The organism is Paenarthrobacter sp. NPDC091711 (assembly GCF_044756605.1).
GTDB lineage: Bacteria > Actinomycetota > Actinomycetes > Actinomycetales > Micrococcaceae > Arthrobacter.
Genome location: NZ_JBIVTF010000001.1, coordinates 688,870 through 732,304, shown reverse-complemented (window position 1 = coordinate 732,304; position 43,435 = coordinate 688,870). Strand labels below are relative to the sequence as shown.

Annotated in this window: 33 protein-coding genes and 1 pseudogene (1 of these 34 cut by a window edge); 13 read left to right on the top strand and 21 right to left on the bottom strand. The window is 60.5% G+C overall.

Features of this window, described 5'->3' with window-relative positions; genetic code table 11:
- The 3 genes and pseudogenes from ACIQH5_RS03270 to ACIQH5_RS03260 form a co-directional block, all read left to right on the top strand.
- Positions 1 to 222 (top strand): annotated as a pseudogene (locus tag ACIQH5_RS03270) (carbohydrate ABC transporter permease); the annotation flags it as partial.
- Positions 223 to 228: 6 nt separating this feature from the next.
- Entirely contained in the window at positions 229 to 1,347 is a 1,119-nt protein-coding gene (locus ACIQH5_RS03265) for a family 43 glycosylhydrolase (protein WP_400400216.1), read from the top strand.
- A gap of 79 nt (positions 1,348 to 1,426) precedes the next feature.
- A complete protein-coding gene (locus tag ACIQH5_RS03260) occupies positions 1,427 to 4,402 on the top strand; it encodes a glycoside hydrolase family 2 TIM barrel-domain containing protein (protein WP_400400214.1) in 2,976 nt (991 codons plus the stop codon).
- Positions 4,403 to 4,545: 143 nt separating this feature from the next.
- Here ACIQH5_RS03260 and ACIQH5_RS03255 read toward each other — a convergent pair whose 3' ends face one another.
- From ACIQH5_RS03255 to ACIQH5_RS03245, 3 genes are all read right to left on the bottom strand, one after another.
- Positions 4,546 to 6,825, bottom strand: coding sequence for a beta-galactosidase (locus ACIQH5_RS03255; protein ID WP_400400212.1), 2,280 nt, complete (start codon positions 6,823 to 6,825; stop codon positions 4,546 to 4,548).
- A gap of 79 nt (positions 6,826 to 6,904) precedes the next feature.
- Complete coding sequence (locus tag ACIQH5_RS03250; protein ID WP_400400210.1) at positions 6,905 to 8,233, bottom strand: cellulase-like family protein; 1,329 nt, start codon at positions 8,231 to 8,233, stop codon at positions 6,905 to 6,907.
- Positions 8,230 to 11,526, bottom strand: a complete 3,297-nt coding sequence (locus ACIQH5_RS03245) for a DUF5107 domain-containing protein (protein WP_400400208.1) — start codon at positions 11,524 to 11,526, stop codon at positions 8,230 to 8,232. Before ACIQH5_RS03245 ends, ACIQH5_RS03250 begins: the two co-directional genes overlap by 4 nt.
- A 36-nt stretch (positions 11,527 to 11,562) precedes the next feature.
- Here ACIQH5_RS03245 and ACIQH5_RS03240 point away from each other — a divergent pair, with 36 nt between their 5' ends.
- A complete protein-coding gene (locus tag ACIQH5_RS03240) occupies positions 11,563 to 12,483 on the top strand; it encodes an AraC family transcriptional regulator (RefSeq protein WP_254780015.1) in 921 nt (306 codons plus the stop codon).
- A gap of 582 nt (positions 12,484 to 13,065) precedes the next feature.
- Here ACIQH5_RS03240 and ACIQH5_RS03235 read toward each other — a convergent pair.
- From ACIQH5_RS03235 to ACIQH5_RS03210, 6 genes are all read right to left on the bottom strand, one after another.
- Positions 13,066 to 14,496, bottom strand: a complete 1,431-nt coding sequence (locus tag ACIQH5_RS03235) for an MFS transporter (protein WP_400400206.1) — start codon at positions 14,494 to 14,496, stop codon at positions 13,066 to 13,068.
- 230 nt (positions 14,497 to 14,726) lie between these two features.
- Positions 14,727 to 15,434, bottom strand: coding sequence for a GntR family transcriptional regulator (locus ACIQH5_RS03230; protein WP_400400204.1), 708 nt, complete (start codon positions 15,432 to 15,434; stop codon positions 14,727 to 14,729).
- Positions 15,435 to 15,521: 87 nt separating this feature from the next.
- A complete protein-coding gene (locus ACIQH5_RS03225; protein ID WP_400400202.1) occupies positions 15,522 to 16,475 on the bottom strand; it encodes a TAXI family TRAP transporter solute-binding subunit in 954 nt (317 codons plus the stop codon).
- Positions 16,472 to 17,902, bottom strand: a complete 1,431-nt coding sequence (locus ACIQH5_RS03220) for a sensor histidine kinase (RefSeq protein ID WP_400400201.1) — start codon at positions 17,900 to 17,902, stop codon at positions 16,472 to 16,474. Before ACIQH5_RS03220 ends, ACIQH5_RS03225 begins: the two co-directional genes overlap by 4 nt.
- Complete coding sequence (locus ACIQH5_RS03215) at positions 17,899 to 18,564, bottom strand: response regulator transcription factor (protein ID WP_400400199.1); 666 nt, start codon at positions 18,562 to 18,564, stop codon at positions 17,899 to 17,901. The genes ACIQH5_RS03220 and ACIQH5_RS03215 overlap by 4 nt, the downstream gene beginning before the upstream one ends.
- Positions 18,565 to 18,674: 110 nt before the next feature.
- Positions 18,675 to 21,917, bottom strand: a complete 3,243-nt coding sequence (locus tag ACIQH5_RS03210) for a 2-oxoglutarate dehydrogenase E1 component (RefSeq protein ID WP_400400197.1) — start codon at positions 21,915 to 21,917, stop codon at positions 18,675 to 18,677.
- A gap of 113 nt (positions 21,918 to 22,030) precedes the next feature.
- On the opposite strand from ACIQH5_RS03210, the gene ACIQH5_RS03205 reads away from it, so the two are divergent.
- Positions 22,031 to 23,020, top strand: coding sequence for a LysR family transcriptional regulator (locus ACIQH5_RS03205; RefSeq protein WP_400400195.1), 990 nt, complete (start codon positions 22,031 to 22,033; stop codon positions 23,018 to 23,020).
- Between the two features lie 264 nt (positions 23,021 to 23,284).
- Here ACIQH5_RS03205 and ACIQH5_RS03200 read toward each other — a convergent pair whose 3' ends face one another.
- On the bottom strand, positions 23,285 to 24,457 hold the full coding sequence (locus ACIQH5_RS03200; protein ID WP_400400193.1) for an acyl-CoA dehydrogenase family protein: 1,173 nt from the start codon (positions 24,455 to 24,457) through the stop codon (positions 23,285 to 23,287).
- 221 nt (positions 24,458 to 24,678) lie between these two features.
- Here ACIQH5_RS03200 and ACIQH5_RS03195 point away from each other — a divergent pair, with 221 nt between their 5' ends.
- The 3 genes from ACIQH5_RS03195 to ACIQH5_RS03185 are packed head-to-tail and all read left to right on the top strand — an operon-like array spanning position 24,679 to position 27,247.
- Positions 24,679 to 25,245 carry a MaoC family dehydratase gene (locus ACIQH5_RS03195; RefSeq protein WP_091328184.1) on the top strand — a complete coding sequence of 189 codons (567 nt, stop codon included), beginning with the start codon at positions 24,679 to 24,681 and terminating at the stop codon, positions 25,243 to 25,245.
- Positions 25,245 to 26,108, top strand: coding sequence for an HpcH/HpaI aldolase/citrate lyase family protein (locus tag ACIQH5_RS03190; RefSeq protein ID WP_400400191.1), 864 nt, complete (start codon positions 25,245 to 25,247; stop codon positions 26,106 to 26,108). Before ACIQH5_RS03195 ends, ACIQH5_RS03190 begins: the two co-directional genes overlap by 1 nt.
- Positions 26,108 to 27,247: a CaiB/BaiF CoA-transferase family protein gene (locus tag ACIQH5_RS03185; RefSeq protein WP_217639266.1), complete on the top strand. Its 1,140-nt coding sequence runs from the start codon at positions 26,108 to 26,110 to the stop codon at positions 27,245 to 27,247. Before ACIQH5_RS03190 ends, ACIQH5_RS03185 begins: the two co-directional genes overlap by 1 nt.
- A gap of 88 nt (positions 27,248 to 27,335) precedes the next feature.
- On the opposite strand, the gene ACIQH5_RS03180 is transcribed toward ACIQH5_RS03185, so the two are convergent.
- The 4 genes from ACIQH5_RS03180 to ACIQH5_RS03165 form a co-directional block, all read right to left on the bottom strand.
- Entirely contained in the window at positions 27,336 to 28,208 is an 873-nt protein-coding gene (locus ACIQH5_RS03180) for an amino acid ABC transporter permease (protein ID WP_091328178.1), read from the bottom strand.
- Positions 28,205 to 28,852, bottom strand: a complete 648-nt coding sequence (locus ACIQH5_RS03175; protein WP_400400188.1) for an amino acid ABC transporter permease — start codon at positions 28,850 to 28,852, stop codon at positions 28,205 to 28,207. Before ACIQH5_RS03175 ends, ACIQH5_RS03180 begins: the two co-directional genes overlap by 4 nt.
- Positions 28,853 to 28,870: 18 nt before the next feature.
- Positions 28,871 to 29,761 carry a glutamate ABC transporter substrate-binding protein gene (locus tag ACIQH5_RS03170; RefSeq protein ID WP_400400186.1) on the bottom strand — a complete coding sequence of 297 codons (891 nt, stop codon included), beginning with the start codon at positions 29,759 to 29,761 and terminating at the stop codon, positions 28,871 to 28,873.
- Positions 29,762 to 29,875: 114 nt separating this feature from the next.
- Positions 29,876 to 30,604, bottom strand: coding sequence for an amino acid ABC transporter ATP-binding protein (locus ACIQH5_RS03165; protein WP_400400246.1), 729 nt, complete (start codon positions 30,602 to 30,604; stop codon positions 29,876 to 29,878).
- 381 nt (positions 30,605 to 30,985) lie between these two features.
- On the opposite strand from ACIQH5_RS03165, the gene ACIQH5_RS03160 reads away from it, so the two are divergent.
- On the top strand, positions 30,986 to 31,888 hold the full coding sequence (locus ACIQH5_RS03160) for a LysR family transcriptional regulator (RefSeq protein ID WP_400400184.1): 903 nt from the start codon (positions 30,986 to 30,988) through the stop codon (positions 31,886 to 31,888).
- A 263-nt stretch (positions 31,889 to 32,151) separates the two neighbouring features.
- Here the strand turns inward: ACIQH5_RS03160 and ACIQH5_RS03155 are convergent, their stop codons facing one another.
- The 7 genes from ACIQH5_RS03155 to ACIQH5_RS03125 form a co-directional block, all read right to left on the bottom strand.
- Positions 32,152 to 32,679 carry a Zn-ribbon domain-containing OB-fold protein gene (locus ACIQH5_RS03155; protein ID WP_368086907.1) on the bottom strand — a complete coding sequence of 176 codons (528 nt, stop codon included), beginning with the start codon at positions 32,677 to 32,679 and terminating at the stop codon, positions 32,152 to 32,154.
- The gene (locus ACIQH5_RS03150; protein ID WP_400400182.1) at positions 32,592 to 33,719 is read right to left on the bottom strand and encodes a thiolase family protein; all 1,128 of its coding nucleotides are present in this window, start codon (positions 33,717 to 33,719) and stop codon (positions 32,592 to 32,594) included. Before ACIQH5_RS03150 ends, ACIQH5_RS03155 begins: the two co-directional genes overlap by 88 nt.
- Positions 33,719 to 34,912, bottom strand: coding sequence for a CaiB/BaiF CoA-transferase family protein (locus ACIQH5_RS03145; protein ID WP_091328163.1), 1,194 nt, complete (start codon positions 34,910 to 34,912; stop codon positions 33,719 to 33,721). Before ACIQH5_RS03145 ends, ACIQH5_RS03150 begins: the two co-directional genes overlap by 1 nt.
- Before the next feature lie 153 nt (positions 34,913 to 35,065).
- A complete protein-coding gene (locus tag ACIQH5_RS03140) occupies positions 35,066 to 36,823 on the bottom strand; it encodes an iron ABC transporter permease (protein WP_175538801.1) in 1,758 nt (585 codons plus the stop codon).
- 1 nt (position 36,824) lies between these two features.
- Positions 36,825 to 38,048, bottom strand: a complete 1,224-nt coding sequence (locus ACIQH5_RS03135) for an ABC transporter ATP-binding protein (RefSeq protein ID WP_400400179.1) — start codon at positions 38,046 to 38,048, stop codon at positions 36,825 to 36,827.
- A gap of 60 nt (positions 38,049 to 38,108) precedes the next feature.
- Positions 38,109 to 39,278, bottom strand: a complete 1,170-nt coding sequence (locus tag ACIQH5_RS03130) for an extracellular solute-binding protein (protein ID WP_175538800.1) — start codon at positions 39,276 to 39,278, stop codon at positions 38,109 to 38,111.
- A 75-nt stretch (positions 39,279 to 39,353) separates the two neighbouring features.
- On the bottom strand, positions 39,354 to 40,091 hold the full coding sequence (locus ACIQH5_RS03125) for a hypothetical protein (RefSeq protein WP_400400177.1): 738 nt from the start codon (positions 40,089 to 40,091) through the stop codon (positions 39,354 to 39,356).
- A 168-nt stretch (positions 40,092 to 40,259) separates the two neighbouring features.
- On the opposite strand from ACIQH5_RS03125, the gene ACIQH5_RS03120 reads away from it, so the two are divergent.
- The 4 genes from ACIQH5_RS03120 to ACIQH5_RS03105 all read left to right on the top strand — a co-directional run.
- Positions 40,260 to 41,228, top strand: coding sequence for a LysR family transcriptional regulator (locus ACIQH5_RS03120; protein ID WP_091328150.1), 969 nt, complete (start codon positions 40,260 to 40,262; stop codon positions 41,226 to 41,228).
- Between the two features lie 185 nt (positions 41,229 to 41,413).
- A complete protein-coding gene (locus ACIQH5_RS03115; protein WP_400400175.1) occupies positions 41,414 to 42,163 on the top strand; it encodes an RraA family protein in 750 nt (249 codons plus the stop codon).
- Between the two features lie 144 nt (positions 42,164 to 42,307).
- A complete protein-coding gene (locus ACIQH5_RS03110; protein WP_091328144.1) occupies positions 42,308 to 43,216 on the top strand; it encodes an SMP-30/gluconolactonase/LRE family protein in 909 nt (302 codons plus the stop codon).
- Positions 43,179 to 43,435, top strand: the 5' end (the start) of a protein-coding gene (locus ACIQH5_RS03105) for an FAD-dependent oxidoreductase (protein ID WP_400400173.1). Its footprint extends 1,369 nt past the window's final position; the window shows 257 of its 1,626 coding nt (coding positions 1–257); its start codon is at positions 43,179 to 43,181; its stop codon lies off the right edge, out of view. Before ACIQH5_RS03110 ends, ACIQH5_RS03105 begins: the two co-directional genes overlap by 38 nt.

Sequence of the window (43,435 nt, the reverse complement as noted above, 5' to 3'; positions counted from 1 at the left end):
TGGAGCTGGAACGACTTCCTCGGCCCGCTGCTCTACCTCAACACCCCGGAAAAGTACCCGCTCCCGTTGGCGTTGCGGCTCTTCGTGGACCAAACACAGTCCTCGGACTACGGAGCCATGATCGCCATGTCCGTCCTGGCACTCCTCCCGGTCCTGGTGTTCTTCCTCGTCTTCCAGCGCTACATCGTCGAAGGCGTCTCCACACAAGGCCTCAAAGGCTAATCCCGGATGTCCCACTCCGTTGCTGACCATCTGACCTCCAGCTCTGAAACTCACGGCGAAATCCCGAAAGACGAAATGCCCAAGGAAACCCACATCCGCCCAGGCCAACCGTGGCTCGACACCAACGGCAACCGAATCCATGCCCACGGCGGCTCTGTCCTCTTCGAGGACGGCGTCTTCTACTGGTACGGCGAGAACAAGGAACATACCGAGCCGGGGTCCGGTATTTGGCACTGGGGTATCCGCTGCTACGCCTCGACAGACCTTGTTAATTGGGAAGACCGTGGCCTGATCATTCCGCCGACCCCGGACGACAACGAGTCGCCGCTTCATCCCACGAAGTTGCTCGATCGCCCCCACATCATCAAGCACCCCGAAACGGGGCAGTACGTGTGCTGGGTGAAAATTATGGGCGAAGGACTCAACCAGCGCACCACCGTGCTCGTCGCCGAGGATCTCCTGGGACCGTACGAGATTGTGGCCACCGATTTCAAACCCTTGGGCATGAACGCAGGCGACTTTGATCTCGTCATCGACCCCACGGATGGGAAGGCTTACTACTACTTCGAGCGGGTACACAGCGAGCTGATCTGCGCGGACCTCACGCCGGACTACACGGGAGTGACGGGCTACTACACCACACACTTCCCGCAGCCGGCACCGCCGGACGTGCGGGAGGCGCCGGCCTACTTCCGCAGGGGTACGAAGCACTACCTCATAACCTCGGGAACATCGGGATACTTTCCCAATGCTTCGGAGGTCGCGGTTGCCGGCACCTACCACGGCCCATGGACTGTCCTGGGAGATCCACATCCCGACGACAGCTGCCGGACCTCCTACCGATCGCAGGTGAGCTCGGTCTTCAGGCATCCCCACAAGCGCGATCTGTATATCGCGATCGCGGACCGTTGGCTCCCGGATCTCACGCCCGAAGAATCCAACCAAACGGAGCGGTACCGACACCTTTTCAACAGCGATGACGCAGAAACCGAGATAGCGGAGGAATCTGTCCAACATCAGTCAGATCTTCGGGAGGCAGACTACGTCTGGCTACCCATTACCTTCGATGGTGACGTGCCAAGGATTGATTGGCGGGATGCTTGGTCACCCGAAGAGTTCAACTGACACATCGCAAACGCAAGCAGAACGTGAACTGACCCGGCCGTCGTCCAGTCGACGGCCGGGCACTAAGGATGGAACGGACATGCAGGACCTTTCGCGGAGAACACGTCAGGAAAACAGTTACGTGACGGCCATTGAACCGTCAGAAGGAACCTTGACGCCGAGGGCCTCCACAGGGGATACCACCGCAAAGAATATCGACCTCGATGGGACATGGAAATTTCGCTACTCGCCCACCGTAACGCAGGCGGGCCGGCAAGCGCTCTCAGAGGCCGCCGGCCAATGGTCAGATATCCAAGTGCCCGGACACTGGCAGTTACAGGGTTTCGGCAATCCTTGGTACACGAACACTACCTACCCTTTTCCCGTCGATCCGCCGCGGGTGCCCCACTCGAATCCCACAGGCGACTACCTACGTGGCTTTGACTGGGCCGAGTCGCCAGCGCAGAGCCGATGGGTGCTCCGCTTCGAAGGCATCGAGTCGATAGGTCGTGTGTGGCTCAACGGAGCGGCAATCGGCATAACGCGCGGCAGCCGCCTCGAGCAGGACTTCGATATCACCGACCACCTGGTTCGCGGCCAGAACACCCTTGCAGTTCGCGTTCATCAGTGGTCCGCGCATACCTACATCGAGGACCAGGACATGTGGTGGCTGCCCGGCATCTTCCGCAGCGTCTCCATTCTTGAGCGACCCGTGGGCGAGATCGGTGACCACTTTGTGAAAGCGGACTACGACGCACAGACCGGTTTCGGAACACTTCGCATCGATACAACAGCGGCCGCGACAATTGATTCGCCGGAACTCGGTATCACCGCCACTCCGACGGGTAAGAAATTGACGTTCACCTCAGTGGAGCCGTGGACTGCCGAAACGCCCCGCCTCTACACAGTAACCGTGTCCACACCCGCGGAAACCCGCATGATTCGAGTCGGCTTCAGGCGAGTCGAAGTGAGCGGCGGACAGCTTCTGGTCAACGGGCGGGCGATCATGCTTCGCGGAGTCAACCATCACGACTTCCACCCAGAGCTCGGCCGGGCTCTCACCAAAGAAGACCTTGAAGCGGACATCCGCACGATGAAGCAGCACAACGTGAACGCCGTCCGCACGAGCCACTATCCTCCATCTCCTCACCTGCTCGATCTCTGCGACGAGCACGGGCTGTGGGTGGTGGATGAATGTGATCTCGAAACGCACGGTTTCTTCTCCCAGGATCCGACCAACAACTACATAGATCCTAGATGGGCCCTGAACCCCTCGGACGATCCCACTTGGAGGGATGTCTACGTTGACCGTATGCGGCGAATGGTGGAACGGGACAAGAACCACCCCAGCGTAATTTTGTGGTCCTTGGGCAACGAGGCTGGTACCGGTGGGAACCTCGCCGCAATGGCGCAATGGACCCGCTTCCGTGACGAAACCCGGCCAATCCACTACTCTCACGACGTCGCTTGTGAGTATGTGGATGTCTTTGGGGAGATGTATACCTCGTTCGCCCGCATGGAAGAGATTGGTCGCCGGGAGGACCGGATCGATCCGTCAAGCGAAAAAGACAGCCTCAGGGACATTGCCCGCCGAGAATTGCCCTTCATTTTGACCGAATATGGACACGCGATGGGCAACGGGCCAGGTGGACTGCTGGACTACCGGGAGCTATTCGAAAAGCACGATCGTTGCCAAGGCGGTTTCGTGTGGGAATGGCGAGACCAGGGCCTTGCCCGACAACTTCCCGACGGGCGAACCGTTTACACGTACGGTGGCGATTACGGTGAGCCGGTCCATGACGGCACTTTTGCAATCGACGGACTCGTCTTTCCGGACGGGACCCCTTCGCCCGGGCTGCTCGAATTCAAGTCCGTTTTCTCGCCGATACGGATTGGCGTAGACCCTCATCACCACACGGTCACTGTGCGGAACCTTCACGATTTCTCCGCCCTGGACAAGGTGGTGTTTCGCTGGAGCGCAGCCTTCGAGGGGGTCGAAACGGCCCGTGGAACGCTGGATTTGCCGACGATTCCCGCCGGCGGGAACCATCAGAGTCAACTCCCCACTCTCCCTGTCGGGAACGGTGAGATGTCGCTCACTGTGACTGCCGTGACAAAGGAAGCAACATGGTGGGCCGACGCGGGGCATGAAATCTCATTCGGGCAGGCCGTTGCCGGGCCGGTGCCTGGGCAGCTGGCTGTTGTCTCTGCCGAGGTTTTGGCTCCGCTGGACAACAGCTCCGCGGAGCTGTGGCACTTGGGGCCGGGGTCCTTTGACCGGGACACCGGAGAGCTGGTTGGTTTGGGCGGTGTCACGTTGTCGACCCCGCCAAAGCTCGATCTGTGGAGGGCTCCGACAAGCAACGACCTGGCATTCGGTGAAGCCTCAGTTGCTGAACAATGGCGCGGCGCTGGTCTGCATGTTCTCGACCACACCGCCCTCGAAGTCATGCACAACAGTCATCAACTCAGCGTGCTGACCCGGGTGGCCCCCCTCGGTTGCAGTTTTGGAGTTCGCGTTGAGTGGTTATGGTCCCTCACCGAAGAATCTGGCGAATTGCGCCTTGGTCTTAGGGCGACGCCTTATGGAGCCTGGATGTGTTCATGGCCCCGCATCGGCCTCCGCTTTGCTCTTCCCGCATCCTTTAACCAAGTGGATTGGTATGGCTACGGACCCGGGGAACGCTACCGGGACACGTTCTCTGCCACCAGACTGGGACTGTGGTCAGCGAGCGTGGACGAACTGCAAGTTCCCTATGTCTTCCCACAGGAGAACGGCGCGCGCGGCGGTCTTCGCAGGTTGGCACTCAGTAGCGGGACCCACCGTGTAGGGGTCGTCGCTGACTCCGGGTTCGGGTTCACGGCCCGGCCATGGACACCGGAGGAGCTCACCGCGGCCACGCATGACGCAGACTTGGTGCCTGGCGCTGAGACGGTCGTCACTCTCGATATCGCTCTCGATGGCATTGGCAGCGCCGCCTGCGGGCCCGCCCCGCTGCCTAAGGACCGCCTCTTACCGCAGCCGGTAGAGCTCCACGCCCTGATCCGTGCAGGGAGATACACCGCGACTCCCTGATAATCCGGATGGAGCATGGACTGCTGGTCGCCGTTAGGCCTAGGCGAACCGAGGTCAAAAGGACCGTACCGCACGACGGCGTCCTGCCGCCGTCGTGCGTTACATCCGTTGGCCACCGCGAGGGACACGAAGCCGGTCACCTGTCAGGGTGAATTCTCGACGTCGCGCTCTTCCCAGGATTGCCACCCTTGAAGGTGGACGTAATCGAGTGAGTGCAGGGCTCCCGCGTTCGAATCACGCAGACGTTGGGCATCCTTCGGCAGCCCAACCTCCGCGTCTTTGGCCAGCGGGAGGATCTGGAGGACTACGTCGGAACCGGGGACGATGCCTGCGTCGTGAACTTCCACGATCCAGGGTGAGCCGTCCCAGAATCGATCGTTGACCACCTCGCCATCGACGAGGAGCCTGGCGACATCGCCGGTCCAGCCAATCTCCAGTTCAAGGTGCCTGGTGGCCTGCCCTTCCTCGAGGAGCACCGGGGGCAGATGGAGCCGGAAGGATGCTGCCAAGCCAGCCATGGTGTATTCGTCGGGCGCTGCGGCCCGGCCGCCGGACGAGCCGTACGAGGCGGGCACGGTCTTGGCCGTGAAGAGTGCTTCAGTGTTGACGGTATGCAGTCCAATTGTGCCTGCGTGAACTGTGAGGTGGAGGTCATCGAAACTGCCCGATGATGGGTTATAGCGTTGGACGGCGGGTCTGCCTGTAGAGCGGCCGCTGAGCGTTCCAGCGGCCGATATCCAAACGGGTTCGGCGCTGAGAACGAGTTCCCGCCCTCTCTCTGACTCCAGTGCCCACGCCTCATCTCCGAGGTGCGGAGGCAGGATGAGGATGGGTAGCGAACTGTTCCCCGAGGATGCCGTGAGGGTGAGGGGAAGTTCAGCGTGGTCGATGTGGAAGGTGCCGTCCGGGGCGAGAGTTCGGCCCGGCACGTGTGTGTCCGGCCCGAAACGGAGTTCTACGGGGATTCCCGCTTCCGCTGTCAGCACCAGCGTGGGGTGGGAGGCTGCGCCTACCACGGTGAGCGCAGAAGCGGTGGCCCAAGACAGATGTACGCCGTTGTAGCTGAGGTTGATCGGCCAGTGGGCGATGGTGCCCGGAGGGATGGCAACTGGGTGGCTGGGTAACGTGAGGGTCTGGTCGTTCAGCTCAAGAGTGAACTGCGTGGGCTGGTGGGTCTCCAATGGGACATGAGGCTGGTGCCAGGTGATGAACACGAAGCCAGCGGTGCCGTCGCTTCGGAGCGCCCAGCGGAGTGTTGTCGTGTCGTCCACGTCCTCAGGTTGCCTGTCTGGCAGAGCAGAGGACATGTGCGCGAGTTGGTCGCCGAAGGCGGCCAGGAACGCGTGCTGTTTGCGTAGCTGGGCGAAGCTTCCGGCCAGCCGGCCCGCAGCGCCCACAGGTGCGTGGAAGTCGTAATCAAAGTTCGGGAAGTCATTGGGGTAACCGGTCGCCTGTGATTCCTGAAGGTGCGCCGCGGGATTGGCCCCGCCAGTGAACATGTAGTAGCCCTGCCATGCCGAGCCATTGCCGATCTTGTTGTGGGCGATGGCCGCTACGTCCCGCGCATCTGGCCAGGGACGTCGGTGGTAGGCGGTGGCCATTCCACCGGCCAACTCGCAGGTAGCGGCAGGGTAGCCTGCCGTCCCTCTCCCGGAACCTTCAGTGCTTTCCCCACCCAGATTTTTCCGGACGTCCGCGCCGATGCCGGGATCGTCCCACTCATGGCTGAAGAAGTAGTGCTGCCTGAAGGTAGGATCCCACGGAGCTTCGGCGTCTACCCAGAATCCGTCTCCATACCCGCCGTAGACAGGCATGACCTCCTTCACCGGAAGCTCTGCCCCTCCCCATGCTGTTGCCGTCCACAGGGGGGCGCTAAATCCTGTTCTGCGGGCGATCTTCTTGAGTTCCTGGATGTGGGCCGGCTGGTCATATAGTTCATTCTCCAACTGGATACCGACGACGTTGCTGGCCGGCCCCATCAATCCCTTGAGTTCGTGGCCAAGACGTGAAAACCACGCCGTCACGAGGGCCAGATACGCTGGATCGTTGGTGCGGTGCTTCACGTTTGCTGCCTGGACCCAGTCAGGGAACCCGCCGTTGCGGGCCTCGCCGTGTGCCCACGGACCGATGCGAAGGACCACGTCCAAGCCCACCGAACCGCAGAGCTGCACGAACGCAGCCACGTCCAAATTGTCGTCGAATCGGACCAAACCTTGCTGCTGCTCATGATGAAGCCAGAAGACATAACAGGCCACCACCGTGATGCCGCCGGCCTTCATCAAACGCAGGCGGTCCTCCCAGCGCGCGCGGGGCAGCCTGCTGAAGTGAATTTCACCCGATACAGGGATGACCGCACGCCCGGAGTTCTCGATGAACTGCGGGGTAAGCTGCCATCTTTCATGAACGTCCTCCGCAGTACTCATGGTCGGTGATGGCCCGGCGTCACCCGATGACGTGTAGGTGATCGACAGCGGACTCGTGACAATGTGTGACGTGGCCAATCTAGTTCTCCGTTGTGGTTGGCGTAGCGAGGATGATGTTGTTCATGTGGCGTTGCCAGTCCTGGTTGCCCCACATGGGGTGGTGCGGCGCTGCGTTGGAGCAAAGAACCATGCCCCAAACTCCGTGCGCCAGGGCGGTCCGGATACCTTTTTCCGCCAGCTCCCTGCCGATGGGACCTTCTTCAAAAGTACCCAGGAGCGGTGTGTAACCTATCCAGCCTTCCCCTACAAGTGCCGGGATCTTCTTCCACCTGGCCCATTCAGAGATGGCGATCACCCGGGATTCGATCTCGCGGAGCATGACTTCCCGATACTTTCCGTAGTGGCTGTTGAGCCAGTTGTCCCACGCGATTTCGTCGATCCAGTCGTAGCCGTAGAACATCTGGTCCGTGACAACGGTGGCCTCATATTTCCACCCAGCCAACCGGCCATAGTCTTCAACGCTGGGAGCTGTTGCGTGCAGCAGGGACCTTAATTCCTCGTTGGGAAAGGACGCTGTTCCTTCGGAACGGATGTCGATGCGTCGCTGGAGAGCGTCCAGGACGCCATAGCTATATACATGGAACTGTGCAGCGCTGTGATGGCCAGGCACTGTGTGCATGGCGAGGTGGGGTGGTTTTCCATAGCTCGCTGTGAACAAGAGGTCCGGGTGGAGAGACTGCAGGCGTGAGAGCTCCTGTGTGCCGCCGTCGGCCAGGGCCGGCAGGATGGAAAAGTCCACTTCGTTGTGCAGTTCCACCAGTGCGATGCGTTCCCGATGTCCAGCGGCTGTCAAAGCCGTGATCATCCGATCCCACGCAGTGGCCAGCGCGGCGTACCGCTTGGTGAGGGGGACGGCATCGATGGCGTTGAACCACTGGGACGTGGCAGCAAAAGCCGGGGATTGCTGAAACTCCCAGCTCGCCAGAATCACCACCAGGCCGTGCCGCTCGGCAGCTTCGAAGAGCTCAAACAGCCGGCGCTGAAGGTTCAAACGATAGCCGCCGGGGGCGTCATACCAGCGGGTGCCCCGTCCATAGATGCCCCCGTCCGGAGCTTTTCCCATCCCTTCGATCTCTACATCAATGGCCAGATCTTCAAGTCCGAGGTCACCGAAAAGAAGTAGGGGCGCTGCGCAAATTCTGATGGTGTTGTAGCCCAGCTCTGCGGCCTGAGAACATGCGGCATCCAGATCGGCGTAGGGTCCGCCGCTCTCGGCACGCGTGTACCAGGAGAAATCCCAGAGCGTGATGGTAAGCCTCTGCGGCAGATGCGCTGGGACAACTCCAGTCAGCTCCGCAGTGTCCCTTTTGATGGTTCCTGACCCCAGGTACCGGGATTGTCCGCTCATGGTCGTGTCCCTTGATGGAGCCCGGCCCGGCCCTTCGCTGCAAGCTCACGGAGCCTGTCCGCTGTGCGGGCCCGGCTTGCCGTGGTATCGGTGTCAAACAGGAGAAGCTCAGGGACCGAGGTTGCGAAGTATTCGACACCGGATGGTTCGGTCTCCAGGTCATCGGCACCTGCGCTCAAAAAGTCCCAGACCCGATTGGCTTCGGAAGGCAGGCCGAGTCGCGCGAAGGCTATCCCGCGCCAGAAGTCCGCCGGAGTGGCCCGGGCCTCCTCCGGGGCGGCGGAGTTATCGCCGCGGCAGGCTAAGTGCCAGGCCGCGGCGGCCCCCTGGTGGTCCTCGGCGAGGGACAGGGCGTCTCCCAGCAGTACCAGGCGTTCGGCCATACTGTTGGCTGGATGCCGCCCTTCGCCTAGGTTCGGAGGGGCTGCCATTCCTTGACGAAGCAAGGCGACGGCCTCCGTCGGATCCGAAGTGAGCAGGTCCCTTGCCACCTGAAGGGATGCACGGTCGTAGGCAGCGATGGCGAGCCCTTCTCCTCCTTCGAATGGTTGGAATATGCGCGTGGTCATGATGCCGAGGGCTTCGTGGACGCGTCCGACGTCCACGAGCAGGTTTGCGTAGAGCAAAGCGAGATCGTGCCGTTCCAAGAGGACATCGCCATGGCGTTCCAGCGACTCCAGTTGCTGCGCAGCACCGGCCCCGCGGTGCTGCGCAAGGACGGCCCGTTCAAAGACCAGCCGGGGGTCATTGGGACTGAGATGAAGGGCGCGATCCAGGAAAGTGTCAGCCTCATTCGGGTTCCTTCCCAGGTTGACCGCAGCAATGGCCGTGTTGCGCCACGTTGAAGGATCCGCCGAACCCAACGTGGTGGACGTGTGCAAATGATGGTAAGCGTCGCCGGTCCTGCGGGCATCCAGCAGCCAACATCCCATCAAGGAGTGGGCCACCTCATCGTGCGGGTCGGCAACGATGGCCAGCTTCAGCGCATCGTAGTCATCGAGGCCGTAAGGAAAAGCGAGCGTGGTGTCTGACCCGCGGGCAGCGGTCCTTTCGGCGGCGGCGGCCTCGAAACGTTGGAGGTGCTCCAGCCACGCTGCGCGCAAGTAGCGGCGCAGTGGTTCCGTAGCGCCGAACGCCCGGACGGTACCGGCGGGGGATGGCTCGGCAGTGAGGTCCAAGGCGTCCCGCCATTGACCAGCGCGGGCAAAATCGGAGGCTATGGTCAGTGCCGTTTTCGGATCTGCGGGCGTGAGTCGTCCGTCCAGTGCCAGAGCCAGGGGATCGAGGGGATTGTTGAGGAGCAGCTCCCGTAGGACGCTCTCGGCCTCGGCAGCCCTGCCGAGCCTGCGCAATGTCATGACCTGCAAAGCATGTCCCGCAGGACTGAGGGCATCTCTTCGGATGGCTTCTTCGGCATGGAGCAACGCTTGCTCGTAGTCGGAGGTCCTGAGCGACATCCTGGCCAGCGCCAGCTGCGCGGGGTGCGCCCAGGCTGCATCCCACGCCGCCTTGCCCTGGTGTTTCCTGGCCTCGTCGAAATGACCCAACCTTTCTTCCACCAGTCCCAGCCAATAGCCGGCCTCGCCCGTTGCCGGGTTCAGGTTCCTTCGGGTGAGACGAGAGAGTGCAGCCTGGAACAGCTCCCGGGCTTCGATGTAACGGCCCTGCCGGTACATGGCGGTTCCGAGTGACACGGCGGCGCGCGAGTCGTGGGGATCGCGTCTGAGGATCTCTTCAAAGTAGGGCAGCGGTGACCTTGTGGCATGCCGGTTTTGGGTGAGGTGCAGTCCCGTGACGTAAAGCTCGTCGGTACTGCTGATCTTTTCAGGGTGGGGTGGTTCCGTGGCGATCCACGGCTCCTCAGCGTTGGTTGTGATCTCCCTGGGTGTCCAGGAGATGAGCTTCTTGCCATCCTCTAGGATGTCGACCGTCAGTTCGGCCGCCCGCGCAGCGGTGGGAAGGATGACAACGCCGGTAAACGGGTGGGTAGGGGACAGCCGGACGGGTTGAGTAAGCACCGTCCGACCGGCCCGTGAGAGCACTACCGAAGCGTTGTTCAGGTTCCGGGTGGCGGAAGCGCCAAGATGGACTTCGGTCCCTTCCTTCACCAGCCGCAGGCTGACCGCGGCATCCAGGTTTGCCTGCTGCGCCGGGCCCATCTCCCGGATGGGATACCAGTATTGGCTGAACCTGCGGGTTTCCCCGGGGGCAAGATAGCTGAAGTCCGGTTGGTTGTCCGTAAAGACACCAGCCATCAACTCAACGTAAGGGCCGTCGTCGTCGGTTAATTGTCCATCCCAGGCATGGCCTACGGGCCCGTCGCCCCAAGTCCACTGCTTTTTTCCCGGGGAAATGGCACGGTCCGCCCAATGGACAAAACCAGCCTTCTTCAGGTGGTCATAGCCTCCGAAGAAGCTGTCCTGGGTATCGGTGATCATGTAAGAGGTAGGGACAGGAACGTTGGAGTAGAAATCAACACGGTCCGAGCCAGGCTGAACCGCGGCCAGGGCCGGGTAGTCAACACCGTAGTAGGGCCGGTCGGCATGGGGGAAAGCTGTGATGGCACGTCGGGCGTGGTCGGCCACGTACCTGACGTCCGTCGGGAAGAAGGACTGATAGTGCTCGTGGACCCGGGCCGCGACATTTGCCCACCACAGGAAAGTCTGAGGCTCGTCCGTCCTGTTGTGCAGGCGCCCTTGGACCTCAAGGAGCGACTGTCCGGGGCGAAGCGTGACCCCGTGGTTCCCTTGCATTCGTTGCAAGGGATCCAGATCGCTGTGCCACACCGTGACGGAACCATCAGGATCGCGACTTATGGACGTTTCGACCGGAAGGTAAGTTGCCGGCCTGTGGTGCTGCGGCCAATTGAATTCAACGCCGCCTGAGATCCACGGACCGGCAAGGCCCACCAATGCAGGCTTGATGACATTGTTGCGATAGAAGAAATCGTAGTCGGCTGTCTTGTCGTAGCCGACATGGATGCGGCCCCCGATCTCAGGGAGCAGCATAAGCCGCACAAATTCGTTCTCCAGGTGAATCGCACGCCACAGCCGAGGTTCTTTGGCTACGGCCACACTGTCGATGAAGGGCAGGGGATAGACCTTGCCGCTGGAGCCTTGGTAGACGCGACGGTCCAAAAACATCGGATAACGATCCGGCTCACCGGTTGCGTAAGTATCTATCCAAACCGGCTCGCTCCAGCAGGCCACACCTCCGGCGGCCAGGATGCTCTCCTGGGCGGGCGGGGCATCAGGCAGGGAAATTCGGCTCGTGGCCTCGGAAAGGTTGTTCACAGATGAAGATTCTAGGCACCAAGGAGAACCTCAGACATGGCAGATAAGATGATCTATATGGATGATTCGGTCAACCCCAAAGATTTCATCGGATCTCCGGCCGGTTTCGCTGATCAGCGACTTGTGGTGGTGCCACGTCCGGTGATCGTTGAGGCGCTCGACCGACCGCTGACCCGAAGGATGGTGGTCACGGATGCCGGCTACTTTCCCCGCGCTGCCGGCCATGGACGGAATCGCCGGCGCGGCGCCGGGGGAACCGTCGTCATAGTGTGCGTCGCCGGCAGTGGATGGATTGAGACAGGAGGGATGCGGACGGAGGTAGGCCCAGCCCATGTGGTGGTGTTGCCGGGCGGGACCGGCGTACCGCATTCCTATGGTGCATCGGAGGCAGATCCATGGACTATTTGGTGGTGCCATCTCCGCGGCACTGACGTTCCTGAACTGCTCGAAGTGGCCGGTGTCAAAGCTCCCGGGAGTGTGGTGCCTCTGGCCAGCGTTGACCGTCTTGCCGCAAGCTTGGATGAGATCGTATCCACCCTCGAAAATGACCAAGGACCAACCGGGCTGATCGAATCTTCGGGTGCCGCATGGCGGCTGCTAACCCAGCTAGCAACGGACCGCCGGATACCCGCCCCTGATGAGCCCATGGAGCGTGCGCTGACCTACCTCCGATCACGCATCGAGGGCACCGTTCGGGTGCCGGACCTGGCAGCCATGCTCGGTGTATCCACGACTCGATTGGGCAGGCTCTTTCGGGACTCAACAGGCGGCGGCGTCGTTGCCCACCATCTCGTCTTGAAGATGGCCCACGCCAGGCATCTATTGGACACGACGGAACTTTCCATTGCCGAGGTGGGCCGCCGAGTAGGAATGACGGACCAGTTCTACTTCTCCCGCCAATTCAGCCGGACTCATGGAATGAGTCCCACAAGCTATAGAGCAGAGCGGAAAGGGTAGTGAACTGAGCGGGCGAGAAGCCCTTGGCCCCCACCATCGTTTCAAGGACTAGCAGCTACCGATGGACTGCCAAGGGCAGTCAGGCTGCCCTGGCATTTGATTGTGTGTCCACTAGTTGACTTGCCAGAGTTGGCCAAGGTTTGGCGCCGTCGGTGCCCAAGGCATCGATTGCAATGGATTCGCTTGCCGACACTTCTGCAAGCGTTGTCGTTGATCGGCGTTGGAAGCCGGGCATCCACTGTGTATGCCATTAGGGCGCTGTCTTTGGCCGTGACCTCCACGCTGATGGGAGCCCACTCCTTGCTGCTATGTCGAGATACTACAGGCGATCAAGAGTGCATTATTTTGCGAGTTTGCGGCCCACACTGAGACCTGACACGGCCAACATCCACTGCTAACTGGAGCGCCTGAAGGGCTCGCATATCCTGCGCCAGGTGGGCCATGATGCGCTGCGCCAATCCCGAGATGACGTAATGGGGGCACCAGTATCAGGACGCCGTTGTTGGCTTTGGCGGCCTCGCGGAAAAGGACAAGAAAAGTGGCCGGTCTCCGTTGGAGACCGGCCACTGCTGTGGTGGTGAGTTAGTTTCGCGCTGACCCGGAGCCGGCGGGGCTAAGCTCGGGAGCTTCGGGGCTGTGAGCACCGCTGCGTGATGGGGCGCCTTCAGTGTGAGGAGTTGTCTGGACAAGGTCGGCCTCGAGGCTGGAGTTCTTCGACGGTTCCTTGACCATGAACGAGGCAACCAGAGTCAATGCGATGCAGCCGGTGACGTACCAGAAGAACGTGGATTCCATGCCCGCCTGCTTGAGCGCCAAACCGATGGGTTCAACGGTTCCGCCGAAGGATGCTGCAACGAGTGCGTGCGGCAGTCCGACGCCGAGTGCACGGACCCGGGTGGGGAACATTTCAGCTTTGACGATCGAAGCGCAGGCTGTGTAGCCGGAGACGAAGATCAAGCAGAGCATCATCAGGCCGAAGGCGGCGAAGACGTTGGTGGTGTCGGCGAGGATGGTCAGTACCGGCACGGTAACGATGGTGCCGCCGATAGAGAAGAAAAGCATGACCTTGCGGCGTCCGTAGCGGTCCGAGAGGCCGCCGGCGATCGGCTGCAGGAACATGAAGAGGAACAGTGCCACAAAGCTGATGACGCTGGCGTCTTCCTTGGCGATGCCGGAGGTGTTGACCATGTATTTCTGCATGTAGGTGGTGTAGACGTAGAAGCTGACTGTGCCACCGATGGCCAGGCAGAAGACGGCGATGAGCTGCTTGGGGTACTGCAGGAGAGCGCGCAAGGATCCTACAGGCTTCTTACCGGTGGATGCGGTCTCTGCTTCGCTGCGCGCCTTCTCCAGTTTGTAGTGCTCGGATTCGTCCATGGAGCGGCGGAGGACCATGACCAGGAGTCCGGCTACGGCGCCGATGATGAACGGGATGCGCCAACCCCATTCGCCCATCTGTTCGGGTGTCAGGATGCGTTGCAGCAGGATCATCACCAGCAGAGCGGAGAGTTGGCCGATGATGATGGAGACGTACTGGAAGCTGGAGAAGAAGCCGCGGCGGCCAGGCGTTGCGACCTCTGAAAGATACGTGGCGCTGGAGCCGAATTCCCCGCCGACGCTCAGGCCCTGAATGAGCCGTGCGAAGACCAAGAGGATAGGTGCCCAAATCCCGATCGTGTCGAAGGATGGGGTGAGGCCGATCGTCAGCGAGCCGGCGCTCATGAGAAGGACGGAAGCGGCGAGGGCGTTTCGGCGTCCGTGGCGGTCCGCGTACATGCCCAGCAACCAGCCGCCTAGGGGGCGCATGAGGAAGCCGACGGCGAAAACGGCTGCGGTTGACAGCAGCTGGGCGGTGGGGTTGCCGCTGGGGAAGAACTCGGCAGCGAAGTAGATGCTGAATGAAGCGTAGACGAACCAGTCGTACCACTCGATCAGGTTACCGAGGCACCCTTTGACGACGTTGCTCACCACACGGGACTTGACCGGTGCAGCTTGCGTGCTTTGAGTGTTCACTTGAACTCCTTTGTTCTTGTCGGTGGCGTTGGGCTTCTGCTGCCGTCGCCGCCGGTTCGGGGCTTTCGCCGTGGAACTACCTCCAATGTGTCTCAGGTCACCGGGCCTGAATAGCGAATTGGCGATTTCTTAGCCGTCCCTTAAGACGGTTCTTCTGTGAGCGTTTGGCAGGCACGAAAAAGCCGGGCCCGCAGCAACTGCGGACCCGGCACGACCGGTCTTACAGGGAACTAGACGCGGGCGAGGCCCGGAGATTCGTCGCTGGTCCCTTCGGCGGCTACGCGCTCATCAAAATGGGCGGCCAGAAGCTCTCCTGAGTGCATCAGGTGCTCCTCCATCTCCGCCCGGGCCGTGGCGGCGTCCTTGGATCGGATGGCTTCCAAGAGCTTTGAATGGTCGTCGACAGTAGCTCTGGGCCAGCCTTCAATGCTGGAGTAGAACCTTCGTGGGACATAGCGCGAGACGAGGCCCATGGCCCAGATAATCTTCCGCGAATCAGCCAGGAGATTGATCTCGCGGTGGAAGGCATGGTTTTTTTCTTCCAGCAAGGCATCGTCGTGGCGGGCTGCAGCTGCAATGAGTTCGTGGTGCAGTGCTTCGAGCTCAGCCAAGTCCTTGTCGGTGGCATTGTGCGTGGCCCGCGCCGCCAGCTCGCCACCAATGAGAGCCTGAACCTTGAAGATGTCCCGGATGTCCTTCCCAGTCAGCGGCGCAACTTGGAAGCCCTTCCGGGGTACCAGTTCCAGGAAGCCCTCCACCCGCAGGGACTGAAGAGCTTCCCGGACCGGTGTGGTGGAGATTTGGAGGGCCTCGGCCAAGACCTCTGGCCGAACCTGTGTTCCTGGCCGGAGGCTGCCGGACATGATGAGGGCGCGGACGTAGGAGGAAGCCTCGTCGCTCAGTTGCGGACGAACACGTTTGCGCTCATTCATGGTCATGTCACTTTCTGCTTACTACATCCAAAACTACGGCATTGCCCGGGAAGAATTGTCGCAGCTTTCATAGCGGTTATGGCGCGTCGAACCCTAGGCATGGTTGCGCTTGTATGCCTCGGCAGCACCCGGATGCAGCGGAATCCCGGAGGTGTAGATCAGTGACCGGGCGTCCAGGAACTGAATGCCCACGGCTCCCGGAGGTACGAGTTCCGCGGATCTGGTGACTAAGACGTCAACAACCCTGCTGACCACGTCGTTGGGAAGGCCGGGCCTGGCCAGGAGGATGGTTGAAATTCCCACCGACGCGATTTCTGTTGCCGAGGCATAGAGGCTTTTCGGTAGAGTCACCGGCTGGTACACGGGCCCGTACTGCTCCTGCAGCGTCCGCTGTTCGGCAGCGAGGTCCAGCAGGCGGATCCCGGATGCAGGACCTCGGCCGGTACTGGTGTCCATCTGGGGATGTGGCACTCCGCCGGCAAAGAGCGCGGCCTCAACGTCACCAGCGGCCAGCGCCTCAAGCACCTCAGTGATGGGTATTTGGCGGATAGTCACCTCGGATTCATTGAGCCCTCCGGCCTCGAGAAGTAGTCGGCCTGCCCGGATAGTGGCGGAGCTGGCGCCCAGGCTGATGACCTTTCCTCTGAGCTGGGACACGGTCCGTAAGGACGAATTTCCGGCGACGGCGAACTGCAGGTAGTTCAAGTAGAGGCGACCCACGGCTTGCAGCTTCTCGCGTTGGGGCAGTGCTACGTCGGCCAAAACCAAAGCGAAGTCGAGTTTGCCTGCCAGGATACTGTCCAGGTTTTCCACTGAACCATCGGTGATCCTGGGATCCAAGGTGAAGCCAACGTCGGTGCCGGATACGGCGGCAGTCAGTGATTGGCCGAAATCGTAGAAGAACCCTCGGTTTTCAGCGGTGCCCAAGGTGAACTGTTGCACTGGTGCGCTGCAACTTCCCAACAGGCCACCTGCTGTAGCTGCGGAAACTGCGGTGAGTAGCCGCCGTCGTGATAGCTGCCGGCGGGAGATGATCGGGTCTGTCATGGCGCAGCCTCCTCGTGAGCTGCAGGAAGTGTCAATACGACGGTGAGACCGCCGCCAGGGGTTTCCCTGGTGCTTATGCGGCCACCATTTCGTTCTATGAGTGCCTCCACAATGGACAGTCCCAATCCGGTTCCCCCGGGCTTTTCCGGCTGCTGGGCTGTTCCGCGGTAGAACCGCCTGGTGATCAACGTCAGTTCGCTTGGCTCTACGCCTGCGCCGTTATCTGCCACGGTGACCATGACCCAGGCGTCATCGTCGGCATCGACTGAAATCCTGACAGTGGCGCCTTGGCCAGCGTACTTGCAGGCATTATCCAGGAGGACGTCGAGAGACTGTTCAAGGTCGCCGGTGCTGACGGAGGCGGCGGGACCGGCAGCGGAGTCTCGAACTTCAAGGGCAACCCCGGCGTCAGCAGCAATTTCCGCCCAAAAATCCGACCGCTCTTGAGCGACGGACAATGGCCGGCAGTACTCGTGACCCGGTTGCGGGGCACGCGGCGTTTCTGCCACGGATAAGGCCAACAGATCGTCAAGGATTTCCTCCAGGCGAAGAGTCTCGCCGAGAGCTCGCTGGTAGCTCTTTGTGCCGTCGCTATGGACCTGAGGTTCCAAGAGGTCCAGACGCAATTGGAGAGCCGTCAGGGGGTTTCGCAATTGGTGGGCTGTATCGGCCACCAGTCGGCTTTGGGCGTCCGCCGAGGCGTGAACAGTTGTCGCCATTTTTTCAAAAGCTTTGGAGAGTAATCGGAACTCCGGAGGCCCCCCGGTGGTGTGCTGAGGCAACGGTGCGACGTCACTGCCGGCAGCTTTAGCGACGGGCAGGCTTTCTGTCAGCTCCTGCATGCTCTGGCTGACTTTGTCCAAGGGCCGAAGGATCCACCGGCTGACAGCCAAAGCCAAGAGACCGAACACGGCCACCGCCGTGATGGACCCTGCGCCGATGAGCAGCCATATCCGCAGGATGTCGCCCCTCGGTCCGTCCGTGGACGCAACGATGACCACAGCGCCGTTGACTTGCGCGCCGGAACCAATTGGCTTGGCGAAGACTGCCGTCTGGGGACTCCACGGCGTGAGGAGTTCAAGGCCGGATGAGCGTTCGTTGCGCAGCGCCCGGCCGACGGCGGCAGAGACATCCGGGTCGTCCAAGGTGGTTCCAACCGCATGGGCGGAAGCGCCCCTGGTGGACACTACAGCGACGGCATCACCATAGAGGCCGTTGTAGGCAGCAATTTCCTCCATGAGCAGGCCGGAACCTGCGTTTCGCACGTAGCTGTCGGCCAGGTCGGCGAACCGTTGAAGGTCCCCGTCCCTGCTGAGGACGAACTGGCGGGTGCGAAGGTCAGCGGACGACAACGCCAGGGGGACCGCGAATCCTGCCACGACGATGGCCCCGAGGATGGCAAGGACCAACAGCAGCCTGGTTCTCACTGCTCGCCGGTCCAGCGATACCCAAAACCGCGAATGGTCTCAATCAACCCTGGGCGTCCGATCTTGGACCGGAGAGCGGTCATATGGACATCAAGTGACCGCGACACCGTGACGAAGGCGTCGCCCCAAATATGGTCCATCATGTGCTGGCGGCTGACAGCTGTCCCAGGGCTGTCAACCAGCATCGCCAGCAACTGGAACTCCTTGGTGGTCAACTGGATCTGCTCTCCGCCCACTTCCAAAGTTCTCCCCGAAAGGTCGACGAGGACGTCGCCAAACTCCCGAAGATCCGTTGATGAGGCAGAGGCACGCTGCGCCCGCCGTCGGATGGACTCAATCCGGGCCAACAACTCAGTGATGCGGGCCGGCTTAACCAGATAGTCATCGGCCCCGTTCCGCAAACCACGAACCACCGAGCGCTCGTCGTCCCGAGCGGTCAACACGATGACGGGCACCGCTGAAACCTGTCGGAGGCGCCTGAGGACTTCGATTCCGTCCATGTCGGGAAGTCCCAAGTCGAGCAGGACCAGGTCGAAGTCCGGGTGCCGGGTCAAGAGCTCAGTTCCACGGGCCATGCGGTGCGCCGTGATCCGGTTTGCTTCCAACGCGTCCACGAGTGCGCTGGCAACGCCGTCGTCGTCTTCGACAACACCTATCCGCATGTATCAGGTTCCTTTCACTGGTTCAGGCGGTACGGGAAATCCCGCACCGCCCGACCTTCGTCTCTTTGGTTACTCTAAGCTCCTCGATCCGTCAGAACGAGGCAGGATCGCTAGCCGATCCGGAAATCGACGACGCCGGACTGGGCCGCCGCCGTCAGCAGACGGTCCTGGGCTGCTTTGTGCTCTGCCGAATAGCCCTCCGCAGGCGAAGCTGCCTCCGGCCGGCCGACATAACCGAGACGGAAACGGCTCAGACCCATTTTGAGCAGCTTGGGCAGCACATATGTCCATGCACCCATGTTCTCGGGTTCTTCCTGGACCCAGACGACTTCCTCCAGCCCACCGGCCGCCGCCACTTCGCGCATGATCTCTTCATGGGGGAAGGGGTACAGCTGTTCGAGGCGAAGCAGGCGCACGCCGTCGCCCAGGCGTTCCTTGGCCTCGACTCCCACCTTCCCGGTGCAGAGGAGAAGGCGTGTTGCCTCGTGGCTGGGAGCACCGGATGCCAAGACGTTGTGGAAGGTGCCTGCGGTGAAATCTTCCACAGCAGATTTCGCGGATTCAGCCCGCAGCAGTGACTTTGGCGTGAAAATGATGTGCGGCCGGGGCTCCTCCATGGCTGCTGCATTCACCAGGGCGTTGAAGTACTGCGCCGCCGTGGTCGGGATGAGGATACGGGCATTGTCGCGCGCTGCGAGCTGGAGGAACCGCTCAAGGCGTGCCGAGGAGTGTTCCGGACCTGCACCTTCCCAGCCGTGGGGGAGGAGCGCAACAAAGCGGCTTTCGCGGCCCCACTTGTCGCGCCCGGCCATGATGAACTGATCGAAAATAACTTGTGCAACGTTCACGAAGTCACCGAACTGGGCCTCCCACAACTGGAGTGAGTCCGTGTTCGTCCGGCCGTAGCCATACTCAAACCCCACCGTGGCAACCTCGGTCAACGGAGTATTAGCCACAAGGAAGGGTGCGTCCTCGAACGTGAGACGCTCCGCCTTGTCGCCGGTCTGGGCATCGTGCACCACGATGTGCCGGTGGCTGAAGGTGCCGCGCTCCACGTCCTCACCCGTAAGCCGTACGGGCACGCCGGCCTCATTGATGTGCTTCAAAGCCAGGAGTTCCGCCTGTCCCCAGTCCACCAGGAACTCCTTGTCACGCAAGGCGCGCTTCTTATCGAATTGACGCATCAGCTTCGGATGGATTGCGACGTCGTCACGCGATTGTTCTGCCGCGTCGAGCACGTCGGCGAGCCACGTGGCCGTAATGTCCCGCAGTTTATCCACGACGCCGGGGCGGGGTGCGAACTCCTGCGTCACGACGGTGTTCAAATCGAAGACCCGCGCCTTCTCCAAGGCTCCGACGAGGTGCTCCTTGGCCGCAGCCCGGGTTTCAGCGACGTAGGTGTTGGTCACAATGCCGGCCGTTTCCAGAGTGCCGGCGTAGATTTCGTGAACCGGAGGGTGCTGGTCGATGTCGTCGTAATATACGGGCTGCGTGTAGCGGGGCTCGTCAGTCTCATTGTGTCCATGCCGGCGGTAACCCTGGACATGGATGACGATGTCCGTGCCAAAGCGCTCGCGGTATTCGAAGGCAATCCTGGCTGCAACCAGGTTTGCGTCGACGTCGTCTGCGTCTGTGTGGATGACCGGGACGTCGAAGCCGCGGATGACGTCCGAAGGGTATGTCGTGGAACGCAGCTGGAACGGGGTGGCCGTGAATCCGAGCCTGTTGTCCTGGACGACGTGGATGGTGCCGCCTACGTTGTAGGGCTCAAGCCGCTGCAGGTTAAAGGTCTCGTAGACGACGCCCTGTCCGGTGAAAGCGGCGTCACCGTGCAACAACACGGGAAGAACCCTGCGACGCGCCACTTCGGGTGCAATACCGTCAGCGATCAACTGGTCCTGCTTGGCTTTGGCCGCGCCAAGGGCCACAGGTGATACGAATTCGAGGTGACTTGGATTCTGTTCCAGCATGACGCTGATCGAGGAGCCATCCGTGTCGGTGAAAGTGCCGCTACCGCCCAGGTGCTGGCGGACATCGCCGGAACGGGCCAGTTCGGTGGACCGGGCTGACGGGAGAAATTCGGCAAGGATGCGCTCCATAGGCCAGTTAAGGATGTGAGCCATGATGCTGAGCCGGCCCCGGTGGGCCATGCCCAGGACAGTGTCTGTGTAGCCCTTTCCTGCGGCCTGTCCCGCCATCTCCGCCAAGGCAACAACGGTTGATTCGAGACCCTGCACTGAGAGTGTTTTTTGCCCCAGGAATTGTGTTTGGAGGTAGCTTTCGAAGACGTCGATGTCGGTTGAGAGCTTGAGCGCCTGGAGGCGTCGCTCAGCGGTTGGCTGGGGAGTGCCGTGGCGGATCAGGTCAGCCAGCCAGCTTCGGGTTTCGGGGTCGGAAAGGTGTCCAAATTCGATCTCGACGCCGTTCGGCAGCCAAGATCCCTCATCGCGTGCTCGCACGGGTTCCAGCCGGGCGACGGTAGCGCTTCCTGCGCTGTTGAACTCGGCAAGCCGCACGTCGCCGTCCGCGGCGGAGTCCGCCTCCTGTAGTCCGAGCAGCGGGTCAGGCTCGTTGCGCAGAATTTCCTGCTCGAGTTCAGCCAGGAAGTCCTGTGACCGCAGCAGCTTTTCCACCGCTCCCAGGAAGCTCCCCGAGTCGGCGCCCTGGATGGCTCGGTGGTCATAGGTGGAGGACAAGGTGAGGACAGGGTCCACAGGTTGCGTGGCAGCGAGAGTTTCCAGTCCCGCGGGGATGCCAATGGCACCGGCTGCGACGATGATGCCAGGTCCGGCAGGAAGCAGCGGTACGCCGGTCGTCGAACCAAAACGGCCGGTGCTGGTGAGGATGAGCGTGGCGCCGCGAAGCTTGGTCACAGCGATGGTTCCCGCCCGGCATTCCTGGGACAGCTGGCCGAGCCGGTCTACCAACGCAGGGAATGTGAGGCTGGCCGCGTTGTGGATCACGGGGACCATGATGGAGTGGCCCGCGGACGTCTCGACGTCTACCGCCACTCCAAGGTTGACCGCCCCTTCTTGAACGAGGACAAGGTCCGCGCCGTCGGATTCGATCCGTTGACGCACTGCCGGAACTTCGTGCTGGGCGGCACGGGCCATGGCCGTCGCCAGCACGGCGGCGATCGGGACGTTGAAGCCCTGGCCGCGGAGGCGTTCACGCCATGCCATGAGTGCAGAGACCTCAAAGGTCCTCATGGTGGATGCCGTAGGCACGCTGAGGCTGGCCTCCATATTCCGGGCCATGGCCGCGCCCCGGCCACGGAGGACTTTACGGGAATCTGCCGCGGGTGTTGAGTCCGGGTCAGTCGGGCTGGATTCGGGGGTCAGGTTCTGAAGCATGTGATTGTCTTTCAGCAGAGGTGTCGGGTGCCATGGGTGAAGAGAACTGGTAACCCGAGGGATTGCATTCCATCGTCCTCGTTATGGATAGATGGCACCAATACCTTTTGGTGATGGCTGTATGTCATGGTGTGATTGCATTTAATTGGCGGCGACGACGAGGGGACCATACCGTGGAGATGCGGCAACTTCAGGCACTGTTAGCGGTGGCTGACACCGGAAGCGTGACTAAAGCAGCAGAGCTTTTGCACATCGTGCAGCCAGCCGTCACCCGGCAAATCCACAACCTTGAGGCCGAACTCGGGACCTCCCTCTTCGATAGGAGCCGCAGTGGCATGCGGCTGACGGAGATCGGCGCGCAGGTGGTTGAACGGGCAAGACGGGCATTGAATGAGCTTGACCGTGCGCGGGAGGAAGCGAGAACTTCCGGTGCTGGCCTTCACGGCATCGTCACGGTGGGGCTCCTGGCCAGCACTGCGTCACTCCTCGCCGTCCCACTGGTGTCAGCAGTGACTGAACGGCACCCCGGCGTCCGGCTGCGTGTAGTGACCGGATACGGCGGGCATCTGAGCCGCTGGTTGGAAGCAGGGGATGTGGATGTCGCCCTGACGTACAACCAGCCACCCGCCACCGGCCTTGACGTCAAGCCGCTCTTGGAGGAGGCTCTCTGGGCTGTGGCCCCCCCGGCGGCCGCAACAGTGAGGCCAGAAGGAGTGGATCTTTCAGAGCTGCTGCTCCAGTCGCTGGTGATGCCCAGTGCCCCGCATGCCATCCGATCCCTTGTGGAAAGTGCCGCGGCGCGACTTAATGTTCCGCTGGACATTGCTGTGGAAACCAACGACGCCGGTGTGCAGAAGCAACTGGTGCAGAGCGGCCTGGGATGGACAGTCTTGCCCGGCATTATGGTGGCCGACGAAGCGGCGGGCGGCGTCCTCAATTCGTCCCCCATCGTTAATCCCGAAATACCACGGAAAATCGTTCTCGTCCGGCCGTCCGGCACCCGGGCGCCAGGTGCCGGACGCATGGTTGCGGATCTCTTGGAGGATGTGGTGCTTACTCGGATTGCCAGTGGAAAGTGGCCGTCCGCGCGCCTCGTCGTTTGACGTCCGGCACGCCCATGCTCCTAACCGAACTTGATCGGAGCGTTCAGTTGTCGGGGACGAATCCATACTTCGTAGTTTTCCGCTGCCGTGTACATCATCCGCTGATGGGTTGTATCCGCGGCCAACCACAGCGCTGAAGAGTCCGGCATGGCGCTTTCCACAGTTCCGCAGCGGATAACCCGGTGCCCCTGTCTGATTTCCACCACGGCGCCAACCAGTCGACTCCAACTCGCAGTTGTATCCACAGTGGTGTCCCTCCCGCGCTCAGTAAGAGCGGGGGAGCCCCAGCACTTTCGTGGCCACGAATGACTTGATCATGTTGTTGTTGACGGGTGCCACCTGGAACATGCGCGTTTCGCGGAATTTGCGTTCGACGTCGTACTCATCCACGAAGCCGTAACCGCCATGCGTGTCCAGGCAGGCGTTGGCGGCGGCCCAACTGGCCTCGGAGGCAAGATGCTTGGCCATATTGGCTTCCGCGCCGCAGGGCTCGCCGGCATCGAAGAGCCGGGCTGCTTCGTAGCGCATCATGTCCGCCGCCCGGACCTTCATGTAGGCATCGGTAATGGGGAACTGTACGCCCTGGTTGGTACCAATGGTCCGGCCAAAAACGGAACGCTTGTTGGCGTATTCCACTGCACGGGTGGTGAACCAGTAGCCGTCACCGATGGCCTCGGAAGCAAGCAGGATTCGTTCTGCGTTCCATCCGTCGATGACGTAGCGGAAGCCCTTGCCGACCTCCCCGATCACTGCTGACTGCGGCACGCGCATGCCTTTGTAGAAGATTTGGTTGGTGGCGTAGTTAAACATCGTCCGTACCTTTACTACTTCCAGGGTCTCAGGTTGCTCGGCACGCACCTGGCGGAGGTCCACAAGGAACAGCGTGAGTCCGTGGGTCCGGTCGCCGCCCTTTTCTTCGGGTTTGGCAGATGTCCGGGCGAGGACGAACGCGAGATCGGATTCATCGATGCGGCTGGTCCAGCTCTTGTGGCCGGTGATGACGTAGTGGTCTCCGTCCTTGACGGCTGCGGTCTCTATGCTGGTGGTGTCCGAGCCGGCAGCGTCCTCGGTGATGGAGAATGCCTGAAGGCGGAGGTCGCCGGAGGCGATTGCCGGCAGGTAGGCGTTTTTCTGGGCTTCGTTGCCATGGCGGAGGAGTGCACCCATGGTGTACATCTGCGCATGGCATGCTGCTGAGTGGCCGCCGGACTTGTTGATTTCTTCCATGATCACGCTGGCCTCGGTGAGACCGACGCCAAGGCCGCCATACTCAGCGGGGATCAGCGCAGCCAAGAGGCCTTCCTTGGTCAGCCGGTCAACGAATTCCTGTGGGTAACGCCGGTTCCGATCCGTCTCTCGCCAGTATTCATCCGGGAAGAGGGCGCAGAGGCTTCGAGTCTTTGCTCGCAGTTCTTCGACGGTGGTGGGTGTGCTCATCGGATGCTCCTTCGTGGGTTTGGCTAGTGCGTCTTCGGTAGCCTGACTTCGAGAATACAGAATATATTCAGTCCGTGACAAGAGGTTTCGGAGAGGCAAATTTAAGCCGAGGAGCAATCAAAGATCTTGACAACTCAGTGATATGGCGGGTTTGCTTAGATCAGTACAAAATATATTTACTGCCAACAAGCGTGAATTTCCACCGTCGAAGGAGACGAACGATGACCCAAACAACATCGCGAAACACATCTGACCAGACCCGGGTAGTGCCGGGCTGGACCGGACGGCTGTTTGAGGACTTTGCCGTCGGTGACATCTACTATCACCCGTTTGGCAAGACAGTCACCGAGGCCGACAACCAGACATTCACCCTGGTCACCCAGAATGTTGCCAAGACCCATATCGATAGGAACTTTGCCGCGGCCACCGAATTCGGCCTGCCGCTGGTCAACTCGACGTTCACTCTGGCTCTGGTGACGGGGCAGTCCACCATCGACCTGTCCATGAACGTCTTCGCGAACATGGGCTGGGACGAAGTGCGGATGCCCAACCCCGTATTTGAAGGCGACACCATTTACTCGCGTTCAAAGGTTTTGGCCGTGCGCGAATCCAAGTCACGGCCCAATCTCGGCTTGGTCACCGTCGCAACTGAGGGCTACAACCAGGACGGCAAGATCGTGATCAGCTACCGCAGGACATTCATGGTGTACCGTCAGGGCCACCTCCCCAGCGTTGAATCAGCTCGACCGGATGAATCCTCACTGCCGGACCACGGGGATTTCCAGTGATGGGCTCCGGCACCTTGACCTCAAACGTCACCGGCGTGGACATCGCCACTGCTGCCGTTTCCGCGCTGTTTGTCCCGGGGGACCGTCCCGAACGGTTCGTCAAGGCTGCGAGTGCCGGCGCCGGCGTCGTCATCATTGACCTTGAGGACGCTGTAGCGCCGGCGAGCAAGGACGCGGCGCTGGCCGCCGTCGTCGAGGCGCTGACTGCCGGCGAGATCCGCGCTTTGGTACGCGTTAATGCCAAGGACTCAGAAACGCACGACGCCGAAATCTTGGCGCTGCTCGACGTCACCGCGCGCGAGGGGCACGGTTTGCTGGGTTTGGTGTTGCCAAAGGCGGACGATCCCGGGCTTGTAGCCGAAATCCGTGGGCTTTTTCCACCGGACCTTGCTCTTGTGCCGTTGATCGAATCAGCCGCTGGCCTCGTCCATTCTCTTGACTTGGCGCGAGTTCCGGGAGTCACCCGCCTGGCTTTTGGGGCGATCGATTTCGCTCTCGATATTGACGCATCCGGGGAAGATCGATTCCTGGACCACGCCCGCTCACAGTTGGTGGTGGCGTCCCGTGCCGCGGGAATTGCCGCACCGTTGGATTCGCCGTGCGTCGACATTCAGGACGAGGGCGAGATTGAAGAGTCGGCGCTCCTGGCCCGGAAGTTCGGCTTCGGGGGAAAACTGTGCATCCACCCTCGCCAGGTCGCCGCCGTTACCGTTGCTTTCGTTCCCTCGGAAGCCGAAGTAGCATGGGCGCGCTCGGTGATCGGCGCTGAAGGTGCCGCTGTCCAAGTGGACGGCAAGATGATTGACCGTCCGGTTACCGACCGGGCCAAGCGAATTCTGGCCAAGGCCGGAAAGGAGTTCTAGTGTCCCGGCTTCCGTTGGCAGGCATGACAGTCATTTCTCTGGAGCAGGCGGTTGCCGCTCCCTTCGCCACCCGTCAGCTGGCTGACTTGGGGGCGCGGGTCATCAAGATTGAGCGCGACGCTGGTGATTTCGCCCGCGGGTATGACACCAAAGTTGACGGCATGTCCAGTTACTTTGTCTGGCTCAACCGAGGCAAGGAAAGCGTGGTTTTGGACCTGAAGTCCGAGGACGGGCTTGCTGTGCTCAAAGAGCTGGTGTCCAGCGCTGACGTGTTGGTTCAAAATCTCGCTCCAGGTGCAGTGGAACGGCTTGGTTTCGGACCCGATGACGCCTTGGCGCTGAATCCAAAGCTGATCCACGTCTCCATTTCCGGCTATGGGCGTGGCGGTACTCACGAGCAAAAGAAAGCCTACGACCTCCTGATCCAATGTGAGTCGGGCCTGCTAAGCGTCACTGGATCTCCTGACAGTCCAGCAAAGGTGGGTGTCTCCATTGCGGACATCTGCGCTGGTATGTACGCCTACTCGGGCATCCTCACGTCATTGTTGAGCCGCGCCACCACCGGCCGAGGGGATGTTGTGGAGGTTTCCATGCTGGAAGCCCTCGCCGAATGGTTGAGCCAACCGTACTTCTTCGCCGAATACGGAGGTGCGCCGCCAGCCCGCGCCGGTGCGCAGCACGCCAGCATCGCGCCCTACGGTCCGTTCCATGTTCAGGACGGCACCGTGTTTCTGGGGATCCAAAACGAGCGGGAGTGGGCAGTTTTCTGTCAGAAGGTGCTGGGTAGTTCCGGACTCTCTACGGATTCCCGCTTCGCCAGCAACAGCCAGCGGGTGGCAAACCGCTCTGAACTGCATGAGGCCATCAACGCTGTCCTGGGGAGCATGAGCACCGAGTCCGTAACTGCGGCGCTGGATGCCGCCGGGATAGCCAATGCGGAGTTGCGGGACTTGCACGGTTTGTCGCAACACCCGCAATTATCGGCGAGAAACCGGTGGCGGGATGTGGAGTCGCCTGTGGGGCCCCTCCGCAGCTTGATTCCGCCCGTAACGTCACGCGAGGTTGATTACCGCATGGCCGCCGTGCCGGCTCTCGGCGAGCACACCGCCAAGGTTCGCGCCGAACTCGGCATGGCCTAGAGAGAACTTGAGTACAAGGATCAGCCGCCCGGGCGTTGCACCGGGCGGCTGATCCTTGGTTGGCGGGTGGGGAGCGAACGGAGTTGGTCTATTTGATGGCCAGGGCCGGAAGGCCGCTGGCAAGGTCCGCTGAAGGCTTGACGTCTTTCGATTTGGGGTTGGACTTCAGCCGTACCTCCAAGTATTTCGCAACGCCGGCCAACAGCAGGCAAAGGCAGATGTAGATACTGCCAACCACCAACGCTGCAGGAATGATGGGTGAGGAATAGCTCGCCGAACTACCCACAAGCTTGCCCAGGTAGAGCAGCTCTTGATACGTGATGACGAAGCCGAGCGCTGTATCCTTCAACACCACCACCATTTGGGCAACGATCACCGGGAGCATTGCCCGAATCGCTTGGGGCAACAAGACAAGCCTCATGACGGCAGTTTTCCGGAATCCAATGGCGTACGCCGCCTCCGACTGGCCGCGGGGGACAGCATCGACGCCGGTTCGGAATACTTCAGCTAGGACCGCCCCGCTGTAAACAGAGACGGCCGTGACCACCGCCGTAAACGGAGTTACCCACGTTTGCCCAACCACTGGGAGCCCGTAGTACATGATCATCATCAATACCAAAACCGGAATGGCCCGAAGGACTTCTGTGATGAAGGCGAAGCACCTGCTGATCCATGGATTGTCAGACATACGGCCCAGAGCAAGTCCGAAACCAATCCCCAGACTGAACACTGCGCCCAAACCAAACGCGGACAATGTGCGAAGAGTTGCTGCCCCGATCTGCTCCCAGACTTGTGGATAGGAAAACACCCGCCACTTCTGTTCGCTGAACTGTCCGGTGACGGCCAATCTATAGGCGATGAATCCAAGGACTCCGAGGACAACCACTACCGCTACGATTGCGAGAAATCGGTTGCGCGCCACAGCTTTGGGTCCCGGGAGGTCAGAAAAGACATTGCTCATCGAATGATCTTCCATTTCTTTTCAAGGGATCGCTGGGCAAGGGACATGATCGCGACCAGAAGGACGAAGACCAGTGCTACCCATAAGAGAACTCCCAGCGCGTTTTCTCCGCGTTCGCTGAGGTTCGCTCGCACGGCACCCAGCTCCAGTACGGAGAATCCTGCGGCAATGGTTGTCATTTTCAGGATCGCAATAAGGGCGCTGATGAGAGGTGGGACAACTGATCGAAAGGCCTGGGGCAGCACAACATTTCCCATGACCTGGCCGAACGTCATCCCGAGGGCGCGGGCTGCTTCAGCCTGGCCGACAGGAATCGTGTTGAATCCGGACCGGAGCACTTCAGTAACGTAGGTGGCCGCGTATAGCCCGATTGCCGTGATGGCAAGGGCTGTGTAGTCGAGCCGGGGGAGCCCCAGCGAGGGGTAGCCGAAGACGAAGATGAAGAAGACCAAGGTCAACGGCGTGTTTCGGACAAGATTCACGTACGCGGTCCCGATGGCGCGGGCGGCTGGTACTGAAGACACACGCATCACGCCCAGCACCGTGCCCAGGAAAACCGCTATTACGGCTCCTCCAATGAAGAGGACCAAGGTGTTCCAGAGTGCGAGGCCCCAAAGGTCAAGATTGTCAAAAATGATGTTCATGGCTCGGGCTCTCAAGCCTCAGTAGTTGTTTACCGGGGGTTGTTCCCCAGCTTTGCCAGTACTGCCGAGCGTGCTGTCGTAGATCTGCGCCCAGGTGCTGGTACCGGCGGTGAGCATTGTATTGATCGCCTTGCGGAGGCTCGTGTCGTCCTTCGGCAGGCCGATCCCGTAGAGCTCCGTAGTGAAGGTTTCCCCAACTACCTTGAGCTTGTCCGGATCCTGCGAGGCGAAGCCGAGCAACTGTGCTTGATCCGAGGAGACCGCATCCACTTGGCCAGCCTTGAGGGATTCCACGCACTGTGAATACGTGTCGAACTCGGTGGTCTTTACCCCCGGGTAGTTGGCCCGGATGTTCTGGATGGGTGTTCCTCCGGTGATGGAACAAACGGTTACGCCTTGCTTCAGGTCTTCTTCGCCCTTGATCTTTTCATTCTCCTTCTGCACGAGAATTCCCTGACCCGTCTTGAAGTAGGGGCCAGCGAAATCGACCGCAAGCTTGCGCTTGTCCGTGATCGAATACGACCCCACATAGACATCCACATCTCCGTTTGCCAGAGCCTGTTCGCGTGCCACCGACGGGACGGCCTTATAGGCAATCTTGTCTTCTCCGAAGCCCAGCGTTGCGGCTGTCCAGCGTGCAATCTCTACATCGAAGCCGCTACGGGCCCCCGTTACAACATCCAGGTATCCGAACCCGGGTTGGTCTTCTTTGACACCTATGATCAATTGGCCGCGACTTTGAGCGCGTTTGAGGGTAGGGCTGTCCTCCGGGGTCACTGACGTGGCCACGGTGTACGACAGCGCGCTAGGCTCAGGCTGGCCCGGCGTCCCATCCGCTGCGCCTGAACAACCAGCCAAAGCAAACAGGGCTACAGTACAGGCGGCAATGGCGGCATATTTCTTTGACACTTTTGTGCTCCTTATTCATGGGGACATAGCTCTTGGCTTCCGCAGCGCATCGGCGGTCACCAAAGCAGGATTGATGGACTTGGGCGCACTGAACGGCGCCGGCGTCGAAGGTGGTCAGTGAGTGATCAGCTTCGAGAGGAAGTCGCGGGCACGTTCACTGGTCGGATTGGTGAAGAAGCCCTGGGGGGTCTGGTCCTCGATGATTTCGCCATCTGCCATGAACACCACACGGTCGGCAGCCTTGCGGGCAAATCCCATTTCGTGGGTCACCACGATCATCGTCATGCCTTCTTTGGCAAGCTCGATCATCACCTCGAGAACCTCGTTGATCATCTCCGGGTCAAGAGCTGAGGTTGGTTCGTCAAAAAGCATCACCTTGGGGTCCATTGCCAATGCCCTGGCGATGGCGACACGCTGCTGTTGTCCGCCGGAGAGTTGGGCGGGTAGTTTGTGAGCCTGCTGCCCAACCCCAACTCGCTCCAGCAGGGTCAATGCCTGATTCTCCGCTTCGGCTTTACTGATTCTCTTCAGCCGGGTTGGACCAAGCGTCACGTTTTCGAGCACTGTCATGTGAGAAAACAGGTTGAACGATTGGAAGACCATACCGACTTGGGCACGCAAGGCAGCCAGTTCACGACCTTCCTGGGGCAACACCTGCCCGTCGACACGGATTGTGCCTGAGGAAACTGCTTCGAGGCGATTAATCGTCCGGCAGAGCGTTGACTTACCTGAACCTGAGGGGCCAATAAGGACCACCACCTGTCCTTCGTCCACCTCCAAGTCCACATCCTTCAAGACATGGAGTGGTCCGAAATGCTTGTTTACCCCTTTCAGCGAGACCATAGGGCCGTCCGTTGGGCGGATTTGCGCGGACTGGTGAACGGGCGGGGCGTAGGAACTGTTCAAGCTACTTCCTTGCTACGAAGTCATCGATGGAGGGGACGACAGTGACTTTGATCTGAACTCAACGCGGGCAGCTCCCTTGCTGCCCACATCGCTGACGGCAGATCGCGTCACTCGTTGGTTTGGCGGTAACTAGAGCCTAGACATCGAGTGATCCGAGTCACCAGAGATGTGGCATGCCGGTCGCATCATTCAGATATGCTGCCTCGGAATACCGCCTGCATCACAGGGGCGGCGGAGAGTTGACGGAGCCCGGTCTGTCATCACAGTCAGACGATGACAAGAACACGTCGTACGCTTTATCGGAGGTGGTGATCGGCAATGGATCTCAAGGAATTGCAAACGTTTCGCGCAGTGGCGGAGCTGGGGAGTGTCACTAAGGCTTCGGATCGCCTTCATATCGCCCAACCGGCCCTCAGCCGTCAGATTAAGGTGTTGGAAGCGGAGCTCCGGAATGCCTTGTTCTTCCGGGACGGGCGCGGCATGCGCCTAACGCCTGCGGGTGAACTACTCTTCGAGAGAACCACAGAGCTCCAGCGGGATGTCGACCGCCTGCGTGATGATCTCCGATCGTTCACCGGTGCGCCGACCGGTCATGTTCACGTTGGACTTGTGCCTACAGTGAGCGCCCAAGTTGCCGGCACAGTTGCCCGGCGGGTCCTCGCTGAATTTCCAGGGGTGTCCTTAGTGATGTCAGAGAGCTACACGGGCCACTTGGTCGACTGGTTGCATCGTGGGCAACTCGATCTCGCGGTTCTCTATGGGCCGGGCGATTCGTTGCAAATGCCCACAGAGTCATTTGGGAATGAGGAACTTGTAGCGATTGCCGATAAGGGTGGGCGTCTTGCCAACCTGGCAGAAGTGGAACTGAAGGCGCTCGTGAGCGAACCACTTGCCCTTCCGAGTGCCTCGCATGGGGTGCGGCGTATCATTGCCGATGCGGCAGAGCGTGCCAACGCGCCCATGAATGTGGTCATCGAAGCCGACTCATTCCGCATCCTCCTGGAAATAGCTGCGCAGGGCCTCGGAATCACGGTGCTGCCGATTTCCGCCGTACGAGCAGAAGTAGCGGCCGGTGTCCTCGAACAGGCTCGAATCATCCATCCGGCCCTGCATCGGGAAGTAGTGATGGCTTGGGCCGGAAAAGGGACACCTTCGATTGCGGCGACGGCCGTTTCGGCTATCCTCCGGGACGAGGTTGCGAAGATCTTCGCCCAGACGTAGCGACCTCTCAGGGGCAGTGGTTGCTGGAGGAAGCCTAAGTGGGTAACCCTGCAGCGCACGTCTGGTCATAACACGGTGCCGCATAGCTGAAAGGGCGGCACCTTCGTTGGAGGTGCCGCCCTTTCGCGGATCGACCGATAGCCCGGGCGAATGCCGACCAGTTCTTCCCGCCGATGGAATCGTGGCTGATCGCTTGGCAATGCTGGATCGCGGATGCCATGCCACAAGGCGCAAGACCCGGCTTGGCATCCTTTCGACCGACTCTAAACGGGTTTCTTCCGTTGCTCGGGTGATTCATCCAGGGCAAAGACTGGCAAAGTCACCTCTTCGGAGAGGTCAACAAACCCAAGCGAAACCCGACTTCCAACCGCCGGTTGCCCGGACGGCGGCGGCCAAAGCAGTGTGGTCATCCGGACGGTAGGCAATAATTCCACGAGGGCCACTATGTAGGGCGGCTCAATCCACGGGTAATAGCGTTTATGGTAGCGGACCCAACTGCTGACGATGCCTGTTGTTGGAGCCCGCTGCCAACCAACGTCCTCAGAAAAGCAATTCGGACAACGCGGCGATATTGGGTAATAGACATGGTCACACTGCCGGCACTCAGGAATGACCAACTGGTGCCGGCGAGCGTTCTCCCAGAATCCTTCATTGTCGAGGGTGCGGCCTGGCAGCAAGGCCGGGGGAACCGAGGGATACGTATTCACGAAGTGGCCTCCAGAATGATTGATGACCCCATGGGGCCGATGTACTGACCCAGGCGAGCACCCGCTACTTGCCGAGCGTCGCATTGGCCGCGTAGTTGGCGGCTCAGCTCTACAACATGGTTCCAGCCCCCTTGGCCGGACTCTGCGATATGTCCTCCGGATGTGTTCACGGGATTGGGGCCGTCGAATCTCGTTCTTCCATCTGCGATCCATTTCCAGCCCATGCCAGGATCGCAAAAGCCGAAGCGTTCCAGGTCGAACACTACTTGCGGCGCAAAGCTGTCATAGATCGAGACAACATCGATACTCTGCGGGGAGAGTCCGGTCTTCTGGTAAACGGGTTGTGAAGACTCGCGAACAGCATCCGAATCCTGGTAGCCGATGCCCAATCCAGGGTAGCCAAACGGGACTTCGCTTCGACCTGCACGCATCCCCTGCGTCTCCACAAGGCGAACTCCTTGGCCGCTGTCCCTGCTGAGGATAACCGCCACAGCACCATCATTCGGCAAGGCAAAGTCAGGCCGGCGCAGAGGCTCAATAATCCAAGGACTGGCGAGGTAAGTGGCTTCGTCGAGCGGCACATCGCGCAACACCGCGTTGGGATTTCGCTGCGCGTTGGCGCGCTGAGACACGGCGACCGCGGCCAAAGAATCCGGATCTGCATCGTATAACTCTGTGTATCGCCGCCATGCCATGGCCGCACCCGAGCCAGGGGCGGTAAGGCCGTAGTGGCTCACCTCACCGTGCGGGCCCCCGCCTTCACGGAGGGTTTCACGCTCGGCTGGGCCGCCGAAGGCCCGGGTACCCGAACGTCCATGCAGACACAGGATGTTTGATGCCTGGCCCGTACGGACGGCCGCGTCTGCCATCTGCAGGACTGGTCCCGTGAAGCGTCCGTGGTTCCAGGTCTGAAATGTGGTCCGAGTCTCCAACCCGAGGTTAGTTGCCACGAGGTCATAGTCCAGCCCTCCTGAGACAATCAGTCCGTCGATTTCCTTGTGGGCAAGCTGGGCGTCTTGGAGGGCCCTGGCCACGGCTTCACCCATGTGAGATATCACGGTCCGGCCTGACTTCAGTTGATAGGTGCTGTCCCCTACACCGGAGATGACAGAGGAGGACGCCATCAGATGACTCCCTTTTCTCCATAGGCCACGAGTTGATCCGGGGTTCTGCTCAGCAACTCTGTGAACACATACTCGTTGGACTCGCCCATCTCAGGCAATGTGCTCGTCACTCGGCCTGGCGTGCGGGACAGTTTCGGAACCACCCCCGGAAAATGAAGCACCCCCTTCCCCGGCCAGTCCACGGGGAGCAACATATCGCGGGCTTGGTACTGCGGATCCTCAAGGATGTCTTGGGGGCCGTAAACTTTCGAAGCGGGAACTCCGGCATCTTCAAGGATGTCCAATACCTCTGTAGCGGACTGAGTAGCAACCCAGGCTTCGATAGCGGCCTCGATCTCCTCCTCATTGTCCGCACGAAGCCCGGGTGTGGAGTATTTCTGCGCCAGCTCAGGCCGCCCCATGACAGCAGCCAAGCGGGCGAAGACAGCGGTGGTGCCACCTCCGATGACCACGAAGCTATCCTCGGCTGTCGTATAGATTCCGGTGGGCACGACGCGGGGGATGCGTGTCCCTACAGGTGGCTTGACGATCCCATCTGCTTCCCACATCGCAGTGAAGTCCTTCATCAGGGCATACAACGATTCATAGAGGGCAGTGTCCACCACCTGTCCTTTTCCGCTGCTCTTGAGCTCGTGGATGCAAGCGAGCACACCGTATGCTGTGAACATGCCCGCTACGGCGTCTGCGATGCTGACACCGGCTCGGATCGGTGCCCTCCCGGGCTCTCCCGTAATCGAGCGGAGCCCACTCATCGCTTCACCGATGAGGCCAAAGCCGGGGCGGGCAGCGTAGGGGCCCGTTTGCCCATATCCCGACACCCGTGCGTAGATGAGGCGCGGGTTGATCTTCTCCAGATCGGAGGGGCCCAGCTGCCATTTCTCCATCGTTCCTGGTCGGAAGTTTTCCACCAGAATGTCAGCCTTTGCTATCAGGTCAAGGAAGATCTCCCGGCCTTCAGCAGTCTTTACGTCGAGTGTTACGCAATGCTTGTTTCTTGAGACAACGGACCAGTGATAGCTGACGCCGCGGTCGTCCGTGTGGGCCCAGGTGCGCAAGGGGTCAGGCAGCCCTGGGCGCTCGATCTTGATCACCTCGGCACCCATGTCGCCGAGCAGCTGGCAGCAATACGGTCCCGCGTAAATGCTTCCAATTTCGATGACGCGCAGTCCGTCAAGAGGGGGCTTCTGTGACATTGGGTTCCTCCGGTGGGGCTAAGTGGGCGTTCTCTACCCATGGTTGATGCACCAGCGGCCGGCTCAGGGGGCGGCACTCGTGGTTGAAGTCATTGGTGATGGTCGGATGCCAGGCGTCGAAAGGGCGATACCACGGCGGTGTCAGGGGCTTGATCAGGAAGCTTTACTCTTCCTGGAGGCACTGAATGATCGCTTCCAACGAGGCTTACCCAGAAGCATCATGATGAACACCACCGGCATCGTTAGGCACGTCATGGTGAGTGCCAGGGCGGCCATCTGGTTGTAGCTACCCTGCTGGAAGACGTCCAGCAGCAAGAACCCCATGAGCGGAGAGTTTCCGCTGCCGAGAAGGACGGCCATCTCCAGTTCGCCGGTTCCCCGGACGAAGACCAGAGCCCATGCCGCGAAAAGTCCGGGGCGCAGGAGAGGCAGGATCACGCTGCGGAAGGTTCTGCCTGGACCTGCTCCGGAAAGAGCCGACGCTTCCCGAAGTTCCCCGCCAATCTGGGCTGCGGAGGATTCAATGGCGATTGATGCGTATGGCAGGAAAGCGATGAAGTAGGCCAGAGCCACGATCAGCAGAGTCCCGCCTAGAGAGAAGGGTGGACCGGAGAGCGCCAAAATGAAACCGACTGCAAGCACTGAATTCGGGATTGCGGCGGGCACCACTTTGCCGGTCCAGTTTGCGTACTTGCCAAGGCGACCCTTCGAAATCTGCGCGTACACAACCACAAGTGCCGCCAAAACCACCGTGATGGCACCCACAATCAGTCCGAGTCCCAAGGAGTTCCGGATTGCCGCACCGGCTATTGGATTGTCCAGGAGCACGGACTTGAAGTGATCCAGAGTCCATATGGACGTGACCAGGTTCGGTTGCCAGAATGCCTGAAAACTCACGACAATGAGAGCTGCCACTGGCAGTACGGCCGACAGGAGGAGATATAGCCCGAGCAGACTGCGGAACACCCAGCGGCTGCGTCCGAGTTCGACCCTCAGCGCTTTGCCGGTCTTGCCGCCGATCTTGGCGAAGTGGCCTTTCCGTGTGATCCGGTTCTGCACGAACCAGAACAGGGCCAATGTCACGAGCAGGAGCGTGCTGATGGCGATTGCGTGGTCGTATCGCGCCGGATAGCTCCCCTGAATGGAATTCACGATCTGTACCTGCAGAATCTGCAGACCCGCCTTGTTGCCAAGGACAACCGGAACGGAGTAGACGGAGAATCCCACAATCGTTACTAGGACGAAGGCTGAAACCACGGCCGGGATGATAGCGGGGATAGATATCGTCCTCAGGACAGTCCAGTTGCTGGCCCCCGAAACGCGTGCCGCCTCCTCCAGGCTGGAATCGGCATTTCGGAATGCTGCAGCAATGGGCAGGTAGGCATACGGCACGGAGTGAAGGACATAAACGAAGATCACGCCTGCATAGCTGTAGATGTTGAGTTGCCAGTCAATGCCGAGCGGGGCGAGCACGCTGCTGAGCGCTCCGTTCAAGAATCCAACGTCCGGGGCCGCAAGCACTGACCAACCGATCGCCATTGCCACTGCCGGGAGGAAAAGTGGTACAAGCGGCAAAATGTCGCTGAGAACGCCCATACGAGCATTGGTCCGCTCATTGATCCACGCGAGGCCCGCCGCTATCGCAACGGTAATGACTGCGTGGGCGCCCACCACGATCGTCGTGTCCCGGATCATGGGCCAGAACCAGGGTGCCGAAACGATTTCCTGCAGCGATCCATCAGTGACGAGGGTCGTGGAGAAGCCCAGAATCTTGAGCAACGGAAATATTGTCAGGAACAAAATTACAAGAGCGACTACCCCGATGAGAATAGTAAAGGGCTTCGGCAGCTTTTGCCGGCGCGCCGATCCAGCCTCATCCGTGCTTGGTCGGGAGAGATCGATAACAGCCATGTCAGCGCTCCACATCTACGATACGGAGCGAGTCCTCGCTGATGCCGACCGTGACGTGGTCACCTGCTTGGAACCTCAGCACGTGCTCAGATGCCCAAGCTGTGATGACCTGATCCCCTGCCCGGCAGGTGTACTCAGTGCGGGATCCTCCGTAGAGAACGCTCTCAACCACCGCTTGGATTCGGTTCGATGCCGGATCTGAATGATCACCAGGGGCGGCCAAGGTGCAGTACTCGGGTCGAACCATGATGATCACGCTTTCATGGTCTGTTTTAGCGGCGGACAGCCGAGGGTGGCGTAGTCCCTTTGCCCGAAGGTTTCCCACAGGAGTGGAGAGAATAGATACCTCCCCGGTGACGTCCACAATGCGACCTTCAAAGATATTGGCGTCTCCGACAAACTCAGCGGAGTAACGGCTGGTTGGGTACTCGTACAACTCCACTGGCTGATCAAGTTGGGCGATCTTACCGCCGCGCATCACCGCGATGGACGTTCCTACTCCCATGGCTTCAACCTGGTCGTGCGTTACATAGACGGCCGCAAAGCCGAGCTCGCGGTGGATACGTGCCAACTCGCTCCGCAACTGGACGCGGACCTTGGCATCAACATTGGACAGAGGTTCATCGAACAGCACAACTGCCGGTTCGGATATAAGGGTTCGGGCCAAGGCAGCGCGCTGTTGCTGACCGCCGCTGATGTTCGATGGGTGCTGTCGGCCGAGCCCCGCAAGGCCTACCAGGTCCAAGTACTCCTCTGCGCGTTTGCGGGCAGAGGCGGCTTTGACGCCCGCAACCCGGAGGGGATATGACACGTTGTCCTCCAGAGTCATGTGTGGCCACAACGCGTAGGACTGGAACATCATGTTGATGTCGCGGCGTTCCGGGGGAACCACCAGCCCTGAGGAGCCGGCAAATACTGTCTCGCCAGAGATGCGGATGGTGCCGGTATCTGGTGTTTCCAAGCCGGCGATGCAGCGCAGCAGCGTTGATTTACCGCAGCCGCTGGGCCCGAGAAGCACTACGATCTCGCCGGAATGCACTTCAAGTGTGACGTCATCGACGGCTGGAACGCGCATCCCCCCGGAGCGGACGAAGTCTTTTTTCAACGCGGTGATCTCAAGCCGAAGGTCTTTACCGTTGGGTGCCGATGCTGACTTATCCAGCGTGGCTGCCGTGTCCCTCGCTTGCGTGGCGGATTTGGGTAAACTGCGAGTTTTTACAATCATGTCTATACCAATCTGATGCTCTCGGCGGCTGTCAAACAGTGGCGCCTTTAGGAATTGGGGTCACTTCAGGCCGAGGAGGCTGAGGATTTGGTCCTTGTTCTTCTGGCCCTTCGCTATATCGATGACAATCATTTCGGGGTCAACCTGGCGGCAGTTGGGGATGTCGCCGTAGATCAAGGACTGGTACTCGCCCTGGCAGGATGCCGTTTGTCCTTCGTGGGAGAGCAGGAAGTTGGCATAGAGGGCTGCCGCGCACGGATGTTGCGCTGCTGAACTCACCGCAACCGAGTGGAGAATCCCAATTGAAGGCGATATTGCGTTGACCTGGAGCGGGGCGCCTTGTTTGCGGAGCGTTGAAGAATGCGATTCCTGGTTCGGCCCGATGAACGGCTCCACACCGGCGGCAAGGTCCTGAACAGCCGCCGAGGAACTCTCCCAGAAGTCGTAACCACTTGATCCGAGAGTTCTCAAGTAATCGTCTCCGTACAATTCCCTCAGCTCTTCGTAAGTTGCGAGAAAAGCAGGCGACGGCCGTGGGTCAGCCAGGCCACCCTTGCCTGCATATTCGGGAGCTGCGAGATCTTTCCACGTGGAGGGAGCTTTGCCGGTGAGTGCTTTGCTGTTACTTGTAACAACAAAAGGGCCGGCGAAAGTTGAGAAGTACACCGGCTCCTTCCATCTGTCGTCCAGGGTTGAGAGATTCGGGACAGCCGAGTTGTTGATTGGGCTGAACCATTCACTGTTTTCTTCAAACATGAGGTTGTCCGAGCTCTTGATGATGTCGGCGCTGTTTGCTCCAGCAGCTCGCTCGCTGGCGAAACGTGCTGCGAGGTCACCACCGGCCAGGCGAGTGACCTGAACGTTTATCCCGGAGTATTTTTCCGAAAACGCTGCCACCTCTGGTTTGTTGATCCCGTCGTGTGTCGCGGTATAGAGGACCAGACTGCCCTCCTTCTTGGCCATCTCCTCTACACCTGCAATGTCAGTGGCCGCGCACTGACCCCCAGCGCTGGTTCCTTGTGACCCCACGCTGTTGAGGTCCGATGCGCTGCATGCAGATAGCAGTGTCGCTGCCATGACTGCAGCAGCGAAGGGGGCGACCCGACGGGTCAGGGACTTCGTTGTCCGGCGATCCGGGAGGCGGGACAATTCCGCCTGATCCGACGACGGCTTGGCTGATTGCGCACAAGCTGCCGGGACGGCGGCGGGGTAGGCCAGTAAGCGCTTCATTGCTGCTCCTAGGTTAAGAGGGGTTAGATCCACGGGGTTGGGGGTGTACATGTGTTCGCGGCTGGACGAGGACCGTCAGGGGGCGTGCTCCAGTGCTGGAAACTGAAGGAGGAGTAGCTCGCTGCGGTCCTGGGTAGCGGTGAAGTCGGCAGTTTCATGAGGCGCCAGAAAGACCAGGCTTCCGGCTGGCAAGTCCGTCCCTGCGAATGAGAGGCGCCCTTCCAACACAATCAAGTACCTCCCGCCGTGGCTTGCTCCGTTTTGGGGAGTGAAGGTTGTGCAGGCAGGAACAGAGATGGAAGATACGCTCAGCCCGTCGTCTTCGGGGCCGACCAGTTCAGTGACAAGGACGTCGGCGCCTAATTTACTGTGAATGCCGGAACCGACGATGCTTCGCGGTGTTCGCACCGAGTCTTGTCCTTCGACGGTATGTTCCGACGCCGGTCGGCTGTTGTAGTCGGGCTTCAAAGTGAAGTACGTCAGCCCGATTTTGGGGTCCAGTGGGGTTATGGGTCCAGATGCAGAATCGGCGTCGGAATAGTGGAAGGAACCAGGCCGGACCAGATGTCGGCCAACCGTCGCCTCGCCGCTGACGACCACCTGAAACTGCGGGATAGGGTGTGAGCGCCGTGGAATCGAGTCGCCGGGATCGTTGGGAAGAAAAGTCGCCAGGAAGGCCTGAGGCCCATACTGCGCGGTACCAGCCGGATCCCCGAGAGGGTCCCCTCCAAGAAGCTGACGAAAGTTCAGCTTGCCGGAGTTGAGCTGCTTGGATTCTTGAACACCAGCATCGCTTGCTCTGAAGATCTGCATGAAACTGCTCCTTCCGGTAGTGCCGGCGGCCAGCGAGGCCGGGCGCGACGTTCTTTGTCGCACGGAGATCCAGTCGACTGTGACGTGGATCTCGCTTTCAAGGAGTCTGGCACTCAGCAGGCACTGCGGGAATCCCGCCGTGCTGGCATGGAGCGTTAGAATTACTGAATGCTAACCCCATCCCAGCTCCTACTCTTGGCGCAGATCGGCCGTTTCGGATCCCTGGCGCAAGCCGCGGACGCACTGGGAAGAACGCCGTCGGCAGTCACAAGCCAGTTGGCAAAGATGGAGAAAGACGTTGGCATCAGTCTGGTTCTTCGTGGACCAAGGGGCGCGCGACTGACCCCTGTAGGAGCGTCCCTTGCCAGATCGGGTGAAGTAATTGCAGCTGAAGTGGCCACGGCGGAGGCGACCGTGGACTCCCTGCTGGCGACACTTACCAGCGAACTTCGCATAGGTACGTTCCGGGCCGCCGGTCAGCACTTGCTGCCCCCGGCCCTCACAGCGCTTCGCCACCGGAACAAGCAAGTCAAGCTCAGTGTCTTTGAGATTTCCTCGCCGAATGGGGCCGAAATGGTAGCCCGCGGCGAACTGGACATCGCACTTGTCGCCATCTACGAGGAGGCCTTTCCCGCGATTGCGGGAGTGAAGGCGCACCACCTTTTGGATGACTTCACTGTCCTGTGCCTTCCAATCGACCACCCCGCTGTGCCCATTTCTGAGAAGGAGGGGGGTCTTCGCCTTCGCGACCTCAAGGACGAGGCGTGGATTGCGATATCGACCGGCCACCCCGCGCGACAGCAGCTTGATGATGCGGCAGAGTCGGTGGGATTCGTCCCGAATGTGGTCATGGAAACTGCCAGTTACCACGTCGCGCAGGCCCTGGTGGGCACTGGGATCGGGATTGCTTTGTTGTCCCGTTTGACCAGTTATCCAACGGCTGGCGCCATACATGTGCAGCTGGTTGAGCCCCCGCTCAAACGCACCATTTTCGCACTAACCGCGGATGAGAACGTTTCTGCCTTGGCTCACAACATGCTGACGCTTCTGCGCAGAAACAGCAAAGAACTGCAAGAGAAATGGCTTGACCAGGACCCTGGCGCTGATTTCTCGGAAGAGCTGGGATCCATGCGTTAACCGGTAGCGCCCGCGGTTCACGAAGAACCGCCGAGCAGGTGCCCCATTCGAAAATTCGAATGCTGTATAGGCCGAAATGGGTCTACCCGACATGCTGCGTTGAGAGGAACACTGCTTCTACGGGCAACGTTAGCCTCACACCAACGGTGCCCGTCCCAAACTCTCAATTGGAAAGGCATTCCGACATGGGCGAGCACAACCATGATCATCACCACCACGACCACCAGCACGATACGCTCACTGTGGAGCCAATCGCTGCTGACGTGGAGGAAATCTCGAAGCGTTTCCGCGCCGTCCTGGCCGGCCACGTAAGTGACGCTTTGGAACACGTGGGCATCCGGACTCCACACCTGTCACAGGCCATTCAGCCGATCACGACCAACGTTGCGTTTGCCGGGCCGGCAGCCACGCTCCGGCTGGCAAAATGCCGGACCGGCAATGAATCCCGCGGCCTGGTAAAGCTCAAGGAATTGCACGCCAAGCCGGGCGATGTCCTCCTCGTTGATGCAGACGGACTGACAGATGCTGCTGTTTGGGGGGACCGGGCGGCGCTCGGCGCGAAGAAGCAGAATCTCGCCGCCGCCGTGGTGAACGGTGCTGTTCGGGATGTGGCTGAATTCGAGAAGCACGACTGGCCGGTTCACGCGGCAGGCCGTTCCCTACGAGCCTCCGAAGGTGTCTACCAGAGCGTTGGGTTCAATGTGCCCATCGTCATTGACGGCGTCCTCATCAACCCAGGGGACTGGTTGGTGGGTGACGAGTCGGGCATTGCAGTTGTACCCAGCGAAATCCTGATGAAGGTACTGGAGCTGGCTGAGGAGCGGGAGGAAATCGACCGGAGCAGCCAAGTAGACATCGAAAACGGCATGTCACCATCGGCCGCCCACCGCCACTTCCACGACGACGACGTCGCTCACTTGCATTCCCTCGAGTAGGCGACTGCTGGACGATTAGCGCGCCGCACAGCACAACGCAGGCATCGTTGCCGGAACTCCTACGATGCCTGCGTTGCGGGCTCCTGCGTGTCTTGGCAGAAGCCTCCGTCTGACAAGTCCCCACCCACACTTACGAGGTTGAACATGGAATTTCAGACAGCCGCGGCTGGAGTCGGATTCACAGAAGGCCCAGTATTTACCCAACGCGGAAGCCTGGTCTTCGTCTCGGTGGACCAAGGCATCCTCTACGAGACGTCCGCCCGCACGACGAAGGCGCTGGCGCGGACCGGCGGGGGACCCAACGGTGCCGCAGAGGGCCGGGATGGCATCATCTACGTGGCCCAGAATGGCGGCCAATGGCCCGGAAACCGGACCGAGGGCGTGAGTGGAGGCGTTCAGGCTGTCTACCCCGACGGTGCCATGGTTACCCTCACCACTGACCCGATCTACCCGAACGATCTGTGCTTTGGCCCAGATGGTTATCTTTACGTGACGGACCCGAGCCGGGGTCCCGCCCGCGACGACGGCCGGCTTTGGCGGATCGACGTCACAACCGGCGAAGCGGAACTGCTGTTTTCTGTCGGCTGGTATCCCAATGGCATCGGGTTCAGCACCGACGACGATAGCCTTTTCGTAGCCCAGGGAGGTGAGGGCCGCATTCTTCGCTTCCCCTTCACAGGGGAAGGGAGGCTTGGAAAGCCGGACGTGCACGTGCAACTTGACCACGGCCGCCCTGACGGATTCGCTTGGGACGTGGATGGCAATCTGGTGATCGGTGCCATAACGGGCAAGGCGCCCGGCGACCTGCAGGTGTACAGTCCAGAGGGCGCGCTGCTGGACACGATCAGTCCTGGTGATGGAAAGAAGTACACAAACATTGCCATTTCGCCCGCTGGGAGAATGGCGGTGACGGACTCCGACAACGGTCAGGTCCTTGAAACGGATTGGGTCAGCGCGGGCCTTCAGCTGCATCCATTCCGGGCATCAAGCGTGCCAAATCAAAGCCCGCGCAGCCATGAGGAGAAAAGTCGTGAGCTCCAGCGCGAACAATGAGGATCTGTCCTACGACGTTGTGGTTGTGGGCGGTGGCCCTGGCGGACTGATCGCAGCGCTGACGGCCCGCCATCTGGGAGCGAGCGTGCTGCTGATTGAACAGAATTTCGACGTCGGCGGACGCGGAGTTCTCTCCGGCGGGGGTGCCTACCTGGGTGGTGGCACATCACTGCAGCGTGCCGAGGGCATCGAGGACTCACCCGAAAGGCTTTTCCAAGA

Bases quoted from the DNA above. Each gene is read 5' to 3' on its own strand.
- ACIQH5_RS03265 (WP_400400216.1), top strand. From the start codon at position 229: ATGTCCCACTCCGTTGCTGACCATCTGACCTCCAGCTCTGAAACTCAC.
- ACIQH5_RS03260 (WP_400400214.1), top strand. From the start codon at position 1,427: ATGCAGGACCTTTCGCGGAGAACACGTCAGGAAAACAGTTACGTGACG.
- ACIQH5_RS03255 (WP_400400212.1), bottom strand. From the start codon at position 6,825: ATGAGTACTGCGGAGGACGTTCATGAAAGATGGCAGCTTACCCCGCAG.
- ACIQH5_RS03250 (WP_400400210.1), bottom strand. From the start codon at position 8,233: ATGAGCGGACAATCCCGGTACCTGGGGTCAGGAACCATCAAAAGGGAC.
- ACIQH5_RS03240 (WP_254780015.1), top strand. From the start codon at position 11,563: ATGGCAGATAAGATGATCTATATGGATGATTCGGTCAACCCCAAAGAT.
- ACIQH5_RS03230 (WP_400400204.1), bottom strand. From the start codon at position 15,434: ATGACCATGAATGAGCGCAAACGTGTTCGTCCGCAACTGAGCGACGAG.
- ACIQH5_RS03225 (WP_400400202.1), bottom strand. From the start codon at position 16,475: ATGACAGACCCGATCATCTCCCGCCGGCAGCTATCACGACGGCGGCTA.
- ACIQH5_RS03215 (WP_400400199.1), bottom strand. From the start codon at position 18,564: ATGCGGATAGGTGTTGTCGAAGACGACGACGGCGTTGCCAGCGCACTC.
- ACIQH5_RS03210 (WP_400400197.1), bottom strand. From the start codon at position 21,917: ATGCTTCAGAACCTGACCCCCGAATCCAGCCCGACTGACCCGGACTCA.
- ACIQH5_RS03205 (WP_400400195.1), top strand. From the start codon at position 22,031: ATGGCTGTATGTCATGGTGTGATTGCATTTAATTGGCGGCGACGACGA.
- ACIQH5_RS03200 (WP_400400193.1), bottom strand. From the start codon at position 24,457: ATGAGCACACCCACCACCGTCGAAGAACTGCGAGCAAAGACTCGAAGC.
- ACIQH5_RS03195 (WP_091328184.1), top strand. From the start codon at position 24,679: ATGACCCAAACAACATCGCGAAACACATCTGACCAGACCCGGGTAGTG.
- ACIQH5_RS03190 (WP_400400191.1), top strand. From the start codon at position 25,245: ATGGGCTCCGGCACCTTGACCTCAAACGTCACCGGCGTGGACATCGCC.
- ACIQH5_RS03180 (WP_091328178.1), bottom strand. From the start codon at position 28,208: ATGAGCAATGTCTTTTCTGACCTCCCGGGACCCAAAGCTGTGGCGCGC.
- ACIQH5_RS03175 (WP_400400188.1), bottom strand. From the start codon at position 28,852: ATGAACATCATTTTTGACAATCTTGACCTTTGGGGCCTCGCACTCTGG.
- ACIQH5_RS03165 (WP_400400246.1), bottom strand. From the start codon at position 30,604: ATGGTCTCGCTGAAAGGGGTAAACAAGCATTTCGGACCACTCCATGTC.
- ACIQH5_RS03160 (WP_400400184.1), top strand. From the start codon at position 30,986: ATGGATCTCAAGGAATTGCAAACGTTTCGCGCAGTGGCGGAGCTGGGG.
- ACIQH5_RS03155 (WP_368086907.1), bottom strand. From the start codon at position 32,679: ATGCGACGCTCGGCAAGTAGCGGGTGCTCGCCTGGGTCAGTACATCGG.
- ACIQH5_RS03150 (WP_400400182.1), bottom strand. From the start codon at position 33,719: ATGGCGTCCTCCTCTGTCATCTCCGGTGTAGGGGACAGCACCTATCAA.
- ACIQH5_RS03145 (WP_091328163.1), bottom strand. From the start codon at position 34,912: ATGTCACAGAAGCCCCCTCTTGACGGACTGCGCGTCATCGAAATTGGA.
- ACIQH5_RS03140 (WP_175538801.1), bottom strand. From the start codon at position 36,823: ATGGCTGTTATCGATCTCTCCCGACCAAGCACGGATGAGGCTGGATCG.
- ACIQH5_RS03135 (WP_400400179.1), bottom strand. From the start codon at position 38,048: ATGATTGTAAAAACTCGCAGTTTACCCAAATCCGCCACGCAAGCGAGG.
- ACIQH5_RS03130 (WP_175538800.1), bottom strand. From the start codon at position 39,278: ATGAAGCGCTTACTGGCCTACCCCGCCGCCGTCCCGGCAGCTTGTGCG.
- ACIQH5_RS03125 (WP_400400177.1), bottom strand. From the start codon at position 40,091: ATGCAGATCTTCAGAGCAAGCGATGCTGGTGTTCAAGAATCCAAGCAG.
- ACIQH5_RS03120 (WP_091328150.1), top strand. From the start codon at position 40,260: ATGCTAACCCCATCCCAGCTCCTACTCTTGGCGCAGATCGGCCGTTTC.
- ACIQH5_RS03115 (WP_400400175.1), top strand. From the start codon at position 41,414: ATGGGCGAGCACAACCATGATCATCACCACCACGACCACCAGCACGAT.
- ACIQH5_RS03110 (WP_091328144.1), top strand. From the start codon at position 42,308: ATGGAATTTCAGACAGCCGCGGCTGGAGTCGGATTCACAGAAGGCCCA.